Origin of the sequence: Pseudomonas sp. D2002 (genome assembly GCF_013385735.1) — a bacterium.
Classification (GTDB): Bacteria; Pseudomonadota; Gammaproteobacteria; order Pseudomonadales; family Pseudomonadaceae; genus Aquipseudomonas.
Genome location: NZ_JACAPL010000003.1, coordinates 712,370 through 770,040, shown reverse-complemented (window position 1 = coordinate 770,040; position 57,671 = coordinate 712,370). Strand labels below are relative to the sequence as shown.

The following is a 57,671-nucleotide window of genomic DNA, read 5'->3' as shown; positions in this document are numbered from 1 at the left end:
CTGGATTACCATTTCGATCGTTACCAATCGGCTAATCTGGTGAAACTGGATGTGCTGATCAACGGCGACAAGGTCGATGCCCTGGCGCTGATCGTGCACAAGGACAACGCGCACTACAAAGGTCGCCAGTTGACCGAAAAGATGAAAGAACTGATTCCGCGCCAGATGTTCGACGTCGCGATCCAGGCCGCCATTGGCGGGCAGATCATTGCACGGACCTCCGTCAAGGCACTCAGAAAGAACGTACTGGCCAAATGCTACGGCGGTGACGTAAGCCGTAAGCGCAAGCTGCTTGAGAAGCAAAAGGCCGGTAAAAAACGCATGAAGCAAGTGGGCAACGTGGAAATTCCACAGGAAGCCTTCCTTGCGGTGCTCAGGTTGGATAGTTAGGTCCTATGTCACTAAATTTCCCGCTGTTGCTGGTTATCGCCGTCGCCGTTTGCGGCCTCCTGGCGTTGCTCGATCTGGTGTTCTTCGCCCCGCGTCGGCGGGCGGCTATCGCCTCCTATCAGGGCAGCGTCAGCCAGCCCGATGCGGTGGTGGTCGAGAAGCTGAACAAAGAGCCCTTGCTGGTTGAATACGGCAAGTCGTTCTTCCCGGTGTTGTTCATCGTGCTGGTGCTGCGTTCGTTCCTGGTTGAGCCGTTTCAGATTCCTTCGGGGTCGATGAAACCTACCCTGGACGTGGGCGACTTCATTCTGGTGAACAAGTTTTCCTACGGGATCCGCCTGCCGGTGATCGACAAGAAAGTCATCCCGGTCGGTGACCCGCAACGCGGCGATGTGATGGTGTTCCGCTACCCAAGCGACCCGAACGTCAACTACATCAAGCGTGTTGTGGGCCTGCCGGGTGACGTGATTCGCTACACCAGCGACAAGCGCCTGTTCATCAACGGTGAGTCGGTGGCCGAGCAGTTGATCGGCGCTGAGCCGAACACCTTGGGCAGCGCCGAGCTGTACCGGGAAAAACTCGGTGCGGTAGAGCACGAAATCCGCAAGGAAATGAGCCGCTACCGCGCGATGCCCGATGGCGAGTGGAAAGTGCCTGCCGGGCACTACTTCATGATGGGCGACAACCGCGACAACTCCAACGACAGCCGGTACTGGGATGACCCCAATATTCCCAAGGACCTGCTGGGCATGGTTCCCGACGAGAACATTGTCGGCAAGGCCTTTGCGGTCTGGATGAGTTGGCCGGAACCCAAACTCAGCCACCTGCCGAACTTCTCGCGGGTCGGGCTGATCAAGTAATACAGGCGGCGCTGTGAACACAGCGCCGAATGCTTTTCTGGGGCTCGGACAATGCACCGTCCGGCCTCATGCGGCACCAACCAGGATTTGAATTTGAACACTGCGTCAATCGTCGATGGCCGCCGGTGCCACCAACTAGATATGGATAAACCGTGACCGTTTCTCTCAGTCGTCTCGAGCGCCAGCTCGGCTACACCTTCAAGGACCAGGAATTGATGGTCCTTGCCCTCACACACCGCAGTTTTGCAGGGCGTAATAACGAACGCCTGGAATTTCTCGGTGACGCCATTCTCAACTTTGCCGCCGGTGAGGCGCTGTTCGAGCGCTTCCCGCAAGCGCGCGAAGGCCAGCTGTCACGCCTGCGTGCACGCCTGGTGAAAGGCGAGACCCTGGCCGTGCTGGCCCGTGGTTTCGGCCTGGGCGAGTACCTGCGCCTGGGTTCCGGTGAATTGAAAAGCGGTGGGTTCCGTCGCGAATCGATCCTGGCCGATGCCCTGGAAGCGTTGATTGGTGCGATCTACCTGGATGCAGGCATGGAGACGGCCAAGGAGCGCGTCGTTGCCTGGCTGGCGTCGGAGATCGAAAGCCTCACGCTGGTCGACACCAACAAAGATCCCAAGACCCGCCTGCAGGAGTACCTGCAGTCGCGTGGTTGCGAACTGCCACGCTACGAAGTGGTGGATATCCAGGGTGAGCCGCATTGCCGCGTCTTCTTCGTGGAATGTGAAATCACCTTATTGAATGAAAAAAGCCGAGGTCAGGGTGTGAGCCGTCGTATTGCCGAACAGGTAGCGGCGGCTGCAGCACTGATTGCCCTGGGCGTGGAGAATGGCCATGACTGATTCAACCGCAACACGCTGTGGCTATGTTGCCATCGTCGGCCGCCCGAACGTGGGCAAGTCCACGCTGCTGAACCACATCCTCGGCCAGAAGCTCGCGATCACCTCGCGCAAGCCGCAGACCACCCGCCACAACATGCTGGGCATCAAGACCGAAGGCGCCGTGCAAGCGGTGTACGTCGACACGCCAGGCATGCACAAAGGCGGCGAAAAAGCGCTGAACCGCTACATGAACAAAACCGCTTCGGCGGCGTTGAAAGACGTCGACGTGGTGATCTTCGTGGTTGACCGCACCAAGTGGACCGACGAAGACCAGATGGTTCTGGAGCGCGTGCAGTACGTTACCGGCCCGTTGATCGTCGCGCTGAACAAGACCGACCGCATCGAAGACAAAGCCGAGCTGATGCCGCACCTGACGTGGCTGCAGGAACAACTGCCGAACGCCCAGATCATGCCGATCTCGGCCCAGCACGGTCACAACCTGGAAGCCCTGGAGCGCGTGATCGCCGGTTACCTGCCGGAGAACGAGCACTTCTTCCCGGAAGACCAGATCACCGACCGCAGCAGCCGTTTTCTTGCCGCCGAGCTGGTGCGCGAGAAAATCATGCGTCAGATGGGCGCCGAGCTGCCGTACCAGATCACCGTCGAAATCGAAGAGTTCAAGCAGCAGGGCAAAACCCTGCATATCCACGCCTTGATCCTCGTCGAACGTGACGGCCAGAAGAAAATCATCATTGGCGACAAGGGCGAGCGCATCAAGCGTATCGGCACCGAGGCGCGCAAGGACATGGAATTGCTGTTCGATTCCAAGATCATGCTTAACCTGTGGGTGAAGGTTAAGGGCGGCTGGTCCGATGATGAGCGTGCGCTGCGCTCCCTGGGCTACGGCGACCTGTAATCAGTTTCCAGTAACACCGCAGGACAAAATGTGGGAGCGGGCTTGCTCGCGAATGCGGTATATCAGTCGACCTAATCAGTGACTGACCCACCGCTTTCGCGAGCAAGCCCGCTCCCACATTGGGTTTGTGTCGTTGTCAAAAATGCATTCCAGCAGTGAGAGCCCATGTCCCAACCCCCCAGCCAACTCGCCTACGTCCTGCACAGCCGCGCCTACCGCGAGACCAGCGCCCTGGTGGACTTCATCACGCCCCAAGGCCGCCTGCGCGCGGTATTGCGGAGCGCGCGGGGCAAGGCAGGCACGTTGGCACGGCCATTTGTGGCCCTGGACGTGGAATTTCGTGGCAAGGGCGAGCTGAAAAACGTCGGTCGCCTGGAAAGCGTCGGCACCTCCGCCTGGCTTAACGGCGAAGCACTCTTCAGCGGCCTCTACCTCAATGAACTGCTGATACGCCTGCTGCCCGCCGAAGACCCGCACCCTGCGGTCTTCGATCATTACGCCGCGACCTTGTTGGCCCTGGCCGAAGGCCGCCCCCTGGAGCCGCTGCTGCGCGCCTTCGAATGGCGCCTGCTCGACGACCTCGGTTACGGCTTCGAACTGAGCAACGATTTGCACGGCGATCCCATTGCTGAAGACGGCATGTACCGCCTGCAAGTCGACGCCGGCCTTGAGCGCGTGTACCTGCTGCAACCGGGCCTGTTCCAGGGCACTGAGCTGCTGGCCATGAGCGAAGCCGACTGGAGCGCCCCCGGCGCCTTGTCCGCCGCCAAGCGCTTGATGCGTCAGGCACTGGCCGTGCACTTGGGCGGGCGGCCGCTGGTCAGTCGCGAGTTGTTTCGAAAGCCCTGACAACCCCGTGTATGCTGTGCAGCGTTTCTTTCCCTTTTCAGGAGCGCTTCCGTGAGCACCAGCAATCGCATTCTTCTTGGCGTCAACATCGACCACGTCGCTACCCTGCGCCAGGCCCGGGGCACCCGTTACCCCGACCCGGTCAAGGCCGCGCTGGACGCCGAAGAAGCGGGCGCCGACGGCATCACCGTGCACCTGCGCGAAGACCGCCGCCACATCCAGGAGCGCGACGTATTGCTGCTCAAGGACGTGCTGCAAACCCGCATGAACTTCGAAATGGGCGTGACCGAAGAAATGATGGCGTTCGCCGAGCGCATCCGCCCGGCGCATATCTGCCTGGTGCCGGAAACCCGTCAGGAACTCACCACCGAAGGCGGCCTCGACGTGGCCGGCCAGGAAGCGCGGATCAAAGCCGCAGTGGAACGCCTGTCGAAGATCGGCAGTGAAGTCTCGCTGTTCATCGACGCCGATGAGCGCCAGATCGAAGCCTCGCGCCGTGTCGGCGCGCCGGCCATCGAACTGCACACCGGCCGCTACGCCGATGCCACCACGCCGACCGAAGTGGCTGACGAACTGCAGCGCATCATCGACGGCGTCAAATGCGGCCTGAACGAAGGGCTGATCGTCAACGCCGGCCATGGTTTGCACTACCACAACGTCGAAGCCGTGGCTGCGATCAAGGGCATCAACGAACTCAACATCGGCCACGCGCTGGTGGCGCATGCGTTGTTCGTCGGCTTCAAAGGTGCGGTGGCCGAGATGAAGGCCCTGATCCTGGCGGCTGCCAAGCACTGAGTGAGCAATGTGTGAGCGGGCTTGTGTGGGAGCGGGCTTGCTCGCGAATACGGTGGACCAGCCAATACATGTGCTGACTGACCCACCGCATTCGCGAGCAAGCCCGCTCCCACATAGGTCCATCCTCATCTTCAGAACCTCGGTAGTTTTCGCCGTGCGGCAATGCGAAGCCTTACTGTTTAGCCGGGGCAGGTGTATCGTATCTGCCCTTTGCGGGCCTCTGGCCTGCGGCAGATACGTGAGGTTGTTGTGTCCCGATCCTTTTCCCGTCGACAAATCCTGGGTGGTCTTGCAGGCCTGGCCGTAGTGGGCGTCGGTGCCGGTGGCGCCTATCGCTACTGGCTGGGGAAAGTCGCAGAAGCCGAAGCCGGGCACGATTACGAACTGATCGCCGCACCGCTGGACGTAGAGTTGGTGCCAGGCCACAAAACCCAAGCCTGGGCATTCGGCCCGTCCGCGCCGGGCACCGAGTTGCGTGTGCGTCAGGGCGAATGGCTGCGGGTGCGCTTTATCAATCACCTGCCGGTCGCCACCACCATTCACTGGCATGGCATCCGCCTGCCGCTGGAAATGGACGGCGTGCCTTACGTCTCACAGTTGCCGGTGTTGCCCGGTGAATACTTCGACTACAAATTCCGCGTGCCCGACGCAGGCAGCTACTGGTATCACCCGCATGTGAACAGCAGCGAAGAACTCGGCCGTGGCCTGGTCGGCCCGTTGATCATCGAAGAGCGCGAACCCACTGGTTTCAAACACGAGCGCACCCTCAGCCTGAAAAGCTGGCACGTGGACGAAGAGGGCGCATTTGTCGCCTTCAGCGTGCCCCGTGAAGCAGCGCGTGGCGGCACGGCCGGGCGCCTGTCGACGATCAACGGCGTGTCCCAGGCCGTGATCGATTTGCCCGCTGGGCAGATCACCCGCGTGCGCCTGCTCAACCTCGACAACACCCTGACCTATCGCATCAACATCCCAGACGTCGAAGCGCAGATCTACGCTCTGGACGGCAACCCCGTCGAGCCGCGCCCGCTGGGCAAGGAATACTGGCTGGGCCCGGGCATGCGCATTTGCCTGGCGATCAAGGCGCCGCCAGCTGGCGAAGAGCTGTCCATCCGCAACGGCCCGGTGCGCCTGGGCACCTTCCGTTCGGTGGCCAACACTGACGCACCCAACGAATGGCCACCGGCGCTGCCCGCCAACCCGATTGCCGAACCCGACCTGGCCAATGCGGAGAAACTCAACTTCAATTTCGAGTGGGTCGGCACGGTGTCGGTGGATGACGGCAAGCCGCCTAGCCTGTGGCAAATCAACGGCAAGGCCTGGGACATCACCGACAAGACCTGCGCCGACCGCCCGATTGCCAAGCTGGAAAAGGGCAAGAGCTACATTTTCGAATTGAAGAACATGACTCAGTACCAGCACCCGATCCACCTGCACGGCATGAGTTTCAAGGTGATCGCCTCGAACCGCCACAAGGTGATCCCGTATTTCACCGACACCTACCTGCTGGGCAAAAACGAGCGCGCCCGCGTGGCGTTGGTGGCGGATAACCCGGGGGTGTGGATGTTCCATTGCCACGTGATCGACCACATGGAAACCGGCCTGATGGCCGCCATCGAGGTGGCGTGATGCGCCAGATTCGCCCCGCGGCGATTATCGACCGCAGCCGCGACCAGGATTTCATGCGCGAAGCCCTGGCCCTCGCCGCCCAAGGCGCTGCGCTGGGCGAAGTGCCCGTGGGCGCGGTGCTGGTGCAGGACGGTGAAATCATCGGCCGCGGCTTTAACTGCCCGATCAGCGGCAACGACCCCAGCGCCCATGCCGAAATGGTCGCCATCCGCGCCGCTGCGCAAGCGATCAGCAACTACCGCCTGGTCGGCAGCACGCTGTATGTGACCCTGGAACCGTGCAGCATGTGCGCGGGCCTGATCGTGCACTCGCGTATTGCACGGGTGGTGTATGGCGCGCTGGAACCCAAGGCCGGGATTGTGCAAAGCCAGGGGCAGTTTTTTACCCAGGGGTTTCTCAACCATCGGGTGCTGTTTGAAGGTGGGGTGTTGGCTGAGGAATGCGGGACGGTGTTGAGTGAGTTCTTCAAGGCCAGAAGAGCCAAGCCCCCACTCTAAAGAACAACTGAGAGCCCAAATGTGGGAGCGGGCTTGCTCGCGAATACGGAGTGTCAGTCACTGCATGTGTTGCTGATACACCGCCTTCGCGAGCAAGCCCGCTCCCACATTTTGATCTCCATTTAGTCAGGGATATCAATCCTCACTTCTTGGCGATAATCACCGCCCGCATCGGCGCCGGCAGCCCCTCAATCGTCTTGCTGTGATCGTCCGGATCGAGGAAGTCACTCAACGACTGATACTTCATCCACTCCGTGCCGCGCTGTTCCTCAACCGTGGTCACGCTCACATCCACACAGCGCACCTCACTGAAGCCCGCACGCCGCAGCCACAGCATCAACGCCGGCACCGAGGGCAGGAACCACACGTTACGCATCTGCGCGTAGCGGTCTTCCGGCACCAGCACTTGCTGCTGGTCGCCTTCCACCACCAAGGTTTCCAATACCAGCTCACCGCCTTTGACCAGGCAATCTTTCAACGCCAGCAAGTGCTCGATCGGCGAGCGGCGGTGGTAGAACACGCCCATGGAAAACACCGTGTCGAAGCCTTCCATGTTCGGCGGCAAATCTTCAAACGGGAACGGCAAGTGCCAGGCCTTCGGCGCCGACAAGTAGCGCTGCACCGCCTGGAACTGGCAGAAGAACAACCAGTTCGGGTCCACGCCAATCACGCTGTCGGCGCCGGCGCCGAGCATGCGCCACATGTAATAGCCGTTACCGCAGCCCACATCGAGGATGCGCTTGCCCTTCAAATCCAGATGAGGCGCGACCCGCGACCACTTCCAGTCCGAACGCCATTCGGTGTCTACGTGCACGCCGAACAGGTTGAACGGGCCCTTTCGCCACGGGCTCAGGCCCATCAGCGCGGTGCGCATTTGCGCGCGGGTGGCGTCGTCGCAATCGGTGTCGAGTGTCAGGCCGTTGAGCAGGTCGACGTCGCTGGGCAGGATCTTCGGTAACGCGTCCAGCGCGCTCTGCCAGCGTTCCAGGTCGCCATGACCCTTTTCCATCTTGCTATCGAGTTGCGCTTGCAGGCCCTGGGCCCACACAGCCAAAGGAGTACCGACCAGGTGGCGGGCGAGGGGGGACAGATCAATCATGGCAAGGCAATCAACGAGGCAAAGTTAAGACACTGGAACCACGGCACGACTTTCGAGAACCCGGCCGCCAGCAGGCGCTCGCGGTGTTCTTCGAGGCTGTCGGGCTTCATGACGTTTTCGATGGCGCTGCGCTTCTGGGCGATTTCCAGTTCGCTGTAGCCGTTGGCGCGTTTGAACGCGATGTGCAGGTCGGTGAGCAGCGCATGTTCCTGCGGATCATTGAACCGCAGCTTTTCCGAGAGGATCAACGCACCGCCCGGCAGCAGCGACTGGCGGATGCGCTCGAGCAACGACAGGCGCTCATCAGGGGCGATAAATTGCAGGGTGAAGTTCAGCGCTACCACCGAGGCCGGTTGGAACTGCAGTGCGAGGATATCGCCCTCGATCACTTCAACCGGCAGCAGCTCCTGGAACATCGAGTCCTGGCCATTGAGGTATTCGCGGCAGCGCTCGACCATCGCCGCCGAGTTATCCACCGCGATCACCCGGCAACCGTCGGTGCGCACGTGGCGGCGCAAGGCCTGGGTCACCGCGCCGAGGGACGAGCCCAGGTCGTAGAGCACGCTGTTGGGTTGCGCAAACTGTGCGGCCAGCACACCGAGGTTCTCGACGATGGTGGGGTAACCGGGCACCGAGCGCTTGATCATGTCCGGGAACACCCGCACCACGTCCTCGTTAAAGGCGAAGTCCGGCACCTGGGGCAGGGGCTGGGCGAATAGGCGATCGGGTTCTTTGCTCACGGTTGTTCCGGCGACGAGGGGGAAAGGCCGGCATTTTAGCCAAATTGATCCTCGTGTGCGCGGGTTAAAGGGGGCGCACTCATAGTACGGTGTCTATTTGTAGTGAATGTCGATGTGCCCTTTTAAGGTAATGGAAGTGCCAGTGCCTTCTGGACGGTCGTCTTCGGCATAGATTTCGTACTCGGCGACAATCTGTTGGGTGCTGTGGTTTACGTTAATAATCTCCAGCTTCAGGGTTCTCGGGCTGTAGTGTGTATCGATCAGGCCGGCATCAATGACTACCCATTTGCTTACGTCGGGTACTTCGACGTTGTACTGCTTCTCTTTGATGTTGCCTGGCAGCCGGAACTCAATACCTTTTACCTGTTGCTCAAGCTCTGCATACCCGCCTGAAATTCTAATGCCGTGGGGTCCTGTAAAGGCATTGGCATATTCGAAGTCACGTGGTTTCGCCCCGTTGATGCCCATGCTAAATACGTTGGTCGTATCAGATGTTGTGCTCATGTCGAGTATCTCGATAGTGCGACAAACCCATCCGGCCATCGCTTACGAGACACTGTATGTTTTTTAATCGAGCGGATTAACTGTCATAAGTGACAGTTCTTTAGAACTGATTTTGCTGTGAAGCCCGATGTTTATTGCCTAATCCTTTATTACACCCGCGATTGGGACGATTGCGAGAACGCCGAAGCCGTAATCCCCCACTGGCCCAACCAGTAAGTGGTGATCAACAAATACGGCGCCGCTTCAAATGACACCACAAACCGGTTGATCCCAATCAAGGTGTCGGACAACACAAACGACATCGCACCCGCCGCCGCCAATAGCGCCGACTGTTTCGGCACTTCACTGCCCAGTCGCGCCAATGCCCGCCAGAGCATGGCGCTGATCACCAGTGCATACACCACCACCGGAATCAGCAAGTCGCCCAAGCCGTGGGAAATCAGGATGCTCAACAGGATTGCGCCCACGCCCAGTGCCAATACCAGCGGCAACACCGCCAAGCGCCTGCAGTCGCTGAAATAGGCTTTCAAGTACGCCAGGTGCGCGAACAGGAAGGCACCGAGGCCAAAGATAAACAGGTCGCCCGGCCAGGCGAGCAATACGTCGCCGACCAGGGAAAAAATCAGCCCCAGGCTGATCCAGCGTCGATAGTCGGTGGGCGGCGCATCATGCAGCCAGCCCAGCAATGCCAGCACCGGCAGCGGCTTGACCAACAGGCACAACAAGGTGGCATGGGTGGTCAGGCCGTAGATAAAGGTGCCGGCGCCCATCAACGCAAGAATCAGCCAAGGCATATCAGTTCACCGTAATGGCGCAGTCGAAGGTTTCGGCAGGTTCGGCTTCCGGTTCCCACGGTTGTTGCGACGTCAGGCGCAAACGGCCCTGGCCGGCCGCGAAGGCCTGGAAGCGCCAAGTGGATTGGCCGCCACCGCCGATCACGCCGGATTCTGCGCTGCTGTAGACCTCGGGGCTCAGCGCACGCAGCACGCCGCCGGCTGAATCCTGGATGGCCCAGCGGTAGCCGGTGGTGGGGTTGCTTGGCAGGGTGAGGATCAGGTTTTGCCCGGTTTTAAGCTGAAGCGGGCAGGCGCTCTGGTTTTCCACGGTGACGTTTTGCTTGGGGGCACTGGCGCAGGCGCCCAGCAGGGCAAGGCTCAAGGGGAGAAGCAGGCGGGCAGCGGTCATGGAGGCTCCTTTGTATGGCGACGAAGGGCGAGCATAACCGAAGATGAGACAAGGTGTGACAGACAGCTGATCGTTCCCACGCTCCGCGTGGAAGGGCAGCCAGGGACGCTCTGCGTCCCAGCAGCGGACGCAGAGCGTCCAGAGAGGCGTTCCCACGCAGAGCGTGGGAACGATCAGATCAGATTAGAACAGCACCTTCGCCACATCCGCAAAACGCTTGGCAAAGTGCACCGTCATGCCTTCCTTGAGGTACTCCGGCAACTCTTCAAAACTGCCACGGTTCGGCTCCGGCAGAATCAACTCGTGAATCTTCTGACGCCGCGCCGCGATGACCTTCTCACGCACGCCGCCAATCGGCAGCACATGCCCGGTCAGCGTCAGCTCGCCGGTCATGGCCACGCCTTTTTTCGGCGGCTGGTTGCGTGCCAGCGACAACAGCGCACTGGCCATGGTCACGCCCGCACTCGGGCCATCTTTGGGCGTAGCGCCTTCGGGTACGTGCAAGTGCACAAAGGCTTCATCGAAGAACTTCGGATCGCCGCCAAACGACTTCAGATTCGAGCTGATGTAGCTGTAGGCAATCTCGGCGGACTCTTTCATCACTTCACCCAACTGCCCGGTGAGCTTGAAGCCGCGATTGAGCGTGTGGATGCGTGTCGCCTCAATCGGCAAGGTCGCGCCGCCCATGCTGGTCCAGGCCAGGCCAGTGATCACGCCGGTGCCGGACAGCACTTGCTCATTGCGGAACACCGGCATGCCCAGGGAGCTTTCCAGGTCTTTGTTGCCAATCTTGATCACCGAGTCCGGCTCGTCCAGCAGCTTGACCACGGCCTTGCGCACCAGTTTGCCCAGCTGTTTCTCCAGCTGGCGCACCCCGGCTTCCCGCGCATAACCGTCGATCAGTGCGCGCAGGGCGCCGTCGCTGATGCTTAGGCTGTTTTTTGATACACCGGCTTTTTCCAGTTGCTTCGGCCACAGGTGACGCTTGGCAATGGCGACTTTTTCTTCGGTGATATAGCCCGACAGGCGAATCACTTCCATCCGGTCGAGCAACGGGCCCGGGATCGAATCCAAGGTGTTGGCGGTGCACACGAACAGCACTTTGGACAGGTCCAGGCGCAGGTCCAGGTAGTGGTCGAGGAATTCGACGTTCTGTTCCGGGTCGAGGGTTTCCAGCAAAGCCGAAGCCGGGTCGCCCTGGAAGCTCTGGCCCATCTTGTCGATTTCATCGAGCATGATCACCGGGTTCATCACTTCCACATCTTTAAGCGCCTGCACCAGCTTGCCCGGCAGGGCACCGATGTAGGTGCGGCGATGGCCCTTGATCTCGGCCTCGTCGCGCATGCCGCCGACGCTGAAGCGGTAGAACGGCCGGCCCAGCGACTCGGCGATGGATTTGCCGACACTGGTCTTGCCCACGCCCGGCGGGCCGACCAGCAGCACGATGGAACCGGCGACTTCGCCTTTATAGGCGCCCACCGCGAGGAACTCGAGGATCCGGCTCTTGATGTCATCCAGGCCCGCATGGTGTTTATCCAGCACCTTGCGCGCGTGTTTCAGGTCGAGCTTGTCTTCGCCATACACGCCCCACGGCACGGAGGTCGCCCAGTCCAGGTAGTTGCGGGTCACGGCGTATTCCGGCGAGCCCGTTTCCAGGATCGACAGCTTGTTCATTTCTTCGCCGATGCGCTTTTGCGCCTGGGCGGGCAGCACTTTGCCCACCAGGCGTTGCTCGAACTGCTCGACGTCGGCGCTGCGATCGTCCTTGGTCAAGCCCAGCTCCTGCTGGATGACCTTGAGCTGTTCCTTGAGGAAGAATTCACGCTGGTGCTCGCCGATCTTGCGGTTCACTTCGGCGGAGAGTTCTTTTTGCAGGCGCGCAACTTCGACTTCCTTGCGCAGCATCGGCAGCACTTTTTCCATGCGCTTGAGCATGGGCACGCAGTCCAGCACTTCCTGCAACTCGTTACCGGTGGCCGAGGTCAACGCGGCGGCGAAGTCGGTGAGCGGTGACGGGTCGTTGGGGCTGAAGCGGTTGAGGTAATTCTTCAACTCTTCGCTGTACAGCGGGTTGAGGGGCAGCAGTTCCTTGATCGCATTGATCAGCGCCATGCCGTAGGCCTTGACCTCATCGGTCGGCTGGGTCGGCTGGTGCGGGTATTCGACTTCCACCAGGTACGGTGGGCGGTGGTGCTTGAGCCAGGTCTTGATGCGCACGCGGGTCAGGCCCTGGGCGACGAATTGCAGCTTGCCGTTCTCGCGGCTGGCGTGGTGCACCTTCACCAGCGTGCCGTACAGCGGCAGGCTGGAAGTGTCGAAGTGGCGCGGGTCTTCCGGCGGCGTGTCCATGAAGAACAGGGCCAGGGAGTGGTGGTCGGATTTGCTCACCAGCTCCAGGGTCTCGGCCCAGGGTTCTTCATTGACGATCACCGGCAGCACTTGCGCCGGGAAGAACGGCCGATTGTGGATCGGAATGATGTAGACCTTGTCCGGCAGATTTTGCCCAGGCAGGGCCAGGCCGGTGTTGGACGAAGCGTCGTGTTCAGCGTTTTCGGGGTCAGCGTAATCGTTCAAGTCGATGTCCGGGAATTCTTGCTGGTCGCTCATGGGGCACCTGCATAAGGAAGTATGCAGGTTAGATGGGGCGGGTCGTCGGTGGTTTCAATGGCGGGGGAGAGATAGCAACATATTGCATAATATTTTCAAGAATGCCGCTTTACCCCCTGTGGGAGCTGGCTTACCTAAACTCAGCTGATTTTGTGAAGGTAGGCCGGCAGCGGCTGCTCCGGTAGCACGGACAACACTTTCAACCGCTGCAGCATCCGCTGGCGTGCGCGCTGCAAATGCTCACGCAGATTCAACGCTGCCGCATCAAAGGCGCCGTGCAGCAACAGCTCAAGAATCAGGCGATGTTCGGCGAGCATGGTCGGATCGGCACCGATTCCCAGTAAACGGTAAAAAATCCGGCTGATGATCATCGGGCTCTGGCCCTGGCGAATCAGCGCGGCGATCTTGCGGTTTTGCAGGCCGGCCAGGCAGTGCTGGTGCAAATCCTCTTCGATCTGCTCGATGGCTTCCAGGCTGCATTGCGGATTTGCCTGGGCCGCCAGCACGCGTTGCAACATGGCTTCGAGCATGTCGCGGTCGAGGTTCGGCGCGCTCTGGCGCAGGGCTTCGGGCTCCAGGCAGGCGCGCAGTTCGTAGTCTTCGGTCACTTCGCGTGCGGTCAGCGGCCCGGCCAGCCATTGTGAGTACGGCTCTTTTTCCACCAGGCCGCGATCGCGCAAGCGCATCAGCGCTTCACGCACCACGGCGCGGCTGACACCGTAATGGTCGGCGGCGGCTTGCTCGTCCAGGCGGTAATGGCCGAAGGCAATGCAGGTGGACAGCGCCGCACCGATTTCCTCGACGATGCGTTCGCCCAGCGGCCGCGTGTCGACCAGCTCGTCGTCGCCATTGAGGCCCAGGTGCGCGTGGCTCAAGGGCAGGCGCAGAGGCTCCATGGCCAGGCCTTCGGGGTTGATCAGGTAACCGCGGCCGTTAAAACGGCAGATCAGGCCCTCGTCATGCAGCAGGTCCAAGGCCTTGCGCACCGGCACGCGGCTGGTGCCGAACAGTTCGGCCAGCGGCGCTTCGAGCAAGACCAGCCCGTGGCGCGCGGTGCCGTTGACGATCGCGTCACGCAACACCTGGTGAATCATCGCGTAACGGGAGGCCGAGGCGGACACTGCTTTCATCGCATTCTCTGACGTAAAAAGTACTAAGTGGTGTAGGACGTAGGCCGGGGATTCTCTCATAGATGCACCTGTCACTCTGCGCCACGTCAGTGGCCCTTTTTGGGGCCTTGCACATCACAGTGTTACTTTTATGCACCAAAATGTACTTATTAATAAAAGATACATTATTTCATTCGAAGTCACCCCCAACACCGGCACCGCAATATTTTGCTTCCTGCAAAACCATCTAGCCCGTAGGTCTGGTCGATAAACGCTATCCGCAGAAAAACGGCTGTAAAGAGACTGGCACGAAAGCTGCCTTTATAAAACGTACATTTTATTAATATGTACGTTTTTTGAGGACCACCTGATGTCAGATGCCACATCAATGGCCGAGGCTTTCGCCAGGGGTAGCAGCGACCCGGTGCAAGTGCTCGAACAGGCTCTGCTCCACGCCAGCATGGCCCCGAGCGTATTTATTTCCCTGACCGCCGAGCGCGCCCGCCGTGAGGCCGAAGCCTCCGCCGCCCGCTGGCGTGCCGGCCAGCCCTTGAGCGTGTTCGATGGCGTGCCCTTGGCCTGGAAAGATCTGTTTGACCTGGCCGGCAGCATCACCACAGCCGGTGCCGCCTACCGCCGCGAGGCGCCCGCCGCCTTGCTCGACGCTCCGAGCGTGGGGTTGTTGTGCCGCGCCGGGATGGTCAGCGTAGGCAAGACCAACCTCAGTGAATTGGCCTATTCCGGCCTGGGCTTGAACCCACATTTCGGCACGCCACAAAACCCCGGCAGTGGCGATCAACCGCGTATTCCCGGCGGCTCATCGTCGGGGTCGGCCGTGGCCGTGGCGGCCGGGATCGTGCCGATCGCCATGGGCACCGACACCGCCGGCTCGATCCGTATTCCCGCCGCGCTGAATGGCGTGGTCGGCTACCGCAGCAGTTGCCGACGCTACAGCCGCGACGGCGTGTTCCCGCTGGCGCACACCCTCGACAGCCTCGGCCCACTGACCCGCAGCGTGCGCGATGCGCTGGCCATCGACGATTTGCTCAACGGCCGCAGCCAAACCCATAGCCCACGCAGTCTCAAGGGCCAGCGCTTTGTGCTTGAGCAAGGCGCACTCGAAGACATAGAGCCTGGCGTACGCAATAACCTGCTGCGCGCGGTGGACCAACTCAAGGCCGCAGGCGCGCTGATCGAGGTGCGCCCGTCAGCCACCTTCCAGGCCACGCTCAATCTGATCAAGCAGGATGGCTGGCTCGGTTCATTCGAAGCCTTTGCGCTGCACGAAGCCCTGCTCGACAGCCCCGAGGCCGAGCAGCTCGACCCTCGCGTACGCCGCCGCCTTGAAGCCGCGCGCTCATTGCCCGCCAGCCAATTGCTCCACCTGATCGATGCGCGCCGCCGCCTGCAATTGCAACTGGTCGACGAACTCGAGGGCGCCGTGCTGATTACCCCGACCGTTGCCCATGTCGCCCCGCCGTTGGCGCCGCTTGAAGCCGACGACGATCTGTTTGTGAAAACCAACCTCGCCACCCTGCGCCTGACCATGCCCGGCAGTTTGCTCGACATGCCGGGCGTCAGTTTGCCCAGCGGCCGCGATGCCCAGGGCCTGCCCACCGGGTTGCTGCTCAGCGCCCCGACGGGCGAAGACGCACGCCTGTTGCGCACGGCGTTGTCCGTCGAATCCGTAATGACTATTTAAGGAGACACACCATGGCTAAAGACATTCTCTGTGCATTTGGCGTCGACGTTGACGCCGTCGCCGGCTGGCTCGGTTCCTACGGCGGCGAAGACTCGCCGGACGACATTTCCCGTGGCCTGTTCGCCGGTGAAATCGGCGCGCCACGCCTGCTCAAGTTGTTCGAGCGCTACGGCCTGCGCACCACCTGGTTTATCCCTGGCCACTCGATGGAAACCTTTCCCGAGCAGATGAAGGCGGTGGCCGACGCCGGGCATGAAATCGGCGTGCACGGCTACAGCCACGAAAACCCCATTGCGATGACGGCCGAACAGGAAGAAATCGTCCTGGATAAATCCATCGAACTGATCACCCAGGTCACCGGTAAACGCCCGACCGGCTACGTCGCGCCCTGGTGGGAATTCAGCAAGGTCACCAACGAGCTACTGCTGAAAAAAGGCATCAAGTACGACCACAGCCTGATGCACAACGACTTCCACCCGTACTACGTGCGCAAGGGCGACAGCTGGACCAAGATCGACTACAGCCAGCACCCCGACACCTGGATGAAACCCTTGGTGCGCGGTGAAGAAACCGACTTGGTGGAGATCCCGGCCAACTGGTACCTCGATGACCTGCCGCCGATGATGTTCATCAAAAAAGCCCCCAACAGCCACGGTTTCGTCAACCCGCGTCACCTCGAAGAAATGTGGCGCGACCAGTTCGACTGGGTCTACCGCGAGCACGAACACGCGGTGTTCACCATGACCATCCACCCTGACGTGTCCGGTCGCCCGCAAGTGCTGTTGATGCTCGAGCGCTTGATCGAACACATCCAGAGCCATGCCGGCGTGCGCTTTGTCACCTTCGACGAAATCGCCGACGACTTTATCCGCCGCCAACCGCGTTCCTGACCCTTAGCCCACACCCCCGAGGCGCGATTTATGTCCATCTACAACAAGCTTGACCTGACTGGCTGGAAACCCCGGCAACTGACGTCCCAGGAAGTACGCTTTGCCACCTGGATCGCGTTTTTCGCCTGGGTGTTTGCGGTGTATGACTTCATCCTCTTCGGCACCTTGCTGCCGGAGATCGGCCGGCACTTCGGCTGGGGTGAAGTGGAGCAAGCTGAAATCGCGACCTGGGTGGCGGTGGGCACGGCAGTGGTGGCCTTTGCGATTGGCCCCGTCGTCGATAAGTTGGGGCGGCGCAAAGGCATTATTTTCACCGTGGCCGGTTCCGCGCTGTGTTCGGCACTCACCGCGATAGGCGGGGCGTGGGGCAAGTCGCCGTTGATTCTGATCCGTTCGTTGGGCGGCCTGGGCTATGCCGAGGAAACCGTCAACGCCACCTATTTGAGCGAGCTGTATGGCGCCTCCGAAGACCCGCGACTGACCAAACGTCGCGGGTTTATCTACAGCCTGGTGCAGGGCGGCTGGCCGGTGGGTGCGTTAATCGCCGCCGGGTTGACCGCATTGTTATTGCCGATCATTGGCTGGCAGGGCTGCTTTATCTTCGCCGCGATCCCGGCCATCGTGATTGCAATCATGGCGCGCAAGCTCAAGGAGAGCCCGCAGTTCCAGATTCACCAGCGCATCAGCGAGCTGCGCAAAAGCGGCGCAGTCAAAGAAGCGCAAAACGTCGCCGTGACCTACGGCGTGGACTATGACGAGCACAGCAAGGCCGGCCTCAAAGCCGCCTTCCGCGGCCCGGCCCGCCGCGCCACGCTGGTGATCGGTGCCGCGCTGTTGCTCAACTGGGCGGCGATCCAGGTGTTCAGCGTGCTGGGCACTTCGGTGATCGTCAGCGTGCACCACATCTCGTTCGAGAACTCGTTGATCATCCTCGTGCTGTCGAACCTGGTGGGCTATTGCGGCTACCTGACCCACGGTTGGATGGGCGACAAGATCGGCCGTCGCAACGTAATCGGCCTGGGCTGGATGCTCGGCGGCCTGGCGTTTGCCGGCATGCTGTTTGGCCCGAGCAATATGCCGATGGTGGTTGGCCTGTACAGCCTGGGCCTGTTCTTCCTGATCGGGCCGTACTCGGCGGCGCTGTTCTTTATCAGCGAGAGTTTCCCCACCAGCATCCGCGCCACCGGTGGCGCGATCATCCATGCCATGGGCCCGATTGGGGCGGTGGTGGCAGGTTTTGGCGCCACCCAGGTGTTGTCCGCCGGCAGTGACTGGCAGACCGCCGCGCTGTGGTTCGGCGCGCTGCCGTGCTTCTTGTCCGGCGCGTTGATGTTTGCCGCCCGCCATGTGCGCCCGGAAACCGTTCAGTAAGGAGTGTGTGATGAGCCGTAAAGTTGCCTTGATTACCGGTGCCGCCAGCGGCATCGGCCAAGCCCTCGCCGTGGCGTATGCACGCAGCGGCGTGGCGGTGGTGGGCGGGTATTACCCGGCCGACCCGCATGACCCGCACACCACCGTGGCCTTGGTGGAAGAGGCGGGCGGCGAGTGCCTGATGTTGCCGCTGGACGTCGGCAACAGCGCCTCGGTGGACGCGCTGGCCGAACAGGCCGTGCAGCATTTCGGCCGCCTCGATTATGCGGTGGCCAACGCGGGTTTATTGCGCCGCGCACCGTTGCTGGAAATGACCGATGAGGCGTGGAACGAGATGCTCAATGTCGACCTCACGGGGGTGATGCGCACCTTCCGTGCAGCGACCCGGCATATGAACGAAGGCGGCGCGTTGGTGGCGATTTCGTCGATTGCCGGTGGCGTGTACGGCTGGCAGGAGCACAGCCATTACGCGGCGGCCAAGGCCGGCGTGCCAGGGCTGTGCCGGTCGTTGGCAGTGGAGTTGGCGCCGTTGGGGATTCGTTGCAATGCGGTGATCCCGGGGTTGATCGAGACGCCGCAGTCGTTGGATGCGAAGAATTCGTTGGGGCCGGAAGGCCTGGCGAAGGCTGCGCGGGCGATTCCGTTGGGCCGGGTAGGGCGGGCCGATGAAGTGGCGTCGCTGGTGCAGTTTTTGACCAGTGAGGCGTCGAGTTATCTGACCGGGCAGAGCATCGTTATCGACGGTGGTTTAACCGTGCGCTGGCCCGACTGAATGCATCCAATCCAAATGTGGGAGCGGGCTTGCTCGCGAATGCGTCGTGTCATTCGATGCATTTGTTACTGACCCACCGTATTCGCGAGCAAGCCCGCTCCCACATTGGAACTGTGTTTGTCCAAGGAGACTTGTATGTCCCAACTCGTTAACCGCCGTGCCGTCATCACCGGCGCCGGCAGCGGCATCGGTGCTGCCATCGCCCGTGCCTATGCCGCCGAAGGCGCGCGCCTGCTGTTGGCCGACCGCAATGCCGCCAGCCTTGCCGAAACCGCCATCACCTGCCGCAACCTCGGTGCCGAGGTGTTTGAATGCCTGGCGGATGTCGGCACGGTCGAAGGCGCCCAGGCCAGTGTCGACCGCTGCGTCGAGCATTTTGGCGGCATCGATATTCTGGTCAACAACGCCGGCATGCTCACCCAGGCGCGTTGCGTCGACTTGTCCATCGAGATGTGGAACGACATGTTGCGCGTCGACCTCACCAGCGTGTTCGTCGCCAGCCAGCGCGCCTTGCCGCATATGCTGGCGCAGCGCTGGGGGCGGATCATCAATGTCGCCTCGCAACTGGGCATCAAGGGCGGCGCCGAGCTGACCCATTATGCTGCGGCCAAGGCCGGAGTGATTGGCTTCACCAAGTCGCTGGCGCTGGAAGTGGCCAAGGACAATGTGCTGGTCAACGCCATCGCGCCGGGCCCTATCGAAACGCCGCTGGTGGGCGGCATCAGCGAGGACTGGAAACGTGCCAAGGCCGCCGAATTGCCCTTGGGCCGCTTCGGCCTGGCCGATGAGGTGGCGCCCACCGCCGTGCTGCTCGCCAGTGAACCGGGTGGCAACTTGTTCGTCGGCCAGACCCTGGGCCCGAACTCCGGCGATGTCATGCCATGAGTGAGGTGTAGCCATGTGCGGACTCTGCGGTTTGCTCGGCGAAGACCTGCACTGGAGCGACCCCTTGGGCGATGAACTGCCCCGGCGCCGCGAACGCCTGCGCCGGATCGCGGCGATCAACCAGGTACTGGCGGTGTTCCGGCTCAAGGTCGAGGACTTTCAAGGCGCGTCTTATCTGCTGTTGGGCGCCACCGGCAAGCAGGCATTGGCGAGCGGTTTGGATCAGCTCTGGCTGGAGGCTGAAAGCATGCTCGGCCGCCCGCTGGACCCACTCGATCCGCAACTGCTTGATCACTTGGAGTCATCATGAGTATTGCCCTCAACGTCATCACCGGCTTCCTTGGCAGCGGAAAAACCACCTTGCTCAAGCGCCTGCTGCAAGGCGAAAGCCTCGGCGACACCGCGCTGCTGATCAACGAATTCGGCGATGTCGGTATCGATCACCTGCTGGTGGAAGAAGTGGCGCCGGACACCGTGCTGCTGCCCAGCGGCTGTGTCTGTTGCTCGATTCGTGGCGAACTCAAAGACGCGCTGCTCGGCCTGTTGCAGCGGCGTGAGCACGGAGAAATCCCGGCGTTCAAACGGGTAATCCTGGAGACCACCGGCCTGGCGGATCCGGCGCCGATCCTCGCCACCCTGAACAACGACGTGCAACTGCGCGGGCGTTTTCATATTGGCTTGGTGATTACCCTGGTCGACGCCAGCCACGCCACGCTGCAGGAGCGTTTGCACCCCGAATGGCTGGCCCAGGTGGCGGCGGCTGACCGCTTGTTGCTGAGCAAGACTGACCTGGCGGGCGACAGTGCAGCCCTGCGCGCGCACCTGCAGGCACTCAACGCCGGCACGCCGATCCTCAATACCCATGAGGTTCACAGTGGCGATCAATTGCTCCTCGGCGAAGGTTTGCGCAGTGCCGAACCCGCCGTCGAAGTCAGCCGCTGGCAACTGCATCAAACCACCACCGCGACCCACGGCGCGGCGCAGGTGTGCTGCCTGAGCTTCGACCAGCCGCTGGACTGGGTGGGTTTCGGGGTGTGGTTGTCGATGCTGTTAAGATGCCACGGCGAACGAATCCTTCGCGTCAAAGGACTGCTCAACGTGAACGCAAGCCTGGCCCCCATCGTCATTCATGGCGTGCAGCACTGCCTGCATGCCCCGGTGCACTTGCCCGCGTGGCCGGGCACCGACCGCCAGTCGCGGCTGGTGTTTATCCTGCGTGGCCTCGACCCGGCGCTGCTGCGGCGCTCTTTCGAGGTGTTCTCCCGGCGGTTCGCCGCATGATCACATTGCGCGTGCTGGGTACGTCCGTGACCTTGCTGGAATGTTTGCGCGTGCGCGCTGAGCAAGAATTGGGGATTCGCCTGGTGTATCAGGTGCACGATGTGGCGCAGGCCCAGCGCATCGCCGTGATGCAGCCGGAAAGCTACGACCTGTATGACCAGTGGTTCCACAACGTTGACTTCGTGTGGCCGGCGCGGGCGATCCAGCCCATCGACACGCGGCGCATTGCGCTGTGGCACGAGATCAACGACCTGCCCAAACGCGGGCGGTTGTCGGCCAACGACCGGCTGGGCAGCGGCAGTGTGCCCAGCGAGCGCTTGTTTGTGCAGCACGACGGCAGCCTCGGCAGTACGGTGACCGAACGCATCAGCATGTTACCGCTGACCCACAATGCCGACAGTTTTGCCTACCGCCCCGAGCGGTTGCCCGAAGGCTTCAGCCACGGCAATGAAAGCTGGGGCTGGCTGCTCGACCCGGCGTGGCGCGCGCGCACCGCGCTGCAAAGTGATGCCGCGATTGGTGCGCTGGATGCTGCGCTGGCGGTGCAGGGCGCGGGGCTGGCGCAGTTCGGGGACGTCGGCAATATGAGCATCGAAGAGATCGACGTGCTCGCCGACATTCTGGTACGCAAGCAAAAGGAAGGGCACTTTGCGGCGTTCTGGTCGGATGATGAAGAGGCGGCGCAGTTGATGCTCAGCCCGAGCATTGATATCCAGAGTTTGTGGTCGCCGACCTTGATGCGCTTGCACCGGGCCGGGGTGAAGTACCGGCTGGCGGTGCCCCGCGAAGGCTATCGCGCGTGGTTTGGTGGCTTGTCATTGTCGCGCCATGCCCAGGGGCCGGTGTTGGATGCGGCGTATGCCTATCTGAATTGGTGGTTGTCGGGGTGGCCGGGGGCGGTGATGGCGCGCCAGGGCTATTACATCGGCAACCCGGCGCGTACGCGGGATCATTTGAGCGGTGCCGAGTGGGATTATTGGTATGCGGGGTTGCCTGCTCGGGAAGAGTTGCCTGGCAGTGATGGGTTGCCGTTGATTGATATCGGTGATGTGCGCGATGGGGGCTCGTATGAGCAGCGCATGGGCAACATCGCCGTATGGAATTCGGTCATGGACGAGCACAATTACCTGGTGCGGCGCTGGGGCGATTTCATGCGGGCTCGCAGTACTTGATCGAGTAAACCTGGGGGGCGCGACGGGCGCGGCGGCGTCTGTCGTGCCCGCCGGTAATAGCGGCAGTGTTACGGCGAACCGAGGGGCGCGCAGGGTGTTGTTGCCCGCACGTTATGCCAGCCACACTTTAGAAAGTCACGGCACAGGTCGACCACGAGCGCGCTGTCCCGGGCATTGACAGTCGAATCCCCGTTTACATCCTCATTGATGGCGACATACCGGCCGGCAACGTCATTCAGAAAGACACAGGCGGCGGCCCGCACCAAGGTCTCGTCGCTCGGCGCGCCTTCTCCTTGATGAAACCTCAGCCGGACCAGATCCGGCTTGCCATCCAGGTCGAGGTCTTCGGTATAGATTTCCAGGTAACGGTCGAAGGGGCGATCAACCTTCCACCACTTGAACTGCAGAAACCTCCTCGCCAGTGACCGCGCCAAATCGCCATCGACCTTATCGTTGACTCCGCTGCCGTTGATGTCGTCAGCCAGCACCCACTTCAGGCTGCCACGGTCTTGTTCCGCTGTGTTCATGACCAACGCCTCAGCGACCGCCTTGGGGTTCACGCCATCATAAAACTCCAGGTAAACGGCATCGATAACGTCATTGTCGTAGTCATCCTGAGCCGTGATCTTCAAATAACGCATGGCAACTTCCTTGAAAAAAAGAGCGTCGATGTTTTCACTCCCTCAGTGAGGACGCCATGGACGCCATCAGACGCAACGTGTGGGAAAGCCGCAGTTGATAAGTGTGACGTTTCGAGCATCAGTCATTTTCTGGTCGTCAATAATATGACGCTGTGACTGCAGTATTTACTGGGTTTACTTATCCCCGCTCCCAGCTAATCTGCTAAAACCAATAACGCAATAAGAATGGATGTTTTTTTGACGCCAGGTGGCAGCCGCCGGGAATGCGTATGAAAAAGGGACGAATCGGCAAAGAACGGCGAACGCTGCCAGAGGGCACGGCCATGAAGTGGCGCCACACCTTCCAAACCCGTATTGCCGGGGTGTTGGCGCTGTTGCTGCTGGTGGTCGTGGCCGCCACTTACTTTGCCGTCCAGGCCGCCACCACGCGTGCCGTGGAAAACCAGGCCCAGGTGCAACTCACCACCGGCAGCCAAGTGTTCGAACGCTTATTGGACCTGCGCGGGCGTCGCCTGCAATACGGCTTGGATTGGCTGACGGCCGATGGTCCCTTCAAACAGGCGGTGATCGAGGGCAAGGATGAATCGATTCTGACCGCGCTGCGTCGGCATGGCACCGGCCTGCAAGGCAGCGAAGTGTTTGTGCTGGGCCTGGATGGCAAGGTGATGGTCAGCACCTTGCCCGTGCTGACACACGGCCAACCGTTTCCCTATGAGGTTGCCTTGCGCCATGCGCGACGCAGTGGCCAGCAAATGCTCATTGTCGCCCTGGACGGCCAGCCCTATTTGCTGGTGCAGAATGACGTGCTCGACCCGGAGCCTATCGCCCGTGTGGTCATGGGTTTCCCGATGGACAAACTGTTCGCCAACGAACTGCGTTCCATGAGCAACCTCGAGGTGTCGTTTCTCAGCGTGCAGGACGGCCGCGTCGGCGAGCTGTTCAGCACCCAGCCCGAGGCGTATCAGGCCTCGATAATCGAAACACTGCACCAGGCGCACCTCAACCCTGAGGCGCAGATCACGCTGTTTCAAGGGCAGCGCGTGCTCAGCCAGGTATTGCCCCTGGCCAACACCGGCGATGGCGATGAGGTGCGCGTGTTGCTGCAAAGCCCGCTCGACCACGCGCTGGAATCCTTTGCGCCGTTGGACCGGCAGTTTCTCGGGATTGCCCTGGCGGTGCTGCTGGTGTCGCTGGCGGGCGCATTGTTCCTGGCGCGGCGCGTCTCGCGTCCGCTGAATGCCTTGGTCGAAGCCGCCGAGCGAATTGGCGCCGGTGACTATCACACGCCGGTGCGAGTCCGCAGCCACGATGAGTTCGGCTTGTTGGCCCGTGCGTTCAACGCCATGCAAAGCGGGATCGCCATGCGCGAGCGGCAATTGGCTCATAACGCTTTGCATGACCCGCTCACCGGTTTGCCCAACCGCGCCCTGGCCATGGAGCGCCTGGGCAGTGCGATCAGTGCGCGCAGGCCGGTGGTGTTGCTGTACCTGGGGATCGAAAACTACCGGGTGATCAACGAAGGCTTTGGGCCCCAGGGCGTTGAGGAAATGCTGCGCGAAGCCAGTCGATGCTTGTCCATGAGCCTGTTGGCCAGCGACACCGCAGCGCGCATCGCCGGCAGTGAGTTTCTGCTGTTGCTGGAAAACACCGAGGTCGACCGCGCCGTGGCCCGCGCCGACCGTCTTTACGGGCTGCTCACTGAACCCCAACGCATCGGCAACGACGAAGTGCGCCATGAAGTCAGTATCGGCATTGCCGCCTATCCTGCCGATGGCCAGCAGGTCGAAGAGCTGATCAGCCGCGCCGCGATTGCCCGGCATGATGCGGCGAGCCTGCCCGGGCATTTGCAGATCTACCAGCAGGACCGCGACCTGGCGCACCAACGCCAGATTACCCTGATCCGCGACTTGCGCCGTGCGGTGGTCGAGGGCGAATTGTTCCTGTGCTATCAGCCCAAACTCGACCTCAACCACGGCCATGTACGCCAGGCCGAAGCCTTGCTGCGCTGGCAGCATTCGACCCTGGGCCAGGTGTCACCTGCCGAGTTCATCCCCTTGGCCGAGCGCACCGGCAGCATGAGTGGCCTGACGCTGTGGGTGATCGAAGAAGCCATCCGCCAGATCGCCGACTGGGCGCAGCGCGGCTTGCACATGCAGCTCTCGGTGAACATTTCGGTGGACGACCTGGCCGATGATGACCTGGCCATTCGCGTCACCGCGTTGCTCATGCAATACCAGGTCTCGGCCGAGCAGCTGCTTTTCGAAATCACCGAAAGCGCGATCATGCACAACCCGCAACAGGCGCTGAGTGTGCTGGAGCAACTGCGCGCCTGCGGCATCAGCCTGTCGGTGGACGACTTTGGCACCGGCTATTCATCCCTGGCGCAACTGCAGCGTTTGCCGGTGCAGGAGTTGAAGATCGACCAGTCCTTCATCCGCAACCTCGACAGCGCCAGCGGCGACGGCGTGATCGTGCGGTCGACCATCGAAATGAGCCACAACCTGGGGCTCAAGGTGGTGGCGGAAGGGGTGGAGTTCGAGCCCAGCCTGAAGTTGCTCAAGCAGTGGAAGTGCGACACGGCCCAGGGTCACCTGATCAGCCGGCCGTTGAATGCCATGGCGTTTGAAATGTGGATGCGGCGTGAGCGCGTACCGACTTAACAGCGGTTTAAACCACCAGCGTTCGCTGCGCCCAGCCATTTGTGCGGGTTGAGGACCAGGGAGTCAGCTTTTTCGATGCCATTCCACAGTGCCCGGCATTCCGGCAGGATCATCGCGGTGCCGGCCATGGCGGCGGAATTCTTCAGGCGTCAGAAAAAGATGTCCATCGGCAAGCGTGTTAAAAATTTAGCACCAAAAATAAAACGGTTCGCCGGCGTTACAGCCGATAAATGACTGCATGCTGATGCGTTTTCCCGAGTCGAATCCGCAAATGGCGTGGGGGCGGCGGGTATTGATGATCACGAGTTCGTGCTTGCGTGGCAGGATTCGCAGCGGCTTTTGCAGGCGGTGCTCGGGCAGTTGGGCACCCTCGAAACGCTTCACCTCGTCATAGGCAAAGGCCTCGGTATCCCAGATGATCAACTCTCCCCCCGCAGGCGGCGTTTCAATATAAATATTGGCGCTGAATTGATGTTCCAGTTCAGCAATTGAGAGGGGCAAACAATCAACATGGGGCACCGTTTCCGAGAGATGCGCCGTCTCGGGAAACATGGCGCGGATAATCCCGCAAAACATCGGTTTGCCTTGAAACGCAGCGGTTACTGCGCCTTGCGGCCAGATGTCTTGGAGCTGTTCCATCAGCAGTTGGATCGGCGGCTTTTCCGGGGCACAGATGCTGTCGATCACGCTGCGCATATGGGCCGCGTCAGCATAATATTTGTGTTGGTTATCACTGCCTGCGCCCTTGCCGTAGGTGGAGTTGAACGGTGTTCCCCAGCGATGTACACCATAGAAATGCTGTACGACGCGGCCATTCTCGTAGGTTTCATGACTGTATTGCTCCAGCGTGGCGGTTTCGTCGATGTAGTGATTCAACCGTGCGCTGGTTTTTTCATGTGCAAACTCAGGTACCCGAATGGCAAGCACTTCGCCGCTGATAAGTTGTTTTAAACTCAAAGCGTCGAGCTGTTTAAGTTCTATGATTTTTTGGGGAGTGGAAGTTATTGGGTTGAGTGTGTGCTGTTCCGTCATGCTGAAAAACTCCATTAAAGTTCTATGGGCGCACGCTCTGTTAAGGAGGGGCGTGCGAGCTAAATTAGTTTTAATGGAACAGAGGCGGGGTAGGATTTTTCTTAAGATTTTTGCTTTTTTTTTCGTGTGCTAGTTACCAAATATTTGGTGCTTTTTGATCTCTTTAAAAACCAGCGTGTTAGGAGGCACGCGCCTGTAGGGCTGTTTGTTCAGGGCGAAAAAAAGCGGCTACCCATCAGGGAGGGAGCCGCCTTTTTCTTACCGCCGGTTTACTTAGTTTTTGATCGTTCCCGCTTGCAGGAACGATCAAGCATCCCGTTTAGTATTGGCGCGGTCCTGTCTCTGGTGACGGCTCTATGTCGTCCAGCACTCGCTCGGCCAGCAATCGTCCCACCTCAATCAACTGCGCAATGCCCAGCGCGCCTTCTCGCTGCGTTCCTTCCAGGTCAAACGCGAAGTCGCAGGTTAGAGCATGGGCGGAGGCCAGTGTTTCGGTGAGGTTGACCACCAGGTCTTCGGTACTGATGCCGTCGATGATGGTGAAGAGCACGGTGGGTGGGGTGTTGGCGTTGGAGTCGAGCGGGGGATTTGGGGTGGGTTTAATCATTGTGAAGTTCCTGAATTAAGTGGAGCTGCCACATAATCGCCGCGATGCGATGGGGTGGCAGCTGTACGCAGGTTCGCGGACCGGGATCAGGAAACCGGCATACCCGAAGGTATCCCGCGCACAGCCACCATAGCGCCGCACAGTAGACGACAAAAAGGCGTCAACTGAAAGCGGACAATGGCGCTTTGCGCCTGAATTCACTGGGCCGCGACGCCCGGCCGCTGCGTTTGCAGCGGTGTACGGAGACTAGAGATTGAGTTTCCTAGGGGCAACCTCAAAGACTTGTCGGACGTTTCTGTATTTACGTGTACCTAGCCGAACGGTCAGTTGTTTGGTTCACCCTCATTCATCAGCATCTTCCTGGCGCGATTCCCTCTGCACGACTCAACACCACGATGGTGTGCGAGACCCCTTGCGCGCAAAAAACAGGAAGTGACATGAAAGACACCGACAACCAAGTAACTCGCCCGGTTAAAGCCATCTATGACTACGCGACACTCGGCTCCAAAACGCGCATGGGTGGCGAGATCGTCACCGCAAGCACCGGTATCGAAATCCATGACCTGAGCATCGCGTGCGTTGGCGACCGGGTGCGCTACCCCGATGGCAAAGAGAGCGAGATTGTCTCGGGAGCAGGTTTCGCGGCAACCTACAAAGGCCTGCCAATCGCAATTGTCGGCAGCGCTACCGAAAACGGCGACACCGTGACTGGCAGTCTGCAAAACCTGGCTCAGGTGGTGGAGTACGCTGACGACGAAGGCATCCCTGGCCTTCTTCAGCCTGGCTACCGCGTGGAGAGCCAGATGTGAGGCGCTACAACATCACTACTGGCGCGACGACCACGGCGGGCGGCAAAGTGGTCAGTGGTTTGGAGCGCACCAGCTTTAACGGCCAAATGATCTCTAGGGAGGGTGACCGGGTCGCTTGTCCGGCATGCGGCACCGAAGGCTTCATTGCGCTGACCGGTCCTCATTTGCACGAAGAGTGGGGCGGCAAACAAGCTGCGCTCGAGGGTGATCTGTGTATATGTAAATGCGATCCGCCACCTGAGCTGATCGCCTGCCAGCGCTTCAAGTCTCAGGTGTTCGAAACACAACCTCAACGTGACGCCTTCACTTGGACAGGGCCAAACACACCCAACCCGCCGGTGTCCAACTTCTCCGTACCCGGCGCAGTGAATCGTGCCGCTGATGCGTGCGTGTTCGCCAAATCATGCGTCTCGGTGCCGACAGGTTCGACGGCTGCAGGAACCGGCCGTGAACACGCTACGAACTTTGGCACCACTGCCGTCATGGCTTCGACCGGTACTGCGGGCGCTGTCGGCAGGGTCGCTGGAACACTGGGTAGCGACCTGGGCGCCTGGGCCGTACGAGGGATGGTCGGAGCCGGTTCAGCCCTCAACGTCATGCTGTTGGCTTTCTGGCCACGGGACATCGGTGATTCAACGCTGTACACGCCGGAGCAACTGGCAGGTATGCGTTCGGCCAGTACACGGGTGCGGTTTCAGTTTCGCCAAGACGAATCCGGTGAGTTGCGCGTTTACGGTATACATACCAAACCCGACAGTGCTGCTGATCGTGTGCCCGTTGCACAAGCCAGATGGAATGCTGACAAAAGCGCGATGGTGGCGATGCTGGATGGGATCAGCATCACTTGGACGCCAAACAATGGGCCGGTGGTCAGCGTACCAAGCCCTTATCCAGGCACACCGGAACGGTTGGCTAACCTGTTTGTTCATCCGATCCCGGTGGGACAGGATACGGGAATCACGCATTACCCAGGCCGGGATACAGAGGACATTACCTGGCAGGATACGATCATCACGTTTCCTGCTGATTCGGGTGCGTCGCCGTTGTACTTGGTGTTTGCCAAGCCGGCGGTCGGACCATTAGAGGTAGATACTTACGGTGCATTCGATGGCCGACCAAGAAATGGTTTGCATGTTGATCACATGCCTTCTCAGGCTGCGCTACGACGTTTTCTGAAGATGATCGCTCCAGATACAAGCGCTCACAAAATACGGGAGTATCTGAAAAATGCAGCCAGTGTGGCAATTCCTGCCCGTACCCATCAGAAGTACAGCGAGACTTATGGTGGACGAAATAGTGAGGCCCGGCAGATTAAGGACGCTCAAGACATGAGGGCAGCAGTAGACAGCAACATTTCTGCGATAAAGCCTTACCTATTGGCAGATGGATATTCCGAGGCGGAAATTGAGACGGTTCTTTTCCAGATGCATGACATCAATCAGAAACACGGGTGGTACTGATGAATGCCGCAATGATTAATGGATGGGTTAAAAATCTAGGTCGGGCCTATGCCGATCTCGTCACAGAGGGAGTAATTCCTGCTCAGGCATTAACTCCATTGTTGGATGATGTGGAAAATAATGAGTTGATTCAGTATCCAGTCAAAGGTGTGGAGCTTTGGTTTTTGGAAAAAAATAAGACGCTTGAGAAAGTTCTATTAACACTCATTCAGACTGACGGAGGAGAGCCCATCTATACAGGAAGCTTGCCTTCACCATTCGAACTTCACATGAGTCAGTCCAGTGTACGTAGCCAATTAGGCGCTCCTATGAAATCTATAGGTCCCACCAAGATTCCCGGCAGCGGCGAGAAGGTAAGTGGTGGATGGGATGCTTATCGGCTACATCAAGAAATTCATCCCAATGCTCGCGTGGGATTCAGCTATACCGCTGACATGATGGTAAAAACTCTCGCTTTCGCCCTGATTGATAGCGACCATAGTTAGTCAGAGAGCAATGTATAGACTACAAGAGCGTTGCCTTGTGATAAGCCCGCTTACGAGCTACCAATAACCGCCTTTAACGCAAAGTTGTAAACAGTCGATCTCGGCCCACTTGCAGTTCGGCAACACAGGGCGAAAAAAAGGCGGCTACCCATCAGGTAGCCGCCTTTGCTTACCGCCAGTGTTGCTTAGTCCGGCAGTTTGAACGCCATCACATAGTCACCCTGCTTGGTGCCCAGCGAGCCGTGACCGCCGGCCATGACCAGCACGTACTGCTTGCCGTCCTTGCCGGTGTAGGTCATCGGTGTGGTTTGCGCGCCTGCAGGCAGGCGGCCTTCCCACAACTGCTTGCCGTTTTTCACGTCATAGGCGCGCAGGTACTGGTCGAGGGTGCCGCTGAGGAAGGCTACGCCACCAGCGGTGGTGAATGTACCGCCCAGGCTAGGCACGCCCATGGTCAGCGGGATTGGAACCGGCGAGCTGTCGCGCACGGTGCCGTTCTTGTGCATCCAGATGGTCTGGTGGTTGGTCAGGTCGACCGCGGCCACATAACCCCACGCCGGTGCCTGGCACGGCAGGCCCAGAGGCGACAGCAATGCTTCGAGGATCACGCCGTACGGCGCGCCTTTGTTTGGCTGCACGCCTTCGGTTTCGCTGACACGTGGGCCTTGTTTGGCGATGTCGGCGGCCGGGATCAGTTTCGATTTGAACGCCATGTAGCTCGGGTTCACGAAAGCAATCTGGCGCACTGGGTCGACGGAAATGCCACCCCAGTCGAACACGCCGAAGTTACCTGGGTAAACGATCGAACCTTGCAGCGATGGCGGGGTGAACGGACCGTCGTAGCGCATGGATTTGAAATCGATCCGGCACAGCATCTGGTCGAACGGGGTCACGCCCCACATGTCGCGTTCTTTCAACGGCGGCGGCATGAAGTTCAGGTCGGACTTCGGTTGGGTTGGCGAGGTGTGATCGCCGGCCACTGCGCCTTGCGGTACAGGGATTTCGTTGATCGGCACCACCGGCTTGCCGTTGCTGCGGTCCAGCACGTAGATGCTGCCTTGCTTGGTCGAAGCCATTACCGCTTGCTTGACGCCGTCAGCGGTCTTGATGTCGATCAGCGAAGGCTGGCCGCCCACGTCCATGTCCCACAGGTCATGGTGAGTGAACTGGAAGGTCCACTTCACGTGGCCGCTGTCGATGTCCAGGGCGGTCAGGCCGGCGCTGTATTTTTCCGAGTCTTCGGTACGGTCGCCGCCGTATTGGTCAGGCATCTGGTTGCCCATCGGCAGGTAGAGCATGCCGAGTTTTTCATCGACGCTGAACATGGACCACATGTTCGGCGAGTTGCGGGTGTAGGTCTTGCCCTCGGCCAACGGGGTAGTGTCGTCCGGGTTGCCGCTGTCCCAGTTCCACACCAGTTTGCCGGTGTGCACGTCGAACGCGCGGATCACGCCGCTAGGCTCGTCGGTGGAAACGTTGTCGGTGACGTGACCGCCGATCACGACCAGGTTCTTGGTCACGGCCGGTGGTGAGGTGGAGTAGTAACCGCCTGGGGCGAAGCTGCCGATGTTGGCACGCAGGTCGACCTGGCCTTTGTCACCGAAGTCTTCGCACATCTTGCCGGTGTCGGCGTCCAGGGCGATCAGACGGGTGTCGGCAGTCGGTACGAAAATGCGTTTCGGGCAAACGGCACTGACCGGAGCAGCGCTGGCGCTGCCGGTTGGGCTCTGCTCGGAAGCGTACACGGCGTCATCGTGATACGACACGCCACGGCAGGTCATGTGCGCCCAACCTTTGAAGTTCGCGGCACCTTCGGTGCTGATCTTCGGGTCGAAACGCCAGATTTCCTTGCCGGTGTCCGGGTCCAGGGCAATCACTTGGCTGTGCGGCGTGCACACGTAGAGCATGCCGTTGACTTTCAGCGGGGTGTTTTCCGCGGTGGTTTCACCGGGATCGCCTGGGCCAGGGATGTCACCGGTACGGAAGGTCCACGCCGGCACCAGCTTGTGGGCGTTTTCCGGGGTGATCTGCGCCAGCGGCGAGTAACGATCACCGAAAGCCGAACGGCCGTAGGAATTCCAGTCGCCATCGGCCTGGGTCGGCGCGGCGCTGGCCATGCCAGGTACGGCGTCGCGATCCAATTGGCCGGTCTTGACCATCTCACCCGGGTTGGTGAATTGGCTGGCCAGGGCGGCAGCACCGGCGAGCACCACGGCCACGCTCAGGGCGCCAGTGCCCAGCGGCGCGGGTTGGCCACGCAGCAACGGACGGCGAAACCACGGCAGCAACAGGACGATGCCCAAGGCGAACAGCAGGGCCAGGCGCGGCACCAGCTGCCACCAATCCAGGCCGACTTCCCACAGTGCCCACACGGTGCTGGCGAACAACACCAGTGCGTAGAGGCCCAGTGCAGCGCGGCGGGTGGCCAGCAGCAAAACGCCGGTGAGGGCGATGCCGATACCGGCCAGCAGGTAGTACAGCGACCCGCCGAGCATGCTCAGCTTGACGCCGCCGGCCAGCAAGGCCAGCCCCATGATCAGCAGCAAGACGCCTAGCAGCCTGGGCAGCAGGCGGCTTGGGCTTGAAGCACCATCAGTGCTCATAGTGTGTTTCTCCGTGACGTTGGAATTATGTAACCCCGTGCTTCACTGTAGATGACGATTCGGCGCGGGCTTGGTTCAGCGTTATTTGGGTTTTTCTGGGGAAACTGGGGCTATCCACCGGCGGGCGATTTATTCCCAGGCGCAGGTCGGTGTAAGACAGCGCTGTCTTTGAAGAGAGGTACGTTTGGCAAGATGGGATCGACCGCGGGCGTGAAACGTTTCAGTTTGTTGCGGCAAGGATAAAGCGCTGATGCGCCAAGAGAAAGCGCAAATCGCAAGATGCATCATTTCAGATTTGGTAACAGTGACAGAACGTCGCGCGACAGATCGTTCCCACGCTCTGCGTGGGAACGCCTTTTGTGACGCTCTGCGTCACGGTTTACAGGGCGGACGCGGAGCGTCCCGGGCGGCATTCCCACGCGGAGCGTGGGAACGATCAGTACAGAGTCAGAAGGTGGTGCGCACACCGAATTGCACACTGCGCCCCGGTGCCGGGGCGATATCGCGCAGGATCGAGCTGGCATACCGCACGGTTTGGTTGGTCAGGTTTTCGCCATTGACGAACGCCAGCCACTGGCTGCCGCCGACATTGAAACGGTAACCCGCGCTGGCGCCCAAGGTGGTGTAGCCATCGGTGCCGCTTTCGTTATCCGGCACACGCCCTTGGCCCGCCGCGTGTTCCACATCGATCCGCGCCTGCCAGCGGTCCAGTTCCCAGAGCAAACCGCTGTTCAAACGCAGTGGAGCGATGCGTGGCAAGGCTTCGCCGGTATCCAGATTGGTAGCGCGGGTGTAGTCGCCCGACAGCTCCAGGGCGAACTTGCCGTAGGCGCCTTCGCCCAGCTTCCAGTGATCCTGGGCTTCAAACCCTGCGAAACGTGCGCGCACGCCGGAGTAGGTGTACTCGGGGATGCCGCCTGCGTCCTCTTCACCTTCATCGTTGAGCGTACGACCGGTGCCCAACAAGCCGATGTAATTGGAGAAGCGGCTGTAGAACACGCCGAAGCTGCCCTTGTGGGTGCCATTGTCAAAACGCAACGCCAGGTCGCTGGACACGGCTTTTTCTTTCTTCAGCTTGGCGTCGCCCAGCTCGTAAGTGCCGGTGGCCACGTGGGCGCCGTTGGCATATAGCTCGTAGAAGGTCGGTGCGCGCTCGGTGTAGCCCAAGGTTGCGGCCAGCGACCAGATGGGCGTGAGGGTGTACACCGCGCCCGACGACAGGCTGCCGGCGGTGAAATCGTTGGTTTTGTCGGCATTCGCAAAACGCGCGTTGCCCTTGGCGTCCGGGTCGACACTCGTATGTTCCAGGCGCCCGCCGAGGCTGAGCTTCAGGCGTTCGGTGGCCTGCATTTCCTCGAGGATAAACAGCGCGCCGGCGTTGGTGTCGGTCTGCGGCACGAAGGCTTCCTCACCCAGGGCCGAGAACTCGTTGCGGGTCACCTGCGCGCCGACCACGCCGTCGAACGGGCCGATGGGCTGGTGGCGCGCTTCAACACGCGCCTCGTAACCCTTGTTCTTGAACACCGTGCCGGTTTCGCCGCCTTCAATTTCGCGGTGCTCGTAGTCGGTGTAGCCCGCGTCGAGTTTCACCGAGGTAAACGGGCCTTGCAGGTTGCGGATCTCGGACGCAAAGGCGTAGTGATCCTGCTTCATGCGGATGCGCACATCCTGCTCGGCGGGTGAACCGTAATTGGCGTCGTAGTTGCTGTAGGAAAACCCGGCGTAACCGTCGTCCCAGGTGTAGGAACCGCCGACGGCGCCGCCGTCCTGGCGCCCGTCGCTATTGCCCAGGCGGCCATTCTTGCCGGGGCCGTCTTCGGTTTCGGGGGCGTGGCGGCTGCGTGCAAAGCCTGGGATTTTCAGGTCATTGAATTCCCGGGCATTCGCGTCCAGGTGCAAGGCGAAGGTGCCGTTGCCGGCTTCCAGTTTGCCGGCGCTGCTGCGGGTGGTGTCGGCGCCGCCGTAGCGCAATTCACCGGCACCGTGAATGCCTTCGATGGCTTCGGTGGGGATGCGGTTATCAAAGGTGTTGACCACGCCGCCGATGGCGCTGCCGCCATACAACAACGCCGCCGGGCCCCTTACGATCTCAACGCGCTCGACATTGACCGGGTCCAGCGGCACCGCGTGGTCGTAGGACAGCGACGACGCATCCAGCGCGCCCACACCGTTGCGCAGGATGCGAATGCGGTCGCCATCCTGGCCACGAATAATGGGCCGGCTGGCACCCGGGCCAAAGTACGACGACGACACACCCGGCTGCTTGTTCAGGGTTTCGCCGAGGCTGCCTTTTTGTTGCAGCGTGAGGTCATCGCCTTCCAGCACGGTCGTCGGCGAGGCGAGTTGTTCACTGCCCAGCGGGTTGCCGGTGATGACTTGGGGCTGCAGCTCAAGGGCGTGGGCTTCGGAGCAGATCAGCAAGGCGGCGGCGAGCGGGGTCAAGCGCCACAGAGAAGAGAGGGACATCGGGACATTCCTTGGCAAAACGGCAGAAAAAAGAGAAGGCTTAAAACGGTATCGAAAACGTTATTTTTGATAACTATCGTTACAATATAACATCTCTTTTTCTCCGTGAAGGGGAACTTTCTACTGCTGGTCGTTCCCACGCTCTGCGTGGGCATGCATTCCGTGACGCTTATTTCGAAGCGGGACGCAGAGCGTCCCAGGCAGCATTCCTACGCGGAGCGTAGGAACGATCATGCGTCTACAGTGAATGCAGTGCTTCCACCGGTACGCCCCGTCGGCTAAGGTGCGCGGCTGTGTTTCCTCTTTTTGCAAAAGGCCTGGCATGACCGCGACAAGCAATGACCCACTCCACGGCGTGACCCTGCAGCACGTCCTCACCACCCTGGTGGAACACTACGAATGGAGCGGGCTGGCCGAGCGTATTGATGTGCGCTGTTTCAAGAGCGACCCGAGCATCAAGTCGAGCCTCACGTTCCTGCGCAAAACCCCCTGGGCGCGTGAGAAAGTCGAAGGCTTGTACGTAAAATTGATGCGCACCAAACGCCCGCTGGATTGAACCCGTGAAGCGTTTTATCGCCACGGCGGCGCTGGCCGGCTGGGTCGGGCTGGCAATTCAGCAATACCTGATTTTCTATTCTCGCTGGGAAGCGGGCGCCAGCCTGCTGGGCGGGCTGATCAACTTTTTCAGTTTCTTCACTGTGCTGACCAACACCCTCGTCGTGGTGGTGTTGAGCTATGCGCTGGTCAATCGGGAGTGCGCCGCGAAGCGGTTTTTTCTCGCGCCTCACATCAGCAGTGGCATTGCCGCGAGCATCATCGTGGTGAGCCTCGCCTACAACCTGCTGCTGCGGCATTTGTGGAGCCCCACCGGCTTTCAATTTATCGCCGACGAATTGCTCCACGACGTGATGCCAGTGCTGTTTGTGGTGTACTGGTGGCGCTGTGTGCCCAAGGGGTTTTTGCGTTTCAAGCACATTGGCGGCTGGCTGATCTACCCGCTGGTGTACTTCGCTTATGTGCTGTTGCGTGGGCATTTGCTCGGGCAGTATCAGTACCCGTTCATTGACGTGGACGCCCTCGGTTATCCACAAGTGTTTGTGAATGCCGGGGGGATTTTGGCGGGGTTCATCGTGATTGCATTGGCTCTAGTGGGGCTGGATAAAATCTTGAAGCCAACCCGACATTAAATGTGGGAGCAGCTTGTGTGGGTGCTGGCTTGCCTGCGATAGCATCAACTCGGTGTAACAGATAAACCGAGTTGCCGGCATCGCGGGCAAGCCCGGCTCCCACCGTTGATTCGAGTCCGGCTTTACTCTTCTTCGCTGCCTTGCGCACGCCAATAGCCCACGGCCTTGAGGAATTCTTCATTGACCTGATGGGTGTCCAGCAGCACACGGCGCACCTGGCGCGACAGCTTGGTTTCAGTCGCCACAAAGCTGTACAGCGAGCCGCCAGGCAGCGTCAGGTTGCGCACGGTTTCGAGCAGGTCATCCTGGCCGCGTATCACCCAAATCACTTGCACATTCGCAGCACTTTGCAGCGCTTGCTGTTCCGCCGCATTGGCGATCTCAATCACCGCCAGCACCGTGCGGCCTGCCGGCAGTTCTTCAAGGCGCCGCGCGATGGCGGGCAGGGCGGTTTCATCGCCGATCAGCAAATAGCTGTCGAAGATATCCGGCACGATCATCGAGCCCCGTGGCCCGCCGATATACAGCTGCTGGCCGACCTGCGCCTGCTCGGCCCAGGTGGACGCGGGGCCATCGCCGTGCAGTACGAAGTCGATATCCAACTCACCGATGCTTAGATCAAACCGCCGTGGTGTGTAGTCACGCATGGCCGGTTGTGGGCCGTCGCCCTTGATGGTGAATGTCGGGCTTTGCAGTGCGGCCAGTTCGGCGGCGTTCTGCGGGAACAGCAACTTGATGTGGTCGTCGCTGCCCAGGCTGACAAAACCCGCCAGCTCAGGCCCGCCCAAGGTGATGCGGCGCATGCGCGGGGTGATGTCGACGACGCGCAGAACATCCAGGCGGCGACGTTTGATTTCGTGGGTAACGCGATGGATAACTTGAGTATTCATTGGTCTTTCCCGTCGGCAATGGCTTGAGCGGTGCGATTGAGCAGCGCCGCGACACGAACGATTTCTTCCGGGCTCCAGCGCCCGTGATGCGAATGCAAGGCATGGCGCAGGTTATGCACCGCCTCGTGAATCTCCGGTGGGCGGTCCTGGCCCCGCAGCGAGCGTTTGCTGACGTCGATGCGCATGCGTACCCCGTCCAGGGCAACCGCTTGCTCGCTTAAGAAGAGACGACCGGCGTCGGTGATTGTGTAGCGTTTTTTTCCGCCGTCGGCGTCGCCCTGGATCAAGTCGCTTTCTTCCAGAAAGGTCAGGGTCGGGTAGATCACGCCGGGGCTTGGCGTGTAGGCGCCGTCGAACAGGCTTTCAATCCGGCGAATCAGGTCATAACCATGGCACGGCTGTTCGGCGATCAAGGCCGGCAGCAGCAGTTTCAAATCGCCGGGCGCAAATACCCGGGGGCCGCGACCGCGGCCGGCGCGGGGGTCAAAACCGTCGCGCTGGTGAGGATGGTCTCGCATGATGGGAGCCTCTGTGTGTGTCTAGATATAACGTAAGATATATCTTATGGCCGACGCAAGCACCCCCGACGGACGGTCTGCCGGCAACCGCTGGTTCTTTAGTTACTTAGTTTATAAAACCAAGTAAAGGCTATTGTTTTTTGAAGTTTGTCATCCCATTCTTACGGACGGTTATGGGTGTAAACCGTTCTCATTGGGCCAGATGTAGTCTGTTTCTTACAGCTCATATTAAAGTTTTGGCAAATTGCCATAATTTTCGTATATGTGTTGCAGTCACCCAGCTACGTGATTAAGGGAAACGGACGGCTTACATAATCAATCTTGAAGTGGAAACTTGCCTGGCTTCGAACGGAGCCTGATTTGCAATACAACTAATTGGAAAGCAGGTGTCGCGTTTATCACGTGATGCCACTACCGGTTAAGTGCAATTCAGGGGCTACCCCGTTCTTCGCTTGCTTAATAAGTCCTACGCACCGCTGCGGCAGGGTTTTTTATGACATTTATCAATGTGTGAGTATCTGCAAATGAAAACCAAGATGAAAACTGCGCTGTTGTCCATCGGTCTGCTGGTGGGTTCGATTTCCGTGGCTCAGGCGTCGGAGGGGACGATTACGTTTTTGGGCTCGGTTCACTCGGGGGCGTGCTCCATCAAGCCTGAATCCGTAGACCAGTCCATTCACCTGGGGGCAATTGCCAAGCATCAGTTGCAAACCGGCGGCAAGTCCGAAGCCCGTAGTGTGAAGATCGAACTTGAAGGTTGCGATTTGACCGGCCTCACCGATAACACCGTCACCACCACCTTTACCGGCGCCCCCTCCAGCACTGTTCCCGGTGCAATCGGCACCATCGGTGGCGCGGGCAACGTGGGCGTCATGATGACCCATGGCAGCAAACCCATCGTGCTGGGCACGCCGACCACCCCACAAGCCATTTCCGTGGGTAGAAACACCCTGGAATTCGGGGCTTATGTGCAAGGCGCAGCGACCGGTGACATTGTCCCGGGCGATTTCAGCGCGGTAACCAATTTCACCTTGGCTTATCAGTAAGTTTTTCCCCCGCCACTGCGCGTGGCGGGGGAATGCTGGCGGGAGATTAAGGTGAACACATTCATACGTCTCGCTATTGCCTCTTCATTGACCCTGTTCATCAGCCCTTACGTATTCGCGCAGGCGTCTTCGCAAGGCGATGGCGTGGTCACGCTGGGTGGAGAGGTCGTTGACTCAGCCTGCGGGCTGGAAGCAGTCAGTGCCGATCAGACCATCGAGATGGACCCCGAACCCATCGGCCGGTTGTTGCGCCACACGATAGGGCGACCGCAGCCCTTTCAGTTGCGCCTGGTCAATTGCACGTTGAGCCGCCCCGACCCGTCGCGCCCAGGTGCAAGCCTGCCGGACTGGGAGCATCTGCGGGTGACATTCGATGGCCCAAGCGACATGGACGGGCGCACGTTTGCGCTCTTTGGCAGTTCGGAGGGCGTGGCGCTGCATATCCAGGATGCCGCGGGCGAAGAGAGTGTTCCGGGTGTGCCAATGGCGTTGCGCCCACTGGTGGAAGGCGACATGACACTCCACTACACGCTGCGCCTGGTGGGCAACGGATGGCCGCTGGCGGCGGGACCACACAGTGCCGCAGTGCGTTTCAAGTTGGAATACTTTTGAACATTGATGGACTGCTTTCATGTTGAATAAGTCGAAGGTCAAACATGCGCTGGGCCCGAGCCTCTTTGGCGGGTTGATATCACTGGCAGGCACAGCATTGGCTGCCGGGGATATTGAATTTAATACCGACGTTCTTGATCTGAATGATCGCACCAATATTGACTTGTCTCAGTTTGCACGCAGCGGGTTTATTCTGCCGGGCACTTACTCGATGGTCGTGCAGATCAATACCCAGTCTATAAGTGAGCAGTCGGTTGCATTTTATCCTCCCGATAATGATCCCAAAGGCAGCCAGGCCTGTTTATCGCCCAGTCTTGTAGAGCAGTTGGGCTTGAAAGAGTCGGGCGGGGCCAAACTCGCGTGGTGGAAAGGCGGGGAGTGCCTGGACATTGAAAGTTTGCCTGGCATGGAAGTCAGTGGCGACCTGGCAACGTCCACACTGAACATTAACTTGCCCCAGGCGTACCTTGAGTACAGTGCGATCAACTGGGACCCGCCTTCGCGTTGGGATGAGGGCGTGCCGGGGGTGTTGGTTGACTACAACATGACCGCGCAATCCAGCCACCAGCGAAGTGAAGGCAACCGCACCAACCTCAGTGGTAACGGCACACTCGGCGCCAATGCCGGTGCGTGGCGGCTGCGCGCGGATTGGCAAGGGCGTGTCGAGCAAAACAGTGAGGGCGCAGCCCGGCACCAGAAGCTGGAGTGGAGCCGTTACTACGCTTACCGCGCCATCCCTGCGCTGAAGGCACGCCTGGTGGTGGGCGAGGATTACCTGTATTCGGACCTGTTCGACAGCTTCCGTTTTACCGGTGCGGCGCTCAAGTCGGATGAAAGTCAGCTGCCACCCAACTTGCGCGGTTATGCGCCGGAAGTGGTCGGCGTGGCCAAAACCAATGCCAAAGTCGTCATCAGCCAGCAGGGGCGTGTGCTGTATGAAAGCCTGGTGGCGGCTGGCCCCTTTCGCATTCGCGACCTCAATGACGCCGTAACCGGCAGGCTGGACGTGCGGGTCGAAGAGCAGGACGGCTCGGTGCACACCTCCCAGGTCGACACCGCCAGCGTTCCCTACCTGACGCGTCCAGGCCAAGTGCGTTACAAGCTGGCGACGGGGCGGCCGTCCAATCTTCAATACGGTGCCGACGGCGACGCGTTCGCAACGGGCGAGTTTTCCTGGGGCGTCAGCAATGGCTGGTCGCTGTTTGGCGGCGGTATCGGCGATAACAACTACCGCGCGCTTTCCGTGGGTGTGGGCCGCGACTTGCTGGCCTTCGGCGCCGTGTCGCTGGACGTTTCACGCTCCCACGCCGAGGTGTGGGACGAGACGCTCACGGGCAAATCCTATCGCCTTCAATACTCCAAGAACTTTGAGGAATACGACAGCCAAGTGACCTTCGCCGGTTACCGCTTTTCCGAGAAAAACTTCTTGAGCATGAGCGAATACCTGGACGCTCGCCATTACGGGTTGAACGGCGAGCTCGGTGGGCGCGGCAAGTACGATGAAAACGGCGTGTACCGCGAGGGCTGGCGGCCCATCGGCGGCAGCAAGGCCCTGTATACGGTGACGGTAAACAAGCAGTTTCGTGACCTGGGCGCCACCGTCTACGCCAGCTACAGCAAGCAAACCTATTGGGAGCGGCCGGACACCCAGCGCTGGAACCTGTCGGTGGCGCGCTACTTCAACGTGGGCACCATCAAGAACATGAGCCTGTCGTTGAATATGTACCGCAGCCAGGAATTCAACCATAAGGACAATGGTCTGGCGCTGACCGTCAGCCTGCCCTTCGGGCGCTCCGGCACACTGTCGATGGACGCCAACAGAGCCGGGGGCCAGAACCGTTACACAACGCGTTACGCCGACCGTATCGATGAGCGCAACAGCTACCAGTTGTCCGCCAGCGACAACGGTGCCAGTGGTTACCTGAGCCATGTCGGTGGCCAGGCAGACATCAACCTCAGCGCCAGCCAGCAAGAAGGCAGTTACACCAGCCTCAGCATGTCGGCGCGCGGCGGTGGCACGCTCACGCCTTACGGCGGGGCCCTGCATCGCACCAACAGCATCGGCGGCACGCGGTTGATGGTCGATACCGCGGGTGTGCCCGATGTGCCGGTACGCGGTTACGGCTCACCGACCCGCAGCAATGCCTTCGGCAAGGCAGTCATTTCCGATATCAGCAGCTATCAGCGCACGGCAGCCAGTGTTGACCTGGAGCATTTGCCGAGCAATGTCGAGGCGACTCAATCGGTCACGCAACTGACGCTCACCGAAGGCGCGATTGGCTACCGCTCGCTGGAAGTGATTTCCGGTGAGAAAGCCATGGCGGTTCTGCGCCTGCCCGATGGCAGCTCACCGCCCTTCGGCGCCACGGTGAGGAACACCAAACAGCAGGACACCGGCATCGTGAATGACGGCGGCAACGTCTACCTGAGCGGCATCCAGGCCGGCGAACAGATGGTCGTCAGTTGGGGCGGCAGCGAGCGCTGTGTCCTCACGCTGCCCGGCACGTTGCCCGCTGACGGTTTGACCGATGCCCTGCAACTGCGCTGCCAGATGGTGGCCGCCAACCCCTCCTTGCCCGAGCCAGCGGCGCTGACCGGCAAGCCAATCGACACGGAGAACACATCCTCATGATGCTCACTATACGCACCACACTGCCCGCTGCCGCGCTGCTGGCGCTGGGCTTGAGCCAAAGCGCAAATGCCGCCGTCGGCCTGGACCGTACCCGCGTGATTTTCGAGGGCGGCAAAGACGCCACCAGCGTGAACATCACCAACAACAATACCCAACTGCCGTACCTGGCCCAGGGCTGGATCGAGGACGAGGCGGGTAACAAAATCACCTCGCCCCTGACCGTGCTGCCGCCGGTTCAACGCCTGGAGCCCGGCAAACAAAGCCAGGTGAAAGTCCAGGCGCTGCCGGCAGCCAAGCTGTTGCCGCAGGATCGGGAGACGGTCTACTACTTCAACTTGCGGGAAATTCCGCCGCGCACCGATAAAGCCAACACCCTGCAAATTGCGCTGCAAACCCGGATCAAATTGTTCTACCGCCCACAGGCCATTACGCCAAGCCAGCAAGACCTCTCCAACCCCTGGCAGGAAAAGCTGACCCTCACCCGCGAAGGCGATGTTTACCAGGTGCATAACCCGACGCCGTACTACGTGACGCTGGTGGATGCGCGCGCAAGCAAGGAGGGCAAGACCGTGCCCGGCTTCGAGCCCGTGATGATCGCGCCCAAAGGCTCGCAAACCCTGGGGCCGACGGCCAAGGCACTCGGCACCACGCCCTATCTGGCCTACGTGAATGACTACGGCGGGCGCCCGCTGATGGCCTTCACCTGCAACGGCACTACGTGCCAGGTCAGCGCGCAAGTCTCACCGCCTATTCAGTAAGGCCTGCTGCCGGAGAACAACATGAAGTCGCACACACTGAAGCTCCTGGCCGGCCTGCTGGCCTTGGCGGGGAGCGCGCAGGCCCAGGCAGAAGAGGACATCGAAGGCATGAGCGGGATGCTCAACATTCGTGGGTCCATGCATGAAACCCCGTGCAGCGTGGAGATGACATCGCAGCATCAAACGGTTGACCTGGGCGCCGTCACGGCCGGCCAGTTGCAACGGCCGGGCGATCAGGCCATGCCGGTGACTTTTCAGCTGGGTTTCAGGGACTGCCAGCGCACCGCCGGCAGCATCCGTAATGAACGCACCGGGAACCTGACATGGAGCGCCTTTCAACCTGTGCTCTCGATATCGTTTTTAGCGCCGTCCGATGCCGAAGACACACGGCTGATCAAAGTACAGGGCATCACTGGCATGGGTTTGCGTATGACGGACGCCCTGGGGCGGGATGTACAGCTGGGCTCCAAGGGCGAACCGTTGGTGTTGCCCTTGGGCGACAGCACCCAGACCTGGACGGTTCGGCCCACGCGCACTTCGGCGCCGTTGACCAGCGGGGCATTTCGGGCCGTGGTGGATTTCAGGCTCAATTATGAGTGAGGGCAGCATGAGTGCTAAGTCAACCGGCTCGCGGGCCATTCTTATCGCGGGCGGCCTGCTGTGGGCTGTCAGCCAGGGCGTGCAAGCCGAGACCAGTTTGACCATCCGCGCGGTCATCATCGCGCCGCCGCCGTGTGTGATCAACGGCGGCAGTACCCTGGATGTACCGTTTGGCAACGACCTGCTGACGTCACGGGTGGACGGCGTCAATTACCGTCGGGATGTGCCGTATACCGTCGCGTGCGACGCGCCGTTCAACAACGCAATGAAACTGGAACTCAGGGGCACGGGGGCAGCGTTTGATTCCAAGGTGCTGCTGACCCGCAAGCAGGACCTTGGGGTCAAGCTGTTCGTCAACGGCGCTGATTGGCCCCTGAATACGCCGGTGAATTTTACCTACCCAACCTTTCCAGCGGTGCAGGCGGTGCCAGTCAAGCGCGTGGGCAGCCGGCTGACGGGGGGCGCATTCGATGCCGCCGCCACCCTTGTGATCGATTATCAATGAAGAGGAGCGATCCATGACACGTTGGCAGCAGCGAGCGTTCCTCGCCTTGTGTTCCATCGGCCTGTGCAGCGGTGCGTCGGCCAACCTGACGTTCAGCGGAACATTGAACGAGCCACCGCCTTGCACGATTGATGCGGGCAACACCATTGAAGTGGATTTTGGCGACGTCGGGGTCAAGCGCGTCGACGGCGTGAGATACCGCAAGAGCGTCGGCTACATCATCAGCTGCGGCGCCGACACGCTCCCCTGGGAATTGAAGTTGAGTGTCAACGGCACACCCACGGGGTTTGACGGCGCAGCGGTGCAAACCAATGTGCCGGAGCTGGGCATTCGGATTTTCCAGAACAACGTGCCATTCCCGCTCAATACCCCCATGGACATAAACCTGTCGTCACCGCCGATGTTGGAAGTCGTACCGGTCAAGCAGCTCGGCGCAGTCCTGGCCCCCGCACCGTTTGCGGCGGTGGCCACGCTGTTGGCTGAATACGAGTAGGAGTGAAGTCTATGCGACATGAACTGCTTCATAAGGCCTGGCCCTGGGCTGGCCTGGCATTACTGCTGACCTTCGGCCTGGTGCCCAAGGCCCAGGCGGCGGACAACCTGCGCTTCAAGGGCAACCTGGTTGAAGAGGCCTGCACCGTCCGGCCTGGCGACGAGGCCATCGTCCTCGAACTCTGGGACGTGACCAGCAAGCACCTCTACATCAACACGCGCACCCAGGGGAAGGGCTTCAAGCTGCACCTGCAAGACTGCGACACCACGATTGGCAAGACGGTAACCATCACCCTGGGCGGCACTGAAAGCATCAAGTTGCCTGGGTTGTTCGCCCTCGACGGTGGCAGTGCCGCGACCGGTATCGCGGTGGGTATAGAGACCCTCAACAACAAGCCGTTGCCGGTGAATACCGTCAGTGACGAACAGGTGCTCAGTGATGGCAGCAATGTGATCGAGCTTAAGGCCTATGTGCAGGGCGAGCCGGATGCGATCCGGGATCAGACCATCGGGCCGGGTGCGTACACGGTGAGCTCCACGTTCACCCTCGACTACCCGTAGCGGTAAGCCGTCATTCATCGGCTGGCAACAGCCTTGGACATACTTCAACTCTCTCTTGGTGCTACGGATTGAATATTCGTCAGGCTGCGCCCGGAGAGGGGGCAATGAGAGATCAATATGAAACAACTCTATGGCGCCATCGCGCTTCTCATCTTGATGGCTGTTACGGCGACTGCGCAGGCGGTTGATTGTCGCGTGAATGGCGGGCCGTGGCAGACGGGCAACCCCAATTTATATGTGCCTGTTACTGTCCGCCTGGCCCCGGATCGTACGAGGGTTTTACTGGAAGGTGCACGGCTTGAATGTAAGTTCTCCCAATGGTCGGGGAGCCCCTCCTGGAGGGCGGACTATTGGGCGACCGGTAACTTGTCGGGCACCCCATGGACACCGGGTCCAAAATTCAGCGGCGAAGGCACGGGCTTGCGAATAAACGGCGCGTACCTGAATACGCCGGTCCAGAGCGGGGTATTGGTCGCCACGATGCCGGACAACCTGGCTAGTTACCCCATCAATATCGACCCCTATATTCTGCTGCGTAACTATCCGGCGAACTCCATCGATATTCGAGTCGGGGATAACCTCGGTCTACTGCGTCTGAGCAGTTCGAACAACTACGACGCCACCCGCCCGCAACTGACGGTGACTTACTCCGCCGCCAACAACTTCACCGTGTCGCCGTCAACGTGCACGATCAATAACAACAACCCGATTGATATCAACTTCGGGAACGTCCACCAGCGCGGCATCGGCACTGATCCGCTGACCACCACCATCCGCACCGACCGCAGGCTCACCTATTCCTGCCCGGACGGTGGGGTTAACACGCCGATTACCATCACCTACAAAGGCACGCCGTCATCGTTCGACACACGCCTGCTGGTGATGAGCAACCCGGACGTGGGCACCGCCCTTGTGCGTGCCGGCTCTGCGGTACAGGTCGGCGGTTCGTTCCTGACCCGCATTACCAACAGCGTGGGCGGCGATGATGTGACCTTCACCCTGGTGCGGCGCAATGGTTCGCTACCCGCGGCGGGGCCCATCAATGGCAGCGGTGTACTGGTGATGGGCGTGCCGTGACTCACGCCTCACTCTGCCTGCTGAGCCCCTCCGGGTTCAGCAGCACGCAGTGCTACCCATCCCCTTAAAGAGTGCTTTACACGGCTGTTTTATAAGCTAGAGTGATTGCTCAAGTCTAAGCGCAGTAGAAGTTATTGTGCCCTTTAATATATCTACATCATGGCTTGGTGTGAGGTGTAAGTATGGGATTACAGAAATTTCTTCGGTTAAATAATTCCTGTTTATAAACGTGTAGTCCTGCTCTTACGGTCAATTCCAAAGTTTTGGCAAAAGGCCACCTTTTTCTTTCAAAGATCACACTTTAAACCCACGCCGAGTAGGGACGTGGCTGGCATACCTGTTGGTTGAATTAACGGATTCTAGTGCAGCGTTGCAACACTGAGTTGGCGGGATTAACGCGACTGATGTTAATGCGTTCAGACGCAGCGTTTGTCTCGATCTCGCCGTGCAGCGCCTCAACTAAACGTTAAAAACAGGTATTGACCATGTTCAAGAAACTCGCAGTTTGCCTCCCTCTGGCTGTCGCGGTATTAGGCGCTTCGGCTGCGATGGCCGCCAACGATGCCAGCACCCTCATTAACATCCGCGCCGATATTCCGACCAAGCAGTTCCACGCCCAGCCGCTGGACCCTAACTTCGGTCGTGACGAAGTCATGACCTACAACACGGTGAGCGGCGAGTTGAGCCAGCTGTCCACCGTCTTCACCCTGAAAAACACCGGTGGCTCGATCGATGCCTACCTGCAGGACGGTCCCGCAGCGCTCACCAACGGCTCCGACGCCATCCCACTGACCATCACCCTGGGCGATGTGACGCTCGATGGCACGCCTAAAGAAGTGGCGGCAGACGCCGAGTCCAACCCGGGCCTGCAAAAAACCATGGTGATCAAGGCGGCCAAGCCGACCGACGCACAAACCGGCCGATACGCCACGGTGTCCACTGTGATCTTCGATAACGTGCCGCGCACCGCGCCATGAGTGCAGGTGGCCAATAAGGCCAGCCCTTATTGAACGCGTCAGCCGGCTGCTTTCTGCGGTCGGCTTTCAACCGGTTTGCAGTTTGCCAACAGAGTATTGAGTTCATGTTCCCTTTGAGGCCCCTCGTGGCAGCCATTGCGCTCGCCACCTGTTCGGTCGTTATGGCCGCGCCTGATAACAACTACACCCCGCGCAGTTTGTTGTCTCAGGCTAAAGGTTTGCCGAGCGATTTCGAAGAGCACTTTTTCGATGTGCCGCTGGCGGTACGGGTCGAGCGGGATCAACAGTTCGTGGGCGAAGCGATGATTGTGCTGAGCCGGGATGATCGGCTTACCCTGCTGGAGTTTACCGACCACAGCGACAGCCCGATCAGCGGCACCGAGCGTGACGTTTGGGAGAACTACCTCAAGCCCGGTGTACCGTTGGGGCAATGCACTCAGGGCTGCCCGGAACAGTTGCTGGCGGTGCACTACAACCTGGAAAACTCGCTGGTCTCCATCCTCACCGAAAATGCCGAGCGTGATGCGGCCCCGCAGCAGTTTTACACCCAGCCCGACGGCGGCAGCACCGGGCTGATCATCAACCACCAATTGAACCTCAATGGCGGGCAGAACCAGGACCTGGGCGGGCGTTTCGGCATCGAAACCAGCAGCAGCCTGGGCAACTGGAGCCAGACCCTGAATATGCAACTGGCGCGCCTCGGCGGGCCGGATACCCAGCTTTACCACGCGCTTTATTCGGCCTACGCCCAGCGTGAGTTCGAGGGCCAGTTCTTGCGCCTGGGCTATTTCACCCCCAACGCCGAAGGCTTGAACCGCCAGCCCCGTTCATTCGGCGCGGCGCCGGATGTGGCCGTCGGGGTGATGGTCGGCAGTTCCGACAGCCTGGCGATCAACAACCCCAAGCCGAGCGTTTACCCGATCTACGTCACGTCCAACCGCCAGGGCTCGGTGGAGATCTACCGCAATGGCCTGTTGATCAACACCCAGCCCGTGCCGGCCGGTTTGCAGACGCTGGACACCCGGCCCTTGCCCGGCGGTATCTATGAAGTGGAAGTGCGCCTGATCGAAGACGGCCAGGTCACGTCCACCCGCCAGGAGCTGGTGTACAAGCCCAATAACTGGCGCAACCATGATGAGCGCTGGCGCTACAACCTGTTTGCCGGGCGTGAAAGCACCTTGCTCAACAACTGGGAACAGCGTGACAAGGGCGACATGACCGCCGGTGCCTCGGTTAACTACCTGGCGCACCCGCGCGTGGTACTTGGCCTGTCGGGGCGCCAGGTGCAGGACCGCTTGCAGTTGGGCAGTTCCATCGACTGGAGCCTGGCCCAGAGCGCCAGTGTGTATGCCAACGTCTACCAGACCCGCGACTACGGCACCGGCATGGATGTGCAAGGGCTCTTCAGCTACGGCATGGGCAGCGTGATCGCCAGCCATAACCGCAGCTGGCTCGACACCCGCAACACCTACGAAACCCTGCCCGACGGCACACGCTTGCGCCAGCGCAACACGTTTGTCGGCCAGACCAGCACGTCATCGCTGTCGATCAACCACCGTTTGGGCAACCAGAATTCGGTCAACGCCCGCGTCTCTCACAGTAAGGGCAATGTCGAAGGCGTAGGCCTGGACCTGGGCTGGTCCCGGCACGACACCCTGTTCGGCAGCGATGCCAACTGGCGCCTGTCGGTGTTCGACCGGCCCGCCACGGGCAGCCTCAGCGACAAGCGCAATCGCGGCGTCGACCTGACCCTCAACCTGGCCCTCGGCGGCCCAGGGGAAAGCTGGTCCGGCAGCATCGGTTCGCGCACCGCGCGCGAAGGCCAGCGCGATAACAACGCCTCGCTGACCTACCGCAAAGAGCTCAAGGATCACGCCCTGCAAAACGTCTCGGTCACCGCCCTGACCGATGTCTACGGCGTGGGCCTGTCGAGCATGACCAGCTTCGCCACCGATACCCTGGCGGGTGATGCCTTTGCCCAGCGCTCGTCCTATAACGGCGATTTGACCGGCGGCCTCAACCTCAACAACACCCTCGCGGTGGGCGCGCAAAAGATGGTCCTGACCAGCCAGTACCACGGCAGCGGCTCGGGAATGATCATTGACGTGGAAACCGATATGGAGGGCGTTGCCCTGCGTGCCGATGACATGACCGGCTCCAGCATGCCACTGCGGCCCGGGCGTAACTTCGTGCCCATCACCGCCTACAAGAGCAGCTCGGTGGCCTTCGACTTCGAGGGCAATCACCCACCGGCCGCCACTATCCAGCCGGCGCGCACCGCTTACCACCTGAACAAGGGCGGGGTCGGCTACCGCAAGATCAGCGTGATGAAAACCGTGACCGTACTCGGTCGCCTGGTCGACCCGCAGGGCCGCCCGCTCAAGGGCCACCACATCATCAACCACGCCAGCCGTGGGGTCAGCGAAGTGGATGGGTTTTTCTCGATGGAAATGAACGCCGGCTCACCGACCCTGGAAGTGCGCCGTGGCACCGAGTTGCTGTGCCAGTTCCGTCTCGACCCGAGCAAGGCGCGCAGCGAAAACGATGTGCTGATGATCGGTGATCTGCGCTGCACCCAAGACACCCTGGCCGACGCGCTGGTGGTGCCGCCAGCGGCGGGTTGAAGGGGTTGAAAAGGGCAGGTGGCCCGCGCCCCTGCGTCAGTTATTCGATGAGGTTCACCGCAATGAAACGAGTATTGGCAATGATGGGTTTTTGCCTGTTGGCCCACGGGGTTCAGGCAGGTCCGAGCATTAACGTCGGGGTGGTGTATGACTACTTGGATGGCGACAAAAGCACCTATCTCAAACGCATTTTCAACGGCGGCACCAGCACCGCTTTTGTGAAGGTCGAGATTCTGGAAATCGTCTACGACGCGCAAGGCGCGGCCAGGGAAATACCCCTCCAGTCCCAGCCCGACAGCAGCGCCCGTGACGGCTTGATCGCCAGCCCCGCCCGGCTGATCGTGCCGGCCAACGGCATGCAGGGCACGCGCCTGGTCTACCTGGGCGAGCGCGACCGCGAGCGTTACTTCCGGGTGCGCTACATCCCGGTGATGCCCGAAAAGGAGGACGCGTTCGCGGTGTCCGAGGAAGAACGCGCGGCCTACCAAAACACCTTGCAAGCCGGCGTCAGCGTGCTGGCCGGTTACGGCACGGTGTTTTTTGTGCGACCCAAGGACACCCGCTTCGACACCCGTATTGAAAACGGCGGTGCCCACTACACCCTGCGCAATAGCGGCAACAGTGTGATCGAGGTGGATGAGTTCAAAAACTGCGTGGCCGGCAAGCCGAATGACTGCCACCCCACCACCAAGAACCACGTGTTGCCGGGGCGCGTTTTTTCCTTCGACAAGCAAGCCGGTCGCGAATACCGCTTCAAGCTCGTAGAAGGTGCGGCCCGCAAAGACTATGTGGTGAAAGGGTGAACCGTTCGATGCCGCAGTGGCGGTTGTCGGCGGTGCTGTTGTTGTGTGGGTTGGCGCTGCTGAGTTTTCCCGCCATCGCCGCCCGTGAAGAAGCGGTGTTCCACGTCTCGGTCAAGGTGCCCACCAGCGACTTTTTTGTGCTGGCGCTCAACCCTGGCTTTCTCGAGCGCGAGCAGGTCATGCACTACAACCTGGTGACCGGAAACCTTAGCCCGTTGCGTGAACCCTTTGATGTGAAGAACGTGCTGGGCGGTATCAATGCGCGCCTGGGTTTTGCGCCGGTGCTGTCCAACGGCACTGACGTGATTGCCCTGCAAGTGACCTTCAATGGCCACCGCCTGGACGTGGTCGACACCCTCGTGGTGCCGGAGGACGAAGCCAAGGTAGGCAAGCGCGTGCCACTGGTGATTGCCGCTGAGCCGCCGCCCGTGGACGGCTACCTGCCCGGCTAGTACTACGGCAGCGTGCAGATTATTTTTGATGCGCTCAGGCCTTGATGCCGCCGACTCGATGGATGAGTAATAGAAATGAACCTCAAGACATTCAAGCAAAAGGCCGTGGCCGCCGGTTTGGCGAGTGCGTTGTGGGCTGTAGCGGCAAGCGCAGAAACTCAGCAGATCACCGCCAGTTTCAGGCCGGACCCCACGAATGTGACGGCCAACAAGTTCACGAACACCACGCCCCAAAGCTCGATTTGCGCAGGGCATATCCCGGCCCAATGCAAGGCGTTGGGTATTTTCAGCCTGCGCTTTATCAACTTCGTAGCCAGTTCCCAGGCGCCCATCGTGGCCAACCATGCGGACCCACGAGCCGGGGCCTATTTCAAGGTGCCTTCATCGTTCAGGGACGTGGAGGTGCGCAATACCACAACCGGAGAACTGGAAACCGTGCAGGTGCGAATTGCCGGGCTCGGGGCACTCTGGTCGTTGCCCAGGCCGCCTGGTGTTTCTGCATGGACGCAGCCGGGGGCCAATTGGGACACCCAATGGCGGCGCGCGCCAAGCCCCTGCGTCAGCACCGGGCATCTGGCAGCATCCGCCTCTTATGCCTCATTTTTCTGGGTCGTACCCAAAGATGCCGGGGCGTGTAACCGTGTACCGTCGTCTGACATTGCGTGGCTCAACTATTACACCCTGGAGTACGCCTACGAACTCGTCACCCCCAACCCCTTGGGCATGGCGTCCGGGCAATACGTGGGCAGCATGACGTACACCGTCGGCGGCGCGGGGGCGGACTTTGACTTTGGCGATAATATGATCCCCACCGGTGATAGTTCGCTCATCCTGGATTTCACCCTGGACGTCGACCATATCCTCAAGGTCGACGTGCCGCCCGGTGGCACCCTTATCGAACTGGTGCCCCAGGGCGGCTGGCAAGCGTGGCTGAACCAGGGCCGCAAACCGACGCGGTTATTCAAGGACCAGACCGTCAACCTGTACGCCTCTTCGCGCTTCAAGATGAGCCTCGATTGCCAGTACGCCGAGGCCGACAATACCTGTCGGATTCTCGATAGCGTATCCGGTGAGTCGGTGCCGGTGAACGTCAGTGTCAGCCTGCCCCACGGCATTACCGACCCGGCCGGGCGCCCGGTCAACCGCCGACCGTTGCGCCGCGATGGCGTGGGCACCGAGCTGTTCCAGCCGACCTTTTATGTGGACCGCAAGCCCAGCACCCTGCATTTCGAGATCGAGCGGGACGAAGTGGAAAAGATGCTCAAGGTGGGTGAGTCGCGGGATTATTCAGGCAACATCACGGTGATCTGGGATTCGGAAGTTTAGTGCCGATACACCTCGGCCCCACGCGTGCAAGCGGTTCAGGCAGCCGCGCCAGCACACCCGGGCTGCCCATGAGTGGCAGCGCGAGGCAGCTGCGCACTTTCGTCGCCAAGGCGTCAAAAGTGCTGTGGGACGTGCTGAACGCCTGCTCGATATCCGCCTGTTGCTGGTCGAGCAGGGCGTGCAGGCAGGCACTGAATACCGGCCCGGTGATCGGCGTATATCGCAGGTATTGCCCGTCGCGTAACGTCTCACTGGCCTGGGCGCGATGGCGTTGAGCAACGTTGGCGAGCAGCAGGGTTTTGTCGTCGCCGCTCACCAGACGGCGGCGCAAGACATTCTCCATGGCGGAGAAGTGCTCGAATATCTCAACCCCGAATTGCGGCGTATAAAGCACTGCCGGCCGCGCCCCATGCAGGTGCTCGGTCAGTATGAAGCAGCCGTTGAGCGGCGTGGACCCGTCAGGCGACGCTGTTGAATACAGGCTAATGCCGACGGTTTGCGGTGGCGTGGCGTTGTTCGAGGTTTCATGGAGTATCCGATTCTCGATCAAGTGCCGGCCCTCGGTCAGCGTCTTCAGGCGCGCCTTGACGCTGGCGACGGCTGTTAGCGCCGCAGCATCGCCAGGCCTGTTCTCCTGGGCCCGCTCAGCCAGGGCGAGCTGTTGCCGGGCATCCAGCAATTGCAGGTCCGCCTCAAGCGCAAACATCACCCGCTGCTGTTGGCTTACAGCCTCCAGCACGCTCAGGGCGCCGGTGCTGGCGTGGGGCGCTGACCAGAATGCCGCGAGCGCCTGCAAGTACAGGCTCAGGCTGTCGTGCCCCTGTGTCGACGTGCTGTCGTAAACGTACTCGTTGAGAAACACCGAATCAGGGTTCAGCGCACTGAATGCCTGGCGTAACTGAGCGTCCATCACCGTCGCCAAGTCCGGTTGTGCATCCAGCAGATGCTCAATGGCGGTGATACAGGTCAGTAACGGGCGGAGCATTTCCTCGGCAGTGGGCAGTGGGGGTAAAGGCATGGTTTGGGTTCCCTGTGGCGATAGAGGTAACCGTGCAGTGCGGGCACCACACGCGAATGCCCACACTAATCACCTCCAGCAAAGCCACAGGAATACATAACCACTACAGGTCGTAAATTAGACGCCGGCGATCACCATGGCCTGGCGAGTCAGGCGTCGGCTCAGTTCCTTCTCATCCTCAAAGCCGGGGAGAAACAGGCTCCCGTATAACTCGTCGCTCATGGGTTCGCCGGTCAAGAATTGCTCAGGGGCCACGTTCAACTTGTCGGCCAGCTCGACGACGCGCTGGCGCAGTTGCGCGCCGGTGGCCTGGTTTTTTTGTTCTGCCGGCAGTTGCTCATGGGCGGCCAAGGCGTTTTGCGCCAGGCGCAAGCTTTCGATCGTTTCACCCACCTGTCTGTGCGCGTCTTCGATCTGGTCGTAGTCGTCGGCATGGAGGTTGCGCAAATAGTCGCTCCAGAAGTACTGCTCAAGCATTTGGTCCACCAGCCCTTCGTCCTGTTCTTCCTCGATCACTTTGTTGTAGGCACTGACCAATTGCCCTGCATCGACTTGAGCGGTGGTGCGGTAAAGCATGTGATCGGCCAGCCAGGGCAGATCCAGGCGTGCCTTCAGGCCGGTCTGGTAGGCGCCGTACACCTCGACTTCATCCAGGGTGCCCGGTTCGCCATTGACCACATCGGTGGTCAGCCGCAACGGCGGGCCTGCACTGCCGTCATCATTGAGTGTGGGCGTGGCCAGGCGCCTCTGGATATCCCGATTGGCGATATGGTTGACCTTGTCCAGCCGCGCCTTTTGTTTGGCCAGCAGCACCAGTGCATTGGTCCGCGCTTGCACAGTGGGCTTGACCCAGGCCTCCAGTTTCAGCACCTCAAAGCCCATGGCGTTGAACAGTTGAGCGCCGGCATCGGCGCATTGGGCCGGTGCGGCGGCGAGGTTGAACAGTGCGGTACGGGTTTCTTCATCACTGTCGGCAGCGCGCAACAGGCGCAATACGTTTTGGCGCAAGTGGGTAAGGTTCTGTTGATAGCGCACCAGGTCCGCCGGGTCCTGGACGACCTCGGGGGCCGGTGCTTGCTGGCTTTTTATCACCTCGAAAAAGCCCTGGGAGCCGTGCGCCTGTTCCAGTTCATCCCAGACTTCCTGCCAGCCTTGACGCAGCACAGGCGCCAGGTGGCCGAGCCAGAACTGGCTGTCCTCAGCGCCTCGCGGGGGGTAGGTGCGGTAAGGGTCCAGGCCGGCGGCGCGGCGGTAACTCACGACGCGGTCCTCAGCATCGCGCTCCAGCTTGTGGCGGTCCAGGCGTGTGCGGGCGATCAGTTCCGCCGACGCGGACCCCGGCTCGACGATGGGCACCTGGCGGATAGGCGTATTCAGCAAGTTGAGGTGGAAAGCCTGATTGCGGGGCAGCTCGAAGAGGCCTTCGGGCCATTGGCTGATGCGCGTGTTATTGAGCATCAGTACCTGCAATGCGGGCATACGGCTGATGTTGGGTGGCAGGCTCAGGTGTGGATTGTGCGAGAGGATAAGCACCCGCAAACGCTGTAGGTTTTGCAGCTGCTCCAACTGCTGTGAGGTCCAGTGGATGGGGTTTTCCGCCAGCCCCAAGTGCCTGAGCCGAGGCATGCCCGCTATGGCGTCCGGCAGTTTCCTGAGGCGCCTGCCGGTGATATCCAGGCTGCGCAGGTTGGGAAAGTTGTGCAGGAACGGGCTGTCGGCGTCGGTAAATTCGGTATCGGTCAAATTGATGCTGGTGACGTGGCTCAACTTGGTGTTGAGCTGAGGGAAGTTCTGTAAAAAGCCGTGGATGATTTCTCCGCGCAGGTCCAGCTCGCTGCCCAGTTGCCGGGTGCCGGTGTCGGTTTCGTACCCCTTGGCCGATTGCTCCCAACTTTCCCTGATGTGCTTGATCATGCGCTTTCTGAATAACTGTTCCGGCAGCGATGGCCGTAGGTGCCGGCTGCCGGCGGCGGGGAGTTGCCGCCATGTTTTGAGTTCTTTGAGCAGGTTTTTTTTCTGGGTTTCGAGTTCGAGTAACAGGCGTTGGCCATCGGCGGTGTTCAGGGAATGGGCGTAGGCCGTCACGTCTTCTTCGGTCAGTGTCGGATACAGCTCTTTGAGCCGTTCCTCGACGCTGGTACGGCCTATGCGCTGGCGCAGGGCGCTGAACATGGGTTTTTGCAGCAAGCGCACGGTCTCTCGGCGCGGCTCGGCGAAGATCGGCGGTTCGGCCAGCAAGGTACGACGTTCGCTCGGTGGTTGCAGGGTTTGCTTGAGCCACTGGCGCAACGCCTCGCCTTGGCCGGGCGCGAAGCCCAGCGTGTCGGCGGGCACGGCGTGCAGCACGGCCTCATATAAATCCCAGGTGGCCTCTGGGTCTGCCCCGTGCAGCGCATACCGCCCTGGCGCGGTGCGTATCAGCAGGGTTTCGGTGGCCGCATCATCCGGGCCGACACGGCAGCGCAATTGCCCGCTAGCCAGTTGCTCATGGATGCTCAGGCGTTGATTGCCGAAGGCGTCACTGTGGATTCTCAGGGCATTGAGCAGCAGGCGTTCGGTGTCGGGTGTCGGTGCATCACCCTGGTAAAAGCCTTCATAGGCGTGGGTGGCTCGCGCTTCGAATTGCAGCTCCCGCGCCTGATGCCTCAGGCGTACCGACAGGCGCTGTTGTTCGTCCATGAGCCGCACCTCGGCGGGGCGTACCTGGGCCAATATCGTTTGGGCCAGGTGGTCGGGCAGGTCAGGGAATTGGCGTTGCAGCAGTAAACCATGGGCGCTTTTTGACTGGCGTTTGAAGCTATACAGATGCTCGAAAATGTCGTCCTTGCGCGATGCCACATAGCGGCTCAGGTGTTCTCGCAGTGCCTGTGCCCGCGTGTTGGGGTCGACGGGCAATGGCTCGCCGAGCAAGCCTGTGAGTTCGCTTTCGTCGAGGAAGCCCACCACGCGCTGGGCCAGCCGGCCTGCCAGCAAGTCTTCACGGCTGATGGACAGGGTCGCATCCGCCGCTGCGCCATGCACGATCGGCTCGCCGCTCAGGTCAGGCGCCTCGAACACGGCGATGGCTTTGCCGCTGGGCCAGCCGTCCATGCGCGTGACCATATCGGCCGACCAGTAGGCGGCTTCACCGTTACCGGCAGGCGACTCGCTGAGGGTCTCGATGTGTTGGCGCAGTTCGAAGCGATCCAGGGTGTCGGCCAGCAGCGGTGGCGGTGCCTGGTTTTCGACGTACATTCGCCTCAGCTCGCCGGGTTCGGTGCCGCTGATGTCGCGCACCTGTTGCAGGCGTGCGTCGGGCCAGGTGGCGGTGGTCGGGCTCACGCGCCGCAACAGTTGCGACGCGTCCCAGGTCCGGGGTTCTTCACCTTCGAGCACCGCCGCGCCGCGACCGTTAAGCACCACTGCGGGGCGATAGGCGTCGGGCCGTTGTGGATGGATGACCCGGTGCTGGCCGCTGTTGGCGTCCTGGCTGACGGCGTAGTGCTTGTTGCAAAGGCGCAGGATTGTTTTGCCGTCGTGCTGATGAAAGCCCTGGGCGTCGGGTTTCGCGCCTGGGGGCAAGGTCACGGCGGTTTGCTCATAAGGGCTCAAGTCCGCATGCCATAACCGTTGTTTGCCATCGGCCAGGGTCACCGGCTTCAGCCCTTCGACAAACGCCGACAACTGGACGTGCGCCAGTTGCCCAGCGGCGCCGAAGGCGATCAGTTGCAGCACGTTTTCGGTCACCCCGACCACATGTTCAATCGCTTCCAGCCCCAAGCCTTCGGCCCAGTCCAACAGGCCTTCACACACTTCGTCGGCGAGTTGGTAAGCGGTATAGGCCAGCATCAGCTCGCCCAAAAACGGCACGAAAGGGGTCACGACCAGCAACGCAGCATTGAGAATGTCCGCGAAGATCTTCTCCAGGTTGTCCCACCAGGCCCAGCGTGCCATGCGGTCGGCGTAGGCCGTGGGCACGGCCAGTTCACGCGCATCGTTGAGGATTTTATTGAGTTTGCGCGGGTACATATGTTCCCACAGCGCCGTGCGGATACGCGTCGCGCGAAACTGCAGTTGGGGGCTGTCCAGCGCCGTTTCGCGCCAGCTCGGCAGTGGGTCGCCGGGCACATGCGCGTGCCACTTCACCGCGCTCAGGCGCGCGCCCATCTGGCTGAAGAAATGCCCCTGGTATTGATGCTCGACAAACCGGCTGAAGAATTTCTGGTAGTCCGGCTGGCGCAGCTGGCGGGTCAGCGTCTGCATGAACGCCACTGTCGAGGCGTAGCGCTTGAGCGGGTGCTGCGGGTCATCCGGCACATAGGCGATGACGTGCAGCGGTTGGCGGTGTTGCTCCAGGTCGGCGGCGATCAACACGACGCCGGTCAAGGTCGCGTCCAACAGGCTCAGGTCATGGCAGTGCGCGGCCTTGCCGTCGAGTGTCAGCCCCTGGCGGCCTTCGATCAGGTGGGTGATCAGTTGATGGTCCTGTGGCTGGATATCGCCTTTCATCAGCGCCATCTGCGCCGCGACTTTGAGGGCCGCCAGCTGGTTGGCGGTCACACGGGCACGCAGCACGCCGTCCACCACCGGCTCGGTGCGGCCCAGGTAAAGTTCAAGGTGCGTTTGATACTGCGCACCGATGTCGAGGCTGCGCACCAGGTTTTTGAACTGCTGGATCGACAGTGTGTTGTTGAGCCTCAGCACATCGAAACGGCCCGAAGCGTCGGGCCGCGTGATGAATTGCGAGTCGGCGGTGAACACCTCGCTGTCGGCGAAGTTG

The 57,671-nt window shown here is 60.6% G+C and carries 52 protein-coding genes and 1 pseudogene (2 of these 53 running past the window's edge); 36 read left to right on the top strand and 17 right to left on the bottom strand.

The window, feature by feature from the left end; genetic code table 11:
- The 8 genes from lepA to tadA all read left to right on the top strand — a co-directional run.
- Window positions 1-390, top strand: partial view of a translation elongation factor 4 gene (gene lepA / locus HX783_RS06845; protein WP_003210439.1) — the final stretch only. Its footprint begins 1,410 nt before the window's first position; the window shows 390 of its 1,800 coding nt (coding positions 1,411-1,800); its start codon lies beyond the left edge, outside the window; its stop codon occupies window positions 388-390.
- Between the two features lie 5 nt (window positions 391-395).
- A complete protein-coding gene (gene lepB, locus HX783_RS06840; protein WP_159954419.1) occupies window positions 396-1,250 on the top strand; it encodes a signal peptidase I in 855 nt (284 codons plus the stop codon).
- A gap of 152 nt (window positions 1,251-1,402) precedes the next feature.
- Window positions 1,403-2,092 (top strand): ribonuclease III, encoded by a 690-nt coding sequence (gene rnc / locus HX783_RS06835; protein ID WP_003188856.1) that lies wholly within the window; start codon window positions 1,403-1,405, stop codon window positions 2,090-2,092.
- A complete protein-coding gene (era, locus tag HX783_RS06830) occupies window positions 2,085-2,987 on the top strand; it encodes a GTPase Era (RefSeq protein WP_032886448.1) in 903 nt (300 codons plus the stop codon). The genes rnc and era overlap by 8 nt, the downstream gene beginning before the upstream one ends.
- Before the next feature lie 165 nt (window positions 2,988-3,152).
- The gene (gene recO / locus HX783_RS06825) at window positions 3,153-3,836 is read left to right on the top strand and encodes a DNA repair protein RecO (RefSeq protein ID WP_159954420.1); all 684 of its coding nucleotides are present in this window, start codon (window positions 3,153-3,155) and stop codon (window positions 3,834-3,836) included.
- Window positions 3,837-3,887: 51 nt separating this feature from the next.
- Window positions 3,888-4,631, top strand: coding sequence for a pyridoxine 5'-phosphate synthase (gene pdxJ / locus HX783_RS06820; RefSeq protein WP_177016390.1), 744 nt, complete (start codon window positions 3,888-3,890; stop codon window positions 4,629-4,631).
- 249 nt (window positions 4,632-4,880) lie between these two features.
- A complete protein-coding gene (locus tag HX783_RS06815) occupies window positions 4,881-6,257 on the top strand; it encodes a multicopper oxidase family protein (protein ID WP_177016389.1) in 1,377 nt (458 codons plus the stop codon).
- Complete coding sequence (tadA, locus tag HX783_RS06810) at window positions 6,257-6,754, top strand: tRNA adenosine(34) deaminase TadA (protein WP_159954423.1); 498 nt, start codon at window positions 6,257-6,259, stop codon at window positions 6,752-6,754. The genes HX783_RS06815 and tadA overlap by 1 nt, the downstream gene beginning before the upstream one ends.
- A 142-nt stretch (window positions 6,755-6,896) precedes the next feature.
- Here tadA and cmoB read toward each other — a convergent pair whose 3' ends face one another.
- From cmoB to HX783_RS06775, 7 genes are all read right to left on the bottom strand, one after another.
- Window positions 6,897-7,853 (bottom strand): tRNA 5-methoxyuridine(34)/uridine 5-oxyacetic acid(34) synthase CmoB, encoded by a 957-nt coding sequence (gene cmoB, locus HX783_RS06805; protein ID WP_177016388.1) that lies wholly within the window; start codon window positions 7,851-7,853, stop codon window positions 6,897-6,899.
- Entirely contained in the window at window positions 7,850-8,593 is a 744-nt protein-coding gene (gene cmoA, locus HX783_RS06800; protein ID WP_177016387.1) for a carboxy-S-adenosyl-L-methionine synthase CmoA, read from the bottom strand. Before cmoA ends, cmoB begins: the two co-directional genes overlap by 4 nt.
- 93 nt (window positions 8,594-8,686) lie before the next feature.
- A complete protein-coding gene (locus HX783_RS06795; RefSeq protein ID WP_177016386.1) occupies window positions 8,687-9,097 on the bottom strand; it encodes a hypothetical protein in 411 nt (136 codons plus the stop codon).
- Window positions 9,098-9,246: 149 nt separating this feature from the next.
- Complete coding sequence (locus HX783_RS06790) at window positions 9,247-9,891, bottom strand: lysoplasmalogenase (protein ID WP_177016385.1); 645 nt, start codon at window positions 9,889-9,891, stop codon at window positions 9,247-9,249.
- 1 nt (window position 9,892) lies between these two features.
- The gene (locus tag HX783_RS06785) at window positions 9,893-10,282 is read right to left on the bottom strand and encodes a protease inhibitor I42 family protein (protein WP_159954428.1); all 390 of its coding nucleotides are present in this window, start codon (window positions 10,280-10,282) and stop codon (window positions 9,893-9,895) included.
- Window positions 10,283-10,465: 183 nt separating this feature from the next.
- Window positions 10,466-12,889, bottom strand: coding sequence for an endopeptidase La (lon, locus tag HX783_RS06780; protein WP_159954429.1), 2,424 nt, complete (start codon window positions 12,887-12,889; stop codon window positions 10,466-10,468).
- 140 nt (window positions 12,890-13,029) lie between these two features.
- Window positions 13,030-14,019, bottom strand: a complete 990-nt coding sequence (locus HX783_RS06775; protein WP_159954430.1) for a GntR family transcriptional regulator — start codon at window positions 14,017-14,019, stop codon at window positions 13,030-13,032.
- Between the two features lie 349 nt (window positions 14,020-14,368).
- On the opposite strand from HX783_RS06775, the gene HX783_RS06770 reads away from it, so the two are divergent.
- From HX783_RS06770 to HX783_RS06735, 8 genes are all read left to right on the top strand, one after another.
- Entirely contained in the window at window positions 14,369-15,700 is a 1,332-nt protein-coding gene (locus tag HX783_RS06770) for an amidase (protein WP_177016384.1), read from the top strand.
- A gap of 11 nt (window positions 15,701-15,711) precedes the next feature.
- The gene (locus HX783_RS06765) at window positions 15,712-16,590 is read left to right on the top strand and encodes a polysaccharide deacetylase (protein WP_053254585.1); all 879 of its coding nucleotides are present in this window, start codon (window positions 15,712-15,714) and stop codon (window positions 16,588-16,590) included.
- Between the two features lie 30 nt (window positions 16,591-16,620).
- On the top strand, window positions 16,621-17,961 hold the full coding sequence (locus HX783_RS06760; RefSeq protein WP_069786160.1) for an MFS transporter: 1,341 nt from the start codon (window positions 16,621-16,623) through the stop codon (window positions 17,959-17,961).
- Between the two features lie 10 nt (window positions 17,962-17,971).
- The gene (locus HX783_RS06755; RefSeq protein ID WP_177016383.1) at window positions 17,972-18,733 is read left to right on the top strand and encodes an SDR family NAD(P)-dependent oxidoreductase; all 762 of its coding nucleotides are present in this window, start codon (window positions 17,972-17,974) and stop codon (window positions 18,731-18,733) included.
- A gap of 135 nt (window positions 18,734-18,868) precedes the next feature.
- A complete protein-coding gene (locus HX783_RS06750) occupies window positions 18,869-19,618 on the top strand; it encodes an SDR family NAD(P)-dependent oxidoreductase (RefSeq protein ID WP_177016382.1) in 750 nt (249 codons plus the stop codon).
- 13 nt (window positions 19,619-19,631) lie between these two features.
- Window positions 19,632-19,928 (top strand): hypothetical protein, encoded by a 297-nt coding sequence (locus HX783_RS06745; RefSeq protein ID WP_177016381.1) that lies wholly within the window; start codon window positions 19,632-19,634, stop codon window positions 19,926-19,928.
- Window positions 19,925-20,899 carry a GTP-binding protein gene (locus HX783_RS06740; RefSeq protein WP_177016380.1) on the top strand — a complete coding sequence of 325 codons (975 nt, stop codon included), beginning with the start codon at window positions 19,925-19,927 and terminating at the stop codon, window positions 20,897-20,899. Before HX783_RS06745 ends, HX783_RS06740 begins: the two co-directional genes overlap by 4 nt.
- Window positions 20,896-22,071: a PotD/PotF family extracellular solute-binding protein gene (locus HX783_RS06735; RefSeq protein WP_177016379.1), complete on the top strand. Its 1,176-nt coding sequence runs from the start codon at window positions 20,896-20,898 to the stop codon at window positions 22,069-22,071. The genes HX783_RS06740 and HX783_RS06735 overlap by 4 nt, the downstream gene beginning before the upstream one ends.
- A gap of 68 nt (window positions 22,072-22,139) precedes the next feature.
- Here the strand turns inward: HX783_RS06735 and HX783_RS06730 are convergent, their stop codons facing one another.
- Window positions 22,140-22,712 (bottom strand): hypothetical protein, encoded by a 573-nt coding sequence (locus tag HX783_RS06730; RefSeq protein WP_177016378.1) that lies wholly within the window; start codon window positions 22,710-22,712, stop codon window positions 22,140-22,142.
- A 323-nt stretch (window positions 22,713-23,035) separates the two neighbouring features.
- Between HX783_RS06730 and HX783_RS06725 the strand changes: the two genes are divergently transcribed.
- The gene (locus HX783_RS06725; protein ID WP_177016651.1) at window positions 23,036-25,372 is read left to right on the top strand and encodes a bifunctional diguanylate cyclase/phosphodiesterase; all 2,337 of its coding nucleotides are present in this window, start codon (window positions 23,036-23,038) and stop codon (window positions 25,370-25,372) included.
- Between the two features lie 23 nt (window positions 25,373-25,395).
- On the opposite strand, the pseudogene HX783_RS06720 reads toward HX783_RS06725, so the two are convergent.
- The 3 genes and pseudogenes from HX783_RS06720 to HX783_RS06710 form a co-directional block, all read right to left on the bottom strand.
- Window positions 25,396-25,506 (bottom strand): annotated as a pseudogene (locus tag HX783_RS06720) (pyridoxal-dependent decarboxylase); the annotation flags it as partial.
- A 52-nt stretch (window positions 25,507-25,558) separates the two neighbouring features.
- The gene (locus HX783_RS06715) at window positions 25,559-26,404 is read right to left on the bottom strand and encodes a 2OG-Fe(II) oxygenase (RefSeq protein ID WP_177016377.1); all 846 of its coding nucleotides are present in this window, start codon (window positions 26,402-26,404) and stop codon (window positions 25,559-25,561) included.
- Between the two features lie 319 nt (window positions 26,405-26,723).
- Window positions 26,724-27,011, bottom strand: coding sequence for a DUF6124 family protein (locus tag HX783_RS06710; protein ID WP_177016376.1), 288 nt, complete (start codon window positions 27,009-27,011; stop codon window positions 26,724-26,726).
- A 437-nt stretch (window positions 27,012-27,448) separates the two neighbouring features.
- Between HX783_RS06710 and HX783_RS06705 the strand changes: the two genes are divergently transcribed.
- Genes HX783_RS06705 through HX783_RS06695 form a run of 3 tightly spaced genes read left to right on the top strand, consistent with a single transcriptional unit; the run spans window position 27,449 to window position 29,765 of the window.
- Window positions 27,449-27,820, top strand: coding sequence for a PAAR domain-containing protein (locus tag HX783_RS06705; protein WP_177016375.1), 372 nt, complete (start codon window positions 27,449-27,451; stop codon window positions 27,818-27,820).
- Complete coding sequence (locus HX783_RS30195) at window positions 27,817-29,280, top strand: S-type pyocin domain-containing protein (protein WP_177016374.1); 1,464 nt, start codon at window positions 27,817-27,819, stop codon at window positions 29,278-29,280. The genes HX783_RS06705 and HX783_RS30195 overlap by 4 nt, the downstream gene beginning before the upstream one ends.
- Window positions 29,280-29,765, top strand: coding sequence for a DUF6392 family protein (locus HX783_RS06695; RefSeq protein WP_177016373.1), 486 nt, complete (start codon window positions 29,280-29,282; stop codon window positions 29,763-29,765). The genes HX783_RS30195 and HX783_RS06695 overlap by 1 nt, the downstream gene beginning before the upstream one ends.
- Before the next feature lie 185 nt (window positions 29,766-29,950).
- Here the strand turns inward: HX783_RS06695 and HX783_RS06690 are convergent, their stop codons facing one another.
- A complete protein-coding gene (locus tag HX783_RS06690; protein WP_177016372.1) occupies window positions 29,951-32,368 on the bottom strand; it encodes a glucose/quinate/shikimate family membrane-bound PQQ-dependent dehydrogenase in 2,418 nt (805 codons plus the stop codon).
- Window positions 32,369-32,815: 447 nt separating this feature from the next.
- A complete protein-coding gene (locus HX783_RS06685; protein ID WP_177016371.1) occupies window positions 32,816-34,834 on the bottom strand; it encodes a TonB-dependent receptor in 2,019 nt (672 codons plus the stop codon).
- Window positions 34,835-35,156: 322 nt separating this feature from the next.
- On the opposite strand from HX783_RS06685, the gene HX783_RS06680 reads away from it, so the two are divergent.
- Both HX783_RS06680 and HX783_RS06675 read left to right on the top strand, forming a co-directional pair.
- Window positions 35,157-35,390, top strand: coding sequence for a VF530 family DNA-binding protein (locus HX783_RS06680; RefSeq protein ID WP_010212838.1), 234 nt, complete (start codon window positions 35,157-35,159; stop codon window positions 35,388-35,390).
- A gap of 4 nt (window positions 35,391-35,394) precedes the next feature.
- Entirely contained in the window at window positions 35,395-36,021 is a 627-nt protein-coding gene (locus tag HX783_RS06675; RefSeq protein ID WP_177016370.1) for a Pr6Pr family membrane protein, read from the top strand.
- A 122-nt stretch (window positions 36,022-36,143) separates the two neighbouring features.
- Here HX783_RS06675 and HX783_RS06670 read toward each other — a convergent pair whose 3' ends face one another.
- Window positions 36,144-36,911, bottom strand: a complete 768-nt coding sequence (locus HX783_RS06670; protein ID WP_177016369.1) for a siderophore-interacting protein — start codon at window positions 36,909-36,911, stop codon at window positions 36,144-36,146.
- The gene (locus tag HX783_RS06665) at window positions 36,908-37,429 is read right to left on the bottom strand and encodes a PadR family transcriptional regulator (protein ID WP_177016368.1); all 522 of its coding nucleotides are present in this window, start codon (window positions 37,427-37,429) and stop codon (window positions 36,908-36,910) included. Before HX783_RS06665 ends, HX783_RS06670 begins: the two co-directional genes overlap by 4 nt.
- Window positions 37,430-37,965: 536 nt before the next feature.
- Between HX783_RS06665 and HX783_RS06660 the strand changes: the two genes are divergently transcribed.
- The 14 genes from HX783_RS06660 to HX783_RS06595 all read left to right on the top strand — a co-directional run bounded on the left by HX783_RS06660 (window position 37,966) and on the right by HX783_RS06595 (window position 51,894).
- The gene (locus HX783_RS06660; RefSeq protein WP_159954444.1) at window positions 37,966-38,475 is read left to right on the top strand and encodes a fimbrial protein; all 510 of its coding nucleotides are present in this window, start codon (window positions 37,966-37,968) and stop codon (window positions 38,473-38,475) included.
- Between the two features lie 51 nt (window positions 38,476-38,526).
- Window positions 38,527-39,087, top strand: coding sequence for a fimbrial protein (locus HX783_RS06655; protein ID WP_159954445.1), 561 nt, complete (start codon window positions 38,527-38,529; stop codon window positions 39,085-39,087).
- A 19-nt stretch (window positions 39,088-39,106) separates the two neighbouring features.
- Entirely contained in the window at window positions 39,107-41,719 is a 2,613-nt protein-coding gene (locus HX783_RS06650; protein WP_177016367.1) for an outer membrane usher protein, read from the top strand.
- Window positions 41,716-42,477: a fimbria/pilus periplasmic chaperone gene (locus tag HX783_RS06645; protein WP_159954447.1), complete on the top strand. Its 762-nt coding sequence runs from the start codon at window positions 41,716-41,718 to the stop codon at window positions 42,475-42,477. Before HX783_RS06650 ends, HX783_RS06645 begins: the two co-directional genes overlap by 4 nt.
- Window positions 42,478-42,498: 21 nt before the next feature.
- Complete coding sequence (locus HX783_RS06640; RefSeq protein WP_159954448.1) at window positions 42,499-43,077, top strand: fimbrial protein; 579 nt, start codon at window positions 42,499-42,501, stop codon at window positions 43,075-43,077.
- 7 nt (window positions 43,078-43,084) lie between these two features.
- A complete protein-coding gene (locus tag HX783_RS06635; RefSeq protein ID WP_237235729.1) occupies window positions 43,085-43,582 on the top strand; it encodes a fimbrial protein in 498 nt (165 codons plus the stop codon).
- Window positions 43,583-43,595: 13 nt separating this feature from the next.
- On the top strand, window positions 43,596-44,075 hold the full coding sequence (locus HX783_RS06630; protein WP_159954450.1) for a fimbrial protein: 480 nt from the start codon (window positions 43,596-43,598) through the stop codon (window positions 44,073-44,075).
- Window positions 44,076-44,086: 11 nt separating this feature from the next.
- Complete coding sequence (locus HX783_RS06625) at window positions 44,087-44,635, top strand: fimbrial protein (RefSeq protein WP_159954451.1); 549 nt, start codon at window positions 44,087-44,089, stop codon at window positions 44,633-44,635.
- A gap of 117 nt (window positions 44,636-44,752) precedes the next feature.
- Window positions 44,753-45,712 (top strand): fimbrial protein, encoded by a 960-nt coding sequence (locus tag HX783_RS06620; protein ID WP_177016366.1) that lies wholly within the window; start codon window positions 44,753-44,755, stop codon window positions 45,710-45,712.
- A gap of 485 nt (window positions 45,713-46,197) precedes the next feature.
- The gene (locus tag HX783_RS06615) at window positions 46,198-46,689 is read left to right on the top strand and encodes a CS1 type fimbrial major subunit (protein WP_177016365.1); all 492 of its coding nucleotides are present in this window, start codon (window positions 46,198-46,200) and stop codon (window positions 46,687-46,689) included.
- Between the two features lie 104 nt (window positions 46,690-46,793).
- Window positions 46,794-49,313, top strand: a complete 2,520-nt coding sequence (locus HX783_RS06610) for a TcfC E-set like domain-containing protein (protein ID WP_177016364.1) — start codon at window positions 46,794-46,796, stop codon at window positions 49,311-49,313.
- Window positions 49,314-49,375: 62 nt separating this feature from the next.
- On the top strand, window positions 49,376-50,116 hold the full coding sequence (locus tag HX783_RS06605; protein WP_177016363.1) for a molecular chaperone: 741 nt from the start codon (window positions 49,376-49,378) through the stop codon (window positions 50,114-50,116).
- Complete coding sequence (locus HX783_RS06600; protein ID WP_371317659.1) at window positions 50,113-50,568, top strand: adhesin; 456 nt, start codon at window positions 50,113-50,115, stop codon at window positions 50,566-50,568. Before HX783_RS06605 ends, HX783_RS06600 begins: the two co-directional genes overlap by 4 nt.
- A gap of 75 nt (window positions 50,569-50,643) precedes the next feature.
- Window positions 50,644-51,894 (top strand): hypothetical protein, encoded by a 1,251-nt coding sequence (locus tag HX783_RS06595; RefSeq protein WP_177016362.1) that lies wholly within the window; start codon window positions 50,644-50,646, stop codon window positions 51,892-51,894.
- On the opposite strand, the gene HX783_RS06590 is transcribed toward HX783_RS06595, so the two are convergent.
- A complete protein-coding gene (locus tag HX783_RS06590) occupies window positions 51,866-52,912 on the bottom strand; it encodes a hypothetical protein (RefSeq protein WP_177016361.1) in 1,047 nt (348 codons plus the stop codon). The two genes, HX783_RS06595 and HX783_RS06590, sit on opposite strands and share 29 nt — an antisense overlap.
- Before the next feature lie 117 nt (window positions 52,913-53,029).
- On the bottom strand, window positions 53,030-57,671 hold the 3' portion of the coding sequence (locus HX783_RS06585) for a dermonecrotic toxin domain-containing protein (protein WP_177016360.1). It continues 428 nt past the right edge of the window; only the last 4,642 of its 5,070 coding nucleotides appear in the window; its start codon lies beyond the right edge, outside the window; it ends in the stop codon at window positions 53,030-53,032.

Bases quoted from the DNA above. Each gene is read 5' to 3' on its own strand.
- cmoB (WP_177016388.1), bottom strand. From the start codon at position 7,853: ATGATTGATCTGTCCCCCCTCGCCCGCCACCTGGTCGGTACTCCTTTG.
- HX783_RS06635 (WP_237235729.1), top strand. From the start codon at position 43,085: ATGAGTGCTAAGTCAACCGGCTCGCGGGCCATTCTTATCGCGGGCGGC.
- HX783_RS06670 (WP_177016369.1), bottom strand. From the start codon at position 36,911: ATGAATACTCAAGTTATCCATCGCGTTACCCACGAAATCAAACGTCGC.
- HX783_RS06605 (WP_177016363.1), top strand. From the start codon at position 49,376: ATGAAACGAGTATTGGCAATGATGGGTTTTTGCCTGTTGGCCCACGGG.
- HX783_RS06685 (WP_177016371.1), bottom strand. From the start codon at position 34,834: ATGTCCCTCTCTTCTCTGTGGCGCTTGACCCCGCTCGCCGCCGCCTTG.
- HX783_RS06665 (WP_177016368.1), bottom strand. From the start codon at position 37,429: ATGCGAGACCATCCTCACCAGCGCGACGGTTTTGACCCCCGCGCCGGC.
- HX783_RS06755 (WP_177016383.1), top strand. From the start codon at position 17,972: ATGAGCCGTAAAGTTGCCTTGATTACCGGTGCCGCCAGCGGCATCGGC.
- HX783_RS06710 (WP_177016376.1), bottom strand. From the start codon at position 27,011: ATGATTAAACCCACCCCAAATCCCCCGCTCGACTCCAACGCCAACACC.
- HX783_RS06625 (WP_159954451.1), top strand. From the start codon at position 44,087: ATGCGACATGAACTGCTTCATAAGGCCTGGCCCTGGGCTGGCCTGGCA.
- HX783_RS06705 (WP_177016375.1), top strand. From the start codon at position 27,449: ATGAAAGACACCGACAACCAAGTAACTCGCCCGGTTAAAGCCATCTAT.
- HX783_RS06775 (WP_159954430.1), bottom strand. From the start codon at position 14,019: ATGAAAGCAGTGTCCGCCTCGGCCTCCCGTTACGCGATGATTCACCAG.
- HX783_RS06650 (WP_177016367.1), top strand. From the start codon at position 39,107: ATGTTGAATAAGTCGAAGGTCAAACATGCGCTGGGCCCGAGCCTCTTT.
- HX783_RS06760 (WP_069786160.1), top strand. From the start codon at position 16,621: ATGTCCATCTACAACAAGCTTGACCTGACTGGCTGGAAACCCCGGCAA.
- HX783_RS06785 (WP_159954428.1), bottom strand. From the start codon at position 10,282: ATGACCGCTGCCCGCCTGCTTCTCCCCTTGAGCCTTGCCCTGCTGGGC.
- tadA (WP_159954423.1), top strand. From the start codon at position 6,257: ATGCGCCAGATTCGCCCCGCGGCGATTATCGACCGCAGCCGCGACCAG.
- HX783_RS06615 (WP_177016365.1), top strand. From the start codon at position 46,198: ATGTTCAAGAAACTCGCAGTTTGCCTCCCTCTGGCTGTCGCGGTATTA.
- HX783_RS06680 (WP_010212838.1), top strand. From the start codon at position 35,157: ATGACCGCGACAAGCAATGACCCACTCCACGGCGTGACCCTGCAGCAC.
- recO (WP_159954420.1), top strand. From the start codon at position 3,153: ATGTCCCAACCCCCCAGCCAACTCGCCTACGTCCTGCACAGCCGCGCC.
- HX783_RS06725 (WP_177016651.1), top strand. From the start codon at position 23,036: ATGAAGTGGCGCCACACCTTCCAAACCCGTATTGCCGGGGTGTTGGCG.
- HX783_RS06590 (WP_177016361.1), bottom strand. From the start codon at position 52,912: ATGCCTTTACCCCCACTGCCCACTGCCGAGGAAATGCTCCGCCCGTTA.
- lon (WP_159954429.1), bottom strand. From the start codon at position 12,889: ATGAGCGACCAGCAAGAATTCCCGGACATCGACTTGAACGATTACGCT.
- HX783_RS06620 (WP_177016366.1), top strand. From the start codon at position 44,753: ATGAAACAACTCTATGGCGCCATCGCGCTTCTCATCTTGATGGCTGTT.
- HX783_RS06640 (WP_159954448.1), top strand. From the start codon at position 42,499: ATGAAGTCGCACACACTGAAGCTCCTGGCCGGCCTGCTGGCCTTGGCG.
- HX783_RS06795 (WP_177016386.1), bottom strand. From the start codon at position 9,097: ATGAGCACAACATCTGATACGACCAACGTATTTAGCATGGGCATCAAC.
- HX783_RS06750 (WP_177016382.1), top strand. From the start codon at position 18,869: ATGTCCCAACTCGTTAACCGCCGTGCCGTCATCACCGGCGCCGGCAGC.
- era (WP_032886448.1), top strand. From the start codon at position 2,085: ATGACTGATTCAACCGCAACACGCTGTGGCTATGTTGCCATCGTCGGC.
- HX783_RS06660 (WP_159954444.1), top strand. From the start codon at position 37,966: ATGAAAACTGCGCTGTTGTCCATCGGTCTGCTGGTGGGTTCGATTTCC.
- HX783_RS06765 (WP_053254585.1), top strand. From the start codon at position 15,712: ATGGCTAAAGACATTCTCTGTGCATTTGGCGTCGACGTTGACGCCGTC.
- HX783_RS06610 (WP_177016364.1), top strand. From the start codon at position 46,794: ATGTTCCCTTTGAGGCCCCTCGTGGCAGCCATTGCGCTCGCCACCTGT.
- HX783_RS06740 (WP_177016380.1), top strand. From the start codon at position 19,925: ATGAGTATTGCCCTCAACGTCATCACCGGCTTCCTTGGCAGCGGAAAA.
- HX783_RS06595 (WP_177016362.1), top strand. From the start codon at position 50,644: ATGAACCTCAAGACATTCAAGCAAAAGGCCGTGGCCGCCGGTTTGGCG.
- HX783_RS06630 (WP_159954450.1), top strand. From the start codon at position 43,596: ATGACACGTTGGCAGCAGCGAGCGTTCCTCGCCTTGTGTTCCATCGGC.
- HX783_RS06730 (WP_177016378.1), bottom strand. From the start codon at position 22,712: ATGCGTTATTTGAAGATCACGGCTCAGGATGACTACGACAATGACGTT.
- HX783_RS06735 (WP_177016379.1), top strand. From the start codon at position 20,896: ATGATCACATTGCGCGTGCTGGGTACGTCCGTGACCTTGCTGGAATGT.
- HX783_RS06745 (WP_177016381.1), top strand. From the start codon at position 19,632: ATGTGCGGACTCTGCGGTTTGCTCGGCGAAGACCTGCACTGGAGCGAC.
- HX783_RS06770 (WP_177016384.1), top strand. From the start codon at position 14,369: ATGTCAGATGCCACATCAATGGCCGAGGCTTTCGCCAGGGGTAGCAGC.
- HX783_RS06715 (WP_177016377.1), bottom strand. From the start codon at position 26,404: ATGACGGAACAGCACACACTCAACCCAATAACTTCCACTCCCCAAAAA.
- HX783_RS06790 (WP_177016385.1), bottom strand. From the start codon at position 9,891: ATGCCTTGGCTGATTCTTGCGTTGATGGGCGCCGGCACCTTTATCTAC.
- HX783_RS06695 (WP_177016373.1), top strand. From the start codon at position 29,280: ATGAATGCCGCAATGATTAATGGATGGGTTAAAAATCTAGGTCGGGCC.
- lepB (WP_159954419.1), top strand. From the start codon at position 396: ATGTCACTAAATTTCCCGCTGTTGCTGGTTATCGCCGTCGCCGTTTGC.
- HX783_RS06645 (WP_159954447.1), top strand. From the start codon at position 41,716: ATGATGCTCACTATACGCACCACACTGCCCGCTGCCGCGCTGCTGGCG.
- HX783_RS06690 (WP_177016372.1), bottom strand. From the start codon at position 32,368: ATGAGCACTGATGGTGCTTCAAGCCCAAGCCGCCTGCTGCCCAGGCTG.